Origin of the sequence: Agarivorans sp. 2_MG-2023 (genome assembly GCF_030548085.1) — a bacterium.
Lineage (GTDB): Bacteria > Pseudomonadota > Gammaproteobacteria > Enterobacterales > Celerinatantimonadaceae > Agarivorans.
In genome coordinates, this window is sequence record NZ_JAUORQ010000002.1 from 115343 (window position 1) to 173013 (window position 57671).

At 44.1% G+C, this 57671-nt stretch carries 46 protein-coding genes and 1 pseudogene (1 of these 47 cut by a window edge); 26 read left to right on the forward strand and 21 right to left on the reverse strand.

Going from position 1 to position 57671, the window contains the following annotated elements; all coding sequences use genetic code 11:
• Positions 1-312, forward strand: partial view of a DUF962 domain-containing protein gene (locus tag Q4549_RS03245; RefSeq protein ID WP_303549544.1) — the 3' portion only. 180 nt of this gene lie to the left of the window's left edge; 312 of the gene's 492 nt are visible here — the last part of the coding sequence; its start codon lies beyond the left edge, outside the window; it ends in the stop codon at positions 310-312.
• Positions 313-548: 236 nt separating this feature from the next.
• On the opposite strand, the gene Q4549_RS03250 is transcribed toward Q4549_RS03245, so the two are convergent.
• From Q4549_RS03250 to Q4549_RS03260, 3 genes are all read right to left on the reverse strand, one after another.
• Positions 549-2117, reverse strand: a complete 1569-nt coding sequence (locus tag Q4549_RS03250; RefSeq protein ID WP_303549541.1) for a polysaccharide lyase family 7 protein — start codon at positions 2115-2117, stop codon at positions 549-551.
• An 895-nt stretch (positions 2118-3012) separates the two neighbouring features.
• The gene (locus tag Q4549_RS03255) at positions 3013-3192 is read right to left on the reverse strand and encodes a hypothetical protein (protein WP_137671991.1); all 180 of its coding nucleotides are present in this window, start codon (positions 3190-3192) and stop codon (positions 3013-3015) included.
• 91 nt (positions 3193-3283) lie between these two features.
• Positions 3284-4204 (reverse strand): hypothetical protein, encoded by a 921-nt coding sequence (locus Q4549_RS03260; protein ID WP_303549538.1) that lies wholly within the window; start codon positions 4202-4204, stop codon positions 3284-3286.
• Positions 4205-4342: 138 nt separating this feature from the next.
• Between Q4549_RS03260 and Q4549_RS03265 the strand changes: the two are divergent.
• From Q4549_RS03265 to Q4549_RS03300, 8 genes and pseudogenes are all read left to right on the forward strand, one after another.
• A pseudogene (locus Q4549_RS03265) lies at positions 4343-4543 on the forward strand (VF530 family DNA-binding protein); the annotation flags it as partial.
• A gap of 120 nt (positions 4544-4663) precedes the next feature.
• On the forward strand, positions 4664-5599 hold the full coding sequence (gene yegS / locus Q4549_RS03270; protein ID WP_303549536.1) for a lipid kinase YegS: 936 nt from the start codon (positions 4664-4666) through the stop codon (positions 5597-5599).
• A gap of 46 nt (positions 5600-5645) precedes the next feature.
• Complete coding sequence (locus Q4549_RS03275) at positions 5646-6332, forward strand: hypothetical protein (protein ID WP_303549534.1); 687 nt, start codon at positions 5646-5648, stop codon at positions 6330-6332.
• A 235-nt stretch (positions 6333-6567) separates the two neighbouring features.
• Entirely contained in the window at positions 6568-7191 is a 624-nt protein-coding gene (locus Q4549_RS03280; protein ID WP_303549531.1) for an NAD(P)H-dependent oxidoreductase, read from the forward strand.
• Positions 7188-9131: a monovalent cation:proton antiporter-2 (CPA2) family protein gene (locus Q4549_RS03285; protein ID WP_303549529.1), complete on the forward strand. Its 1944-nt coding sequence runs from the start codon at positions 7188-7190 to the stop codon at positions 9129-9131. The genes Q4549_RS03280 and Q4549_RS03285 overlap by 4 nt, the downstream gene beginning before the upstream one ends.
• Before the next feature lie 143 nt (positions 9132-9274).
• Positions 9275-9928: a 5,6-dimethylbenzimidazole synthase gene (gene bluB, locus Q4549_RS03290; protein ID WP_303549526.1), complete on the forward strand. Its 654-nt coding sequence runs from the start codon at positions 9275-9277 to the stop codon at positions 9926-9928.
• A 484-nt stretch (positions 9929-10412) separates the two neighbouring features.
• On the forward strand, positions 10413-11576 hold the full coding sequence (locus Q4549_RS03295) for an efflux RND transporter periplasmic adaptor subunit (protein ID WP_303549524.1): 1164 nt from the start codon (positions 10413-10415) through the stop codon (positions 11574-11576).
• A gap of 3 nt (positions 11577-11579) precedes the next feature.
• Positions 11580-14711 (forward strand): efflux RND transporter permease subunit, encoded by a 3132-nt coding sequence (locus Q4549_RS03300; RefSeq protein ID WP_303549521.1) that lies wholly within the window; start codon positions 11580-11582, stop codon positions 14709-14711.
• Between the two features lie 307 nt (positions 14712-15018).
• On the opposite strand, the gene Q4549_RS03305 is transcribed toward Q4549_RS03300, so the two are convergent.
• Both Q4549_RS03305 and Q4549_RS03310 read right to left on the reverse strand, forming a co-directional pair.
• A complete protein-coding gene (locus Q4549_RS03305) occupies positions 15019-15588 on the reverse strand; it encodes a cytochrome b (protein WP_303549518.1) in 570 nt (189 codons plus the stop codon).
• A gap of 833 nt (positions 15589-16421) precedes the next feature.
• The gene (locus Q4549_RS03310) at positions 16422-17519 is read right to left on the reverse strand and encodes an alkene reductase (protein WP_303549515.1); all 1098 of its coding nucleotides are present in this window, start codon (positions 17517-17519) and stop codon (positions 16422-16424) included.
• A gap of 187 nt (positions 17520-17706) precedes the next feature.
• Here Q4549_RS03310 and Q4549_RS03315 point away from each other — a divergent pair, with 187 nt between their 5' ends.
• Positions 17707-18360, forward strand: a complete 654-nt coding sequence (locus tag Q4549_RS03315; protein ID WP_303549512.1) for a DsbA family oxidoreductase — start codon at positions 17707-17709, stop codon at positions 18358-18360.
• Here the strand turns inward: Q4549_RS03315 and Q4549_RS03320 are convergent.
• From Q4549_RS03320 to Q4549_RS03350, 7 genes are read right to left on the reverse strand one after another with little or no spacing between them, the layout of a single operon-like run.
• Positions 18357-18845: a chalcone isomerase family protein gene (locus tag Q4549_RS03320; RefSeq protein ID WP_303549510.1), complete on the reverse strand. Its 489-nt coding sequence runs from the start codon at positions 18843-18845 to the stop codon at positions 18357-18359. The two genes, Q4549_RS03315 and Q4549_RS03320, sit on opposite strands and share 4 nt — an antisense overlap.
• Positions 18838-19311 carry a DUF2878 family protein gene (locus Q4549_RS03325; protein WP_303549508.1) on the reverse strand — a complete coding sequence of 158 codons (474 nt, stop codon included), beginning with the start codon at positions 19309-19311 and terminating at the stop codon, positions 18838-18840. The genes Q4549_RS03320 and Q4549_RS03325 overlap by 8 nt, the downstream gene beginning before the upstream one ends.
• 7 nt (positions 19312-19318) lie before the next feature.
• Positions 19319-20542, reverse strand: coding sequence for a cyclopropane-fatty-acyl-phospholipid synthase family protein (locus Q4549_RS03330; protein WP_303509927.1), 1224 nt, complete (start codon positions 20540-20542; stop codon positions 19319-19321).
• Between the two features lie 22 nt (positions 20543-20564).
• Positions 20565-21299, reverse strand: a complete 735-nt coding sequence (locus Q4549_RS03335; protein ID WP_303549506.1) for a DUF1365 domain-containing protein — start codon at positions 21297-21299, stop codon at positions 20565-20567.
• Between the two features lie 10 nt (positions 21300-21309).
• On the reverse strand, positions 21310-22563 hold the full coding sequence (locus tag Q4549_RS03340) for an NAD(P)/FAD-dependent oxidoreductase (RefSeq protein ID WP_303549504.1): 1254 nt from the start codon (positions 22561-22563) through the stop codon (positions 21310-21312).
• Positions 22564-22567: 4 nt separating this feature from the next.
• Positions 22568-23290 (reverse strand): SDR family NAD(P)-dependent oxidoreductase, encoded by a 723-nt coding sequence (locus Q4549_RS03345; protein ID WP_303549501.1) that lies wholly within the window; start codon positions 23288-23290, stop codon positions 22568-22570.
• Positions 23287-23727 (reverse strand): nuclear transport factor 2 family protein, encoded by a 441-nt coding sequence (locus Q4549_RS03350; protein ID WP_303549498.1) that lies wholly within the window; start codon positions 23725-23727, stop codon positions 23287-23289. The genes Q4549_RS03345 and Q4549_RS03350 overlap by 4 nt, the downstream gene beginning before the upstream one ends.
• Positions 23728-23878: 151 nt before the next feature.
• On the opposite strand from Q4549_RS03350, the gene Q4549_RS03355 reads away from it, so the two are divergent.
• From Q4549_RS03355 to Q4549_RS03380, 6 genes are all read left to right on the forward strand, one after another.
• A complete protein-coding gene (locus tag Q4549_RS03355; RefSeq protein ID WP_303549495.1) occupies positions 23879-24487 on the forward strand; it encodes a hypothetical protein in 609 nt (202 codons plus the stop codon).
• 32 nt (positions 24488-24519) lie between these two features.
• Positions 24520-25146 (forward strand): sigma-70 family RNA polymerase sigma factor, encoded by a 627-nt coding sequence (locus Q4549_RS03360; protein WP_303549493.1) that lies wholly within the window; start codon positions 24520-24522, stop codon positions 25144-25146.
• Positions 25139-25816, forward strand: a complete 678-nt coding sequence (locus tag Q4549_RS03365; protein WP_137672013.1) for a ChrR family anti-sigma-E factor — start codon at positions 25139-25141, stop codon at positions 25814-25816. The genes Q4549_RS03360 and Q4549_RS03365 overlap by 8 nt, the downstream gene beginning before the upstream one ends.
• A gap of 349 nt (positions 25817-26165) precedes the next feature.
• Positions 26166-26654 carry a DUF2798 domain-containing protein gene (locus Q4549_RS03370; protein ID WP_303549490.1) on the forward strand — a complete coding sequence of 163 codons (489 nt, stop codon included), beginning with the start codon at positions 26166-26168 and terminating at the stop codon, positions 26652-26654.
• 22 nt (positions 26655-26676) lie between these two features.
• A complete protein-coding gene (locus Q4549_RS03375; RefSeq protein WP_303549487.1) occupies positions 26677-26973 on the forward strand; it encodes a DUF3861 domain-containing protein in 297 nt (98 codons plus the stop codon).
• Between the two features lie 120 nt (positions 26974-27093).
• Complete coding sequence (locus Q4549_RS03380; RefSeq protein ID WP_303549484.1) at positions 27094-28089, forward strand: ABC transporter substrate-binding protein; 996 nt, start codon at positions 27094-27096, stop codon at positions 28087-28089.
• A gap of 101 nt (positions 28090-28190) precedes the next feature.
• Here Q4549_RS03380 and Q4549_RS03385 read toward each other — a convergent pair whose 3' ends face one another.
• Positions 28191-29141 (reverse strand): chemotaxis protein CheV, encoded by a 951-nt coding sequence (locus Q4549_RS03385; RefSeq protein WP_303509897.1) that lies wholly within the window; start codon positions 29139-29141, stop codon positions 28191-28193.
• Between the two features lie 254 nt (positions 29142-29395).
• Here Q4549_RS03385 and Q4549_RS03390 point away from each other — a divergent pair, with 254 nt between their 5' ends.
• On the forward strand, positions 29396-30385 hold the full coding sequence (locus Q4549_RS03390) for a rhodanese-related sulfurtransferase (RefSeq protein WP_303549482.1): 990 nt from the start codon (positions 29396-29398) through the stop codon (positions 30383-30385).
• A 34-nt stretch (positions 30386-30419) separates the two neighbouring features.
• Here the strand turns inward: Q4549_RS03390 and Q4549_RS03395 are convergent, their stop codons facing one another.
• Together Q4549_RS03395 and Q4549_RS03400 are read right to left on the reverse strand one after the other, a co-directional pair.
• On the reverse strand, positions 30420-30923 hold the full coding sequence (locus tag Q4549_RS03395) for an RNA methyltransferase (protein WP_303549479.1): 504 nt from the start codon (positions 30921-30923) through the stop codon (positions 30420-30422).
• Positions 30924-31036: 113 nt separating this feature from the next.
• Positions 31037-31501, reverse strand: a complete 465-nt coding sequence (locus Q4549_RS03400; RefSeq protein WP_303549476.1) for a VF530 family DNA-binding protein — start codon at positions 31499-31501, stop codon at positions 31037-31039.
• Positions 31502-31809: 308 nt separating this feature from the next.
• Here Q4549_RS03400 and Q4549_RS03405 point away from each other — a divergent pair, with 308 nt between their 5' ends.
• Both Q4549_RS03405 and Q4549_RS03410 read left to right on the forward strand, forming a co-directional pair.
• A complete protein-coding gene (locus Q4549_RS03405) occupies positions 31810-34872 on the forward strand; it encodes a response regulator (RefSeq protein WP_303549473.1) in 3063 nt (1020 codons plus the stop codon).
• 57 nt (positions 34873-34929) lie between these two features.
• Positions 34930-36018: a PotD/PotF family extracellular solute-binding protein gene (locus Q4549_RS03410; RefSeq protein WP_303549470.1), complete on the forward strand. Its 1089-nt coding sequence runs from the start codon at positions 34930-34932 to the stop codon at positions 36016-36018.
• Positions 36019-36043: 25 nt separating this feature from the next.
• On the opposite strand, the gene Q4549_RS03415 is transcribed toward Q4549_RS03410, so the two are convergent.
• Positions 36044-36907 (reverse strand): DMT family transporter, encoded by an 864-nt coding sequence (locus Q4549_RS03415; RefSeq protein ID WP_303549467.1) that lies wholly within the window; start codon positions 36905-36907, stop codon positions 36044-36046.
• A 270-nt stretch (positions 36908-37177) separates the two neighbouring features.
• On the opposite strand from Q4549_RS03415, the gene Q4549_RS03420 reads away from it, so the two are divergent.
• Positions 37178-38077 (forward strand): HAD-IIA family hydrolase, encoded by a 900-nt coding sequence (locus Q4549_RS03420; RefSeq protein ID WP_303549464.1) that lies wholly within the window; start codon positions 37178-37180, stop codon positions 38075-38077.
• Here the strand turns inward: Q4549_RS03420 and Q4549_RS03425 are convergent.
• Both Q4549_RS03425 and Q4549_RS03430 read right to left on the reverse strand, forming a co-directional pair.
• The gene (locus Q4549_RS03425; RefSeq protein WP_303549461.1) at positions 38074-38484 is read right to left on the reverse strand and encodes a hypothetical protein; all 411 of its coding nucleotides are present in this window, start codon (positions 38482-38484) and stop codon (positions 38074-38076) included. The two genes, Q4549_RS03420 and Q4549_RS03425, sit on opposite strands and share 4 nt — an antisense overlap.
• 96 nt (positions 38485-38580) lie before the next feature.
• A complete protein-coding gene (locus tag Q4549_RS03430) occupies positions 38581-43968 on the reverse strand; it encodes a transporter substrate-binding domain-containing protein (protein WP_303549458.1) in 5388 nt (1795 codons plus the stop codon).
• A gap of 276 nt (positions 43969-44244) precedes the next feature.
• On the opposite strand from Q4549_RS03430, the gene Q4549_RS03435 reads away from it, so the two are divergent.
• Positions 44245-44784, forward strand: a complete 540-nt coding sequence (locus Q4549_RS03435; protein WP_303549456.1) for an HD domain-containing protein — start codon at positions 44245-44247, stop codon at positions 44782-44784.
• Positions 44785-44839: 55 nt separating this feature from the next.
• On the opposite strand, the gene Q4549_RS03440 is transcribed toward Q4549_RS03435, so the two are convergent.
• From Q4549_RS03440 to Q4549_RS03450, 3 genes are all read right to left on the reverse strand, one after another.
• Positions 44840-47683, reverse strand: a complete 2844-nt coding sequence (locus Q4549_RS03440) for a glycosyl hydrolase family 8 (RefSeq protein WP_303549453.1) — start codon at positions 47681-47683, stop codon at positions 44840-44842.
• 369 nt (positions 47684-48052) lie between these two features.
• A complete protein-coding gene (locus tag Q4549_RS03445; protein ID WP_303549450.1) occupies positions 48053-50602 on the reverse strand; it encodes a glycosyl hydrolase family 8 in 2550 nt (849 codons plus the stop codon).
• A 341-nt stretch (positions 50603-50943) separates the two neighbouring features.
• A complete protein-coding gene (locus Q4549_RS03450) occupies positions 50944-51654 on the reverse strand; it encodes a pirin family protein (RefSeq protein WP_303549448.1) in 711 nt (236 codons plus the stop codon).
• A 426-nt stretch (positions 51655-52080) separates the two neighbouring features.
• Here Q4549_RS03450 and Q4549_RS03455 point away from each other — a divergent pair, with 426 nt between their 5' ends.
• The 5 genes from Q4549_RS03455 to Q4549_RS03475 all read left to right on the forward strand — a co-directional run bounded on the left by Q4549_RS03455 (position 52081) and on the right by Q4549_RS03475 (position 57657).
• On the forward strand, positions 52081-52623 hold the full coding sequence (locus Q4549_RS03455; RefSeq protein ID WP_303549445.1) for a PEP-CTERM sorting domain-containing protein: 543 nt from the start codon (positions 52081-52083) through the stop codon (positions 52621-52623).
• Positions 52624-53064: 441 nt separating this feature from the next.
• On the forward strand, positions 53065-54117 hold the full coding sequence (gene rsgA / locus Q4549_RS03460) for a ribosome small subunit-dependent GTPase A (RefSeq protein WP_303549443.1): 1053 nt from the start codon (positions 53065-53067) through the stop codon (positions 54115-54117).
• A gap of 144 nt (positions 54118-54261) precedes the next feature.
• Positions 54262-55674: a hypothetical protein gene (locus tag Q4549_RS03465; RefSeq protein WP_303549440.1), complete on the forward strand. Its 1413-nt coding sequence runs from the start codon at positions 54262-54264 to the stop codon at positions 55672-55674.
• A 527-nt stretch (positions 55675-56201) separates the two neighbouring features.
• Positions 56202-56336 carry a hypothetical protein gene (locus Q4549_RS03470; protein WP_303549438.1) on the forward strand — a complete coding sequence of 45 codons (135 nt, stop codon included), beginning with the start codon at positions 56202-56204 and terminating at the stop codon, positions 56334-56336.
• Positions 56337-56433: 97 nt separating this feature from the next.
• Complete coding sequence (locus Q4549_RS03475) at positions 56434-57657, forward strand: glycoside hydrolase family 11 protein (RefSeq protein WP_303549435.1); 1224 nt, start codon at positions 56434-56436, stop codon at positions 57655-57657.
• Positions 57658-57671 lie beyond the last annotated feature (14 nt).

Sequence of the window (57671 nt, forward strand, 5' to 3'; positions counted from 1 at the left end):
GCCAGCCTTTTAGCTCTGCCTATTCATTGGTTTTACTTACGCTTATCCAAAGCTCTCGCGCTGGCAATGGCCTTATTTACCCTGTCGTGTTTTCTGTTATGCGATTTGATCAGTACATTAAACCCAATTCCACTTTGGCAATGCAGTATCTGGATATTTGTAGTCGCCTGGATTGGCCAGTTTATTGGCCATAAAATTGAAGGGAAAAAGCCCTCATTTTTTGAAGACATTCAATACTTACTGATTGGCCCTTTATGGTTAATGGGCTTTGTCTTTGACTACTTAAACATTGAATATAAAGCAAAAAAATAGGCGGCGGCTACAGCTTAGTCTGCCTACTCGTTAATACTTATTGTTCCACCGAGTTCTGACCGGCTTGCTGGAATAGCTTGTTCCTTGATTGCAGCAGAAGGAGAAAGAGGAGGAAAGAGCAAGCTCACTTAACGAAGACAAGTTGCTAAGAATGCCGCTAAATTTAGCATCCTAATAAAGAAAAACCCCGCTCTAAGCGGGGTTCTTTATTTTACAAACAGAGTGATAACTAAAGCTTATTGCTCTGTGTAAGTATCATGAGAGGCTTCAAGCTTGTAGAAGGTAGCTTGAGCGTAATCGTCTAAGTCACCAGAGATGTTTTGATTGTAAACACCCGCTTTAAAGTACATGTACTTGCCGCCAACATCGTAGCCACTGTCACTCATGTCAACTACCTGAACGGCGTCTTCTTTGCCTTCACGCATAACACTAACTGTCATCATGTTGCCAACCACTTCGATACGGTAGCTGAAGATCTCACCTAGAGCGATGCCATCCTCACCCACTTCAGCTGTCAAGCCACCCACTAGCGGATAAAAATCCTCTTTTGTGGCATCTTGGCTTTCATGTGCAAAGTAAACAGCACCTGTTGCTTGATTTGGTAGTTTACGGTAGTACAAACGAATTGGCTCATCGTTTTGGTCGTGGATTTGACCAATGATGAAGCGACCTACTTCATTAGCTTTACCGGTAGTCGTAGCGTGGTCAATTTTCAGGGTTGCTTCTAAAACGCCATCAATACCGCCAGCCGCTTTTAAGTCTGCTTCAGGAGCACTTGAGAATACCCAGTTGTTTTTGTTCACACCTTTAGTGCTATGTGACATGTTACCGCGACGTAGCATTTCACGAAGCTCGGTACGCGCATACTTGGTGTTTTTAGAGGTACGAACACCTTTCACGTAAGATTTGAATACTAGGCCACCATCATCAGCGGTGTAGAAAATCTCAGGGTGTTGGTAACCGTTTGCTAAGTTCCATTCAGACACGTCGTCTGGACGTTCATTTTTATCATGGTCAAAAGGCTGAGATAGGTACCAGTATGACAAATCAAAGTTTTCGCTCGGTGCATTACCTGCTAGCGGGGTTGCTGGCAAGCTTGGTGTTGGCGGAAGCTCACTACGCGAACAATTTACCGTAGTATCACAAGGGTATACTGCTGGTGCACCAAAATCACCTGAACGAAGGTTTTTACGCGATTCTTTATACGCTTTCTCTGCCGCTTTCATTTCGGCAATCATTGATGCTTCAGCAGCAACAACTGCTGACGTAATGATGTGGCTTGAAGGACAAGCATTAATGTCACAGTTCACGGCAGCTAGCTCAGTAACACTGTTCCAACCATTTTTAGTATTGCCGTGCCCAACGTATTTTACGTAACGTGCATTTACCGCAGGCTCAAACTGAAAGCGCTCTAGACCAAGGGCTTTACCCGAACTCATTTGGCTTTCGAGTACGGTAGTCCAGTTTTCACCATCAACACTCATTTGGATATCAAATTTAGACTGGCGCTGGTTACCTTTACTAAATGCAGCTTGAACGGCATCAAACTCTTGAACAGAACCAAAGTCCAACATTGCCCATTCACCGTCACCCGCTGAAGACCAACGCGTTGTAAGATCTTGGTCCAATAAACGGTCAGGGCCGTTACCATCGTGGCTACTTGCTGTAACTGCTACTGGCGTTAATAAAGCTTCACCCGTTTCCTTGTTGTTAACGAACTCATTAACAGGATCGGAGGTTGATGTACAACCTACAGCTAAAAAAACAGACGTTGCTAACAAGCTTTTAAGATAGATATGTTTCATTTACCCATTCACCTAATGTTGTATAAATCGATGATGCATTTTGTAGTACAAAACCAATTTAGCGCTGTGTATTGATGTGGAAATAACAGCTATATCCTTTTCCACATTATCTAAAACCCTATACAATAGTGTTTTCAAACTCTAACGAACACCAATTGTAATATAATTTAATAATACAAATGTGACTGAGTATTGATAAATGCGATTAAGGTCTAATACCGTCGTCCGAATAGTGATCAATGTTCAAAAAATACAGCTTACATCGAACCTTTTCCCAAAATGTTCATCCATAAACTACCAATAGATACCAGCCTTTATATCGAAGGTAGTGCCCTATTAATGTCCAAACTCAAGACAAAATAAGCGTATTGTCAGCCTTAGCGACAAAATTGTTACCTCAATGAATAGTGTGGTTTATAGGATTCTCAGTCTTTGTACAAACTGTGTCGCTCTATTCTTTTCAGCGCCATAGTTAGCAAGCTAAACGCTTTAATAATGGTAAGGCTCGCCATCTTGAGTATTGGTCTAGGCCAACATTCCAAAGCACTCGAACGCGCTTGCGGCTCTCTTCCCAAGTAACTTAACTAGCGCTTAGTTAATCTTCTAACCATGGTGTTGAGTCAATACAACTTGGAGTTCAATGCCGTCAGTACATTAGGTTTACCCAAGCTCTTAGCGCTTGCTATGCTCAAGTTTACTTTAAGCGGCTTTTTGCTCTGTAATGTCATCAACACACTAAGCTCGATTCCATTTTAGTCATGCACTGGGATGACTTTTATGATGGTGGAGTACTCAACTTGTTGAGCACATATAAAAGGGGAAGCTACGGGAAGGTACTCAATATGACACATTGAATAAAAAGCAAAAAATAAGCCGCTACTGCGGCTTAGTCTACTTACACTTTAATGTTTATTGTTTCGCCTAGTCCCGGTCGGCTCGCTGGCGCGGCCTCAGGAACATCAGCTGCCGCAACTAATTCTTGTACAGCTTTACCGTCTTGCTCTTGTTGGCTTTTAGCCAACTTGGCTGAAATCACTTCCATTGATTGAGAAGTGCTTGCACCATTGATTTCCATTCTACCTCCTGATTCCTGGTCATCGCTTCTTTAGCGGCTTTATTGAGAATAACTTTAGCTTTCTCGGCCACAAAAGATCTTTTTTATGCCGCTACTCTTCACAAGTTTCGGTCGTCAGCTGGTGCTCACCAGCATCCTCACCTTCAGCAATAATAAAGTCGCTAAGTAATTGATAGCAAAGCGCTTGGCCCTGTTTATCAATGGATTTAATAGTGATCAAACCACTGTTACCAGAGCGACGGTTACTCCATTGCTCTTTCGCATCCTGCTTAGGGGCTTTCATCAATTTTTTCATCGCCTTAGCGTACTGTTCTCGGTCGGTTTCAGTGAGGCTGTCGGCATTTTTGAAGCCCAAACGCTCAGTGGTGTTTTCACCTATTTTACCAATGAGATTAAATGGCGAAGTAAGAATGCCGCCTACAAAACCTGATACCAAACCACGGCTGGCTTCTTTTCCGGCTTCTTCGGCTTTACCTACTAGCTCATCGGCACTGGCGATCATCTCTGGTATTTCTACACGCAAAGCTTCACTTTCAGCCAAAATAAGCGGTACTTGAGGCACCACTTTAGCTATTTGTTGGTTAGTGCCTCTCACCGTTGTGTTGGTATCATCTACTCGCTTTAATACTGCGGGTAGTTCACCACGCCACGCATCCGACTCAGCCAAAATTGGCTCTATTGCTTGGCTAATCGTGGTAACTTCATCAATGATTATGGGCAACTGTTGGTTAATAACATCAATACGCTCTAGTACATCTGGAATCAAAGCTTGGTAACCCGCGCTTTGCTCTATGATTTGTGGAATGAAGGTTTTAAGCTCGGCGACCTCTGCCACTATTGGGTCTACTCGTTGTGCTGTAGCGTCTACTTTTTCCAACAACATGGGTAACTGCTCACGAAATTGGCGCAACTCTAAAGTAAAAAAAACAATCGCCGCAGCCAAAGCAAACAAACCAATACTTGTTAGTATTCGCACTAAACGAAGCAAACCTTCCATAAAACATCTGTCCATCGTAAAAAAATCCACTTCCAGCTTACCCTATAAAACCCGTTTAAGGGTGAGCCTATTAAGTAAAACTTTGTCGTTTTACTTGTCCCGCCATAAATAGGAGCTGTTACAATAAGCAAGAATTTACTATTGGCTACCAGCATGACCCAAGAAAACAACCCTTTGCACGGCAAAACCCTTGAAAGCATTTTAAAAGAACTGGTCGATTTTTACGGCTGGGACGAATTAGGCGCGCGGATCAATGTTCGCTGCTTTACTCACGACCCAAGTATTAAATCTAGCCTGAAATTTTTGCGTAAAACCCAATGGGCGCGGGATAAAGTAGAAAACTTATACTTGCGAATGAAAGGGCAAGCATAAACAGATTGTTTGTTCACAAATCGCTGACAACACTAGCAACATTTGCGCAGGCTACTTATAGTAGAAGTAACTACTAAGATGTTGATTAAATAAGGGCTATTTGTGGAACTTAGACTAATACTCAACGGCAAGAAAGCACACCTTCCAGATATTCGCGAGGCAGTCTCTAAGCTGCGCCAGCAAGGGCACAACATTCAAGTGAGAGTCACCTGGGAAGGTGGCGACGTAGAACGACTGGTCGCCGAGGCACATCAACAAGGTTGGAACTCGCCAGAGAAAAAACTGATGATTGGCGGCGGTGATGGCTCGGTACAAGAAGTGGTATCAGCCTTAATGCTCTATCCTGCAGAGCAGCGCCCTAGCCTAGCCATTTTGCCCCTCGGTACCGCCAATGACTTTGCTACCGCTTGTCAGATTCCTACTAACCCTTTAGATGCCATCACTTTTGCCTTGGAACATTCTGCGCAAATGGTAGATGTAATAAGCGCTAAAGATTTAGAGAATCAACAACAGTACTATTTTATGAATGTACTCACCGCCGGTTTTGGCGCCCAAATCACCGCCGAAACACCGGTAGAGCTAAAAAACTTTTTAGGTGGCGGCGCTTATACCCTCTCTGGAATAGTACAAGCCTTAAACTTTAAACCTTATGTTGGGAAGCTTAATAGCCCTGATAAAAGCTTTAACGATGGTTTAATTATTGGTGCACTTTGTAACGGCAAGCAGGCCGGCGGCGGTCAAATACTGGGGCCAAATGCTTACTTAAACGACGGTTTGATGGACATATGCATTGTGCGGGACTTCCCCGCGACAGCCTTAAGCCAAGTACTGCAAGAAGCCGCTGCTTTTGGCAATGGCGATACCCAAAACGGCGAGTATATTGTAACTTGGCAAACCCCTTGGTTAGAGACTAAGTCAGAACAGTTTATACCCACAAACTTAGACGGCGAACCGCATAAATTTAATCATGCCCGTTTTGAAGTTGTACCAAATGCGCTGCCGCTAATCATTGCACAAAACAGCCCATGTTTATGCTGATTAAACTCCATCGCCTTTGGGCTGTTTTCACTGTTAGGCTTACACCATGAGAAAGAACGTTGTTATTAGTTGGTCATCAGGTAAAGACTCTACGCTCACTCTTTTGCGGCTGCTTAAAGACCCAAGATATAAGGTTACCGCCTTATACACCACCCATGTGAAAAACGACGTTCCATTTCAAGCAACCCCTTTAAACGTTGTGCAAATGCAAGCAGACCTTATTGGTTTGCCTCTAATCACCATAGAGCTTCCAGAGGTTTTTCCCAGTAATCACATTTACCAAAGTACCGTGATTAATGGGCTGAAAAAATCGGGTGTTGCGATAGATGCAATCGCCTTTGGAGACATGTTTTGTAACGGTATTGTTGATTATCGAAGAAGTTACATAGAACCCGCAGGATGGGAATGTGTTTTCCCCTTGTTAGGCGAAGCTTCAAAGTCACTGGCTGCAGATATTCTTAGTAGCGGTATTAAGACATTTTTAATCACTGTTGATAGTGAACGCTTACCAAGAGAATACTGTGGCCGAGAATACAACAAGGAACTGCTTAGTGAACTGCCACCAGATGTTGACCCATGTGGTGAAAATGGTGAGTTTCATACCTTGGTGGTGCAAGCGCCTTGCTTTAACGGACAAATAAACCTAGAGCTGTTACATGTAGAGCATCTGCAACGTTTCAGCCATCAAAGATACAAGGCGACCTCGGTAACCAACACCAGTAAATCACACTAAGTGCACAACTAAGCACCGTGACTAAATAAGGGATCAACTAGCGCTATTTGCGGCACTATTTACGCTCAATACGCTGCCCATGAAAAAACCGATGTAAATGTCTGCTATAACTCACTATGGTGAGTATTGTTACTCAGGCCTTGGTTTGTTGCAGCTTTGTCACTCGTTAGCAAATTTACCAATATTAGAAGCCGTTTTAATGCTGCCCTGTATCTAGGCTTAAAAGGAATTATCAATGCCCCAGCAAAATCAAAAAGTATTAGTGTTATTTGCTCACCCCTCGCAAGACCGCTCAGAAATAAATCGGCCTATGTTTAAGCTAGCCAGCAACATTGAAGGGGTAACCGCGGTAGATTTATACCGCGAGTACCCTACTTTTCGCATTAATGTAGATAAAGAACAACAGCGCTTATTGGATCACGACATAGTGATTATGCAGTTCCCTTTGTACTGGTACTCTACTCCCGCTATTTTAAAAGAATGGCAAGACTTAGTACTGGAATATGGCTTTGCTTATGGGCACGACGGCAACATGCTACATGGCAAAAGTTTACTCTGTGCCATCACCGCTGGCGGTGCCGAAAACGCCTACTGCGATAAAGGCTATAACCACTTCACTATTCGCGAACTACTACACCCGCTAGAGCAAACCGCATCCCTCATTGGCATGCGTTACCTAGCGCCCTTTGCGTTATTTGCCTCACGCACCGCCGCAGAAGAGCAACGAGTGGGTGTTCATCTAAATAATTGGAAAAAGCTATTGGTTAATCTTGTTGAAAACAAGGTGGATTTAGAACTGGCCAGCCGCCTAGACAAGCTCACTCAGCTTCCAAATAACTTGTTCAAGGAGGCCTTATGACCGGTTATTTTCTACAAGCCTTTGTCTATCTTATTGCTGCTGTATTAGCGGTTCCTTTAGCTAAAAAACTCGGTTTGGGCTCGGTGCTGGGTTATTTAATTGCTGGTGTCATTATTGGGCCAGTAATCGGTTTAGTCGGCACCGAAACCGCCACCATTCAGCACTTTGCTGAGTTTGGCGTGGTGATGATGCTGTTTGTGGTGGGGCTAGAATTAGAACCCCGCATGTTATGGGATATGCGCCACAAGCTCATTGGTTTAGGCGGTCTGCAGGTATCGTTAACCACCATTGTGGTGATGGGTATCGCCTTAGCTTTTGATTTACAGTGGACCATTGCACTCGCCATTGGCCTAATCTTTTCGCTGTCTTCTACCGCTATTGTGCTGCAAACCTTTAATGAAAAAGGCCTAAATAAAACTGATGGCGGCCGTTCGTCGTTTTCGGTGTTGCTGTTCCAAGATATCGCTGTAATCCCCATGCTGGCGCTTATTCCACTGCTCGCGTTACCGGAGTTAATTGAAAAAGCCGAACAACTGGGCCAAGCCGCTGCCGAACATGGTGACAGCTTAAACCTAGTGGCTCACCTACCCGGTTGGGCCTATGCCTTGGTGGTTGTGCTGGCCATTGCAGCCTTAGTGGTAGGCGGCCATTATCTTAGCCGCCCACTGTTTCGTTATGTAGCAAGCTCTGGCCTGCGCGAGATATTCACTGCCGCTACTTTAATGCTGGTGATTGGCATTGCAGCGTTAATGGGCTTGATTGGTTTATCGCCGGCATTAGGCGCGTTTTTGGCTGGAGTAGTATTGGCCAACAGTGAGTTTAGGCACGAGTTAGAATCCACCATCGAGCCCTTTAAAGGGCTGCTGTTGGGGCTATTTTTTATCACCGTTGGCGCAGGTGTAGATTTTGGCGTACTACAAGTACATTGGCCTAAAGTTATCGCCATGGCCTTAGCAGTTATGCTCATTAAAGCCTCGGTACTGTTTGTACTGGCCATCATCTTTAAAATTAAAAACAGCGACCGTTGGTTGTTTGCACTTAGTTTGGCGCAAGCCGGTGAATTTGGCTTCGTATTACTTAGCTATACCGTGCAAAACCACGTTATCCCTCAAGACATTGCGCAAATACTGTCTTTGGTTGTGGCCTTCTCCATGTTCTTAACCCCTAGCCTGTTTATTCTTTACGACAAAGTGATATTGCCGCGTTACGAAGAAGCTGAGAACCATCAAGAACCCGATGAAATTGACGAAAAAGGCACCGTAATCATTGCCGGTATTGGTCGTTTTGGGCAAATTGTAAACCGCTTCTTAGTGGCCAATGGCATAAAAACCGTGGTGCTCGATCACCAAGTTGCTCAAGTAGAACTGATGCGCAAAATTAACATCAAAAGCTACTTTGGAGACGCCACACAACCCGAGTTATTGCACACAGCAGGCATAGAAGAAGCCAAGCTCATGGTAGTCACCATTGATGACAAAGAGCGGGTAAGAGACATTGTTAAGTACGTAAAACATAACTTTCCACATGTGCGCTTAATGGTACGGGCCTTTGACCGTGGCCACGCTTACGAGCTTCGTAGCTTAGGAGCAGACCACATTATTACCGAAGCCTACTACTCGGCGCTGGAGATGGGCGGTCGAGCACTGTCTGAATTAGGCTTTCATCCGTTTAAGGCTGAACAACTTAAAAATGCATTCGACCAAATTGAAAAAGACAACAAAGAGAAGCTTTATCAAACCTGGCTGGCCAGCAGCGAAGATAACCGCTTTAGTAATGACTATCGCGATCTGTTTTTGCAACTAGAAGATCTGTTGGGCAAAGCCATGAACAAAGACCGAAGTGACGGCCACTCTCTAACCGATAGAGGCTGGACGCCACCGCCTAAAAACTATTTAGACGACTTCGAACAAGACCAGCCCAAAGCTGATGATAAACCTTAAACTTAGGTTTTAATGAACTAACAAACAGGCCAAAGTATTGGCCTGTTTTTGTTTTCATATCCTGTTTCGGCCACCCTGAATAAGTTGAACCCCACAGCCCACTCAGGTTTAATGTGGCCAAATAAGCAGTAATAAAGAACGCTATGAATATCAGCCAAGCCGAAAGAGATGCGCTTTACAAAGTAATTTATTCGCGCAGAGACGTGCGTAAAGACTTCATCAACAAAGCCATTCCACAAGATGTTATTCAACGTATTCTTGCGGCGGCGCATCATGCACCAAGTGTCGGTTTTAGCCAACCTTGGGATTTTATCTTAGTCACCCAAGAACAAACTAAACAGGCGATTAAACGCGGCTATCAAGCCGCCAGTGCCGAATCGGCCAAGCTATTCTCTCAAGAAAAACGCGATACCTACCAACGCTTAAAACTAGAAGGCATATTAGAAGCCCCACTTGGCATTTGTGTTACCTGCGACAGAGAACGCAATGGCCCAGTAGTGATTGGTCGCACCATAAAACCTGAGATGGATTTATACAGCACCGTATGCGCTATTCAAAACATGTGGTTGGCCGCGCGTGCCGAAAATCTCGGCCTAGGCTGGGTAAGCATTATTCATGATCAAGTATTACGCGACACCTTAGCCATTCCCGAGCGTTTAGAAATTATTGGCTACCTATGCTTGGGCTATGTGTCGAGCTTTAGCGAAAAACCAGAGCTAGAACAGTTTGGCTGGCTACCTAGAGAACAACTAGACCAACTGGTTCACAATGAAAAATGGACAGACAAATCTAAGTAAACGAAGCAGTTGGCAATCAGGAGTAAAGCCACAACACATAAGCTAAAACTCACTGCCAAATTCGTTCGATTGGTTTGACTCAGCCCTATACTGGCCTAACACGGATTTGCCCCTTTATCCGTTAGACCTTTTACTCATTCATATCTTATTAATCTGAATTTACCCTACTCAAATTTATCCGATTGAGTTAAGAACTTAGCGTTCCCGTCGTTAGGTAATATTTTGCAGTCTAACATCCCTTTGTGTGTTCTAGCTCGTTGTGTTTAATAATAATCGTGGGGCGTTATATCTTTCATATAAAAAGCCCTAAGGCAGGTTTTATCGCCCCCCCGCAATGCAAGGTCCCCATCTAATAAGTGAGGTGAATTAACCTCCACCCCAAAACTATATGAATAATAACCTGAAGACTTAACCCCGTCTTAACCATGTAACCGCTATCCTTTTTTCTATGTTTGCAATTCTGCTTCTAGGATAAGGTTTCATTATGTCTCTACCCCGCGCGTTAAGATTGCCTTTGGGCTTACTTCTCTCTAGCTCTCTATTATTGGGCTGTGGCGAACAAGCTATGGAACAACGACCAGCCCCAGACCCTATTCATGTTGACGTTTTAGACTTGACCCCAACAACACTGCGTTTAACGACCGAGCTGCCAGGGCGAATCGCTGCGTTTAAGCAAGCAGAAGTGAGGCCTCAAGTAACAGGGATTCTCAAAAGCCGCCTATACAAAGAGGGCTCTCACGTAGAAGCCGATGATGTACTTTATGAAATTGACCCAACCACGTATCAATCCAACGTTAATAGCGCACAAGCTCAATTAGCGAAAGCACTGACGAGCGAAGATACCGCTCGAAAAACGGCACTTCGTTATAAAGAACTATTAAGAAAAAAACTGACCAGTCAGCAAGATTTTGACGATGCAGACGCCCTTTACAAAGAAGCCCAAGCTGAAGTCGCGATCCGCCAAGCAGAATTGGATTATGCCAATATTGAACTTTCATATACAAAAATCACAGCGCCAATCTCAGGTCAGGCTGGCCTTTCTTTTGTATCTGAAGGTTCTTTGTTGACCTCTGAGCAGTCTTCTTACCTAACGACAATTGTTCAAACCGCGAATGTTTACGTGGATATGCAGCAATCTTCGTTAGCGATTACCAAAATCAAAAAAGAGTTTGCGACCTTTACTGACAAAAATGCTGAGATCCCCGTAACGATAACATTAGAAGACGGTACTGCTTATGATGAAGTCGGCCAATTAGAGTTTTCCGACACGCTTGTCTCAGACTCAACAGGTACGGTAACGCTGCGCGCCATCATTCCAAACCCTAACAATACTTTATTAGCAGGCATGTACGTACGTGCCCATATTTCAATGCCAGAAGCACGAGGCTACCTTGTCGTTCCTCAATCTGCAGTGGTAAGAAGTCAATCTGGTGAGCCTTCCGTTTTTGTGGTCAACCAAGACAAAAAGACAGTAAAAAAATCAGTGGTTCTCAGTAATGAAGTTGGCAACGGTTGGGTAGTTAAAGAAGGACTATCTAGCGGTGAGCAAATCGTCATCACTAATATTATCAACATGAAAAATGATATTGCAGTTGTTGTCGATAGCAGTACAAACAGCGCTGTTTCTGCTTTGGCGAGCGAGGAATAAACCATGTCCTTATCGAACTTTTTTATTAACAGACCGATCTTTGCTTGGGTGATATCCATTGTCATTATGCTTTCAGGCATTGCGGCTATCGTCTCTTTGCCAGTCGCACAATACCCAACAATTGCACCGCCAGCCGTGACCATTTCAACGTCTTACCCAGGTGCTTCAGCAAAAACAATTGAAGACAGCGTTACTCAGGTCATCGAACAAGGCATGACAGGGTTAGATAACTTGTTATACATGGCGTCTAAAAGTGACTCTTCTGGTAGTGCGAGTGTTACCTTGACGTTTAGTGCAGATACCGACCCCGATATCGCTCAGGTACAGGTGCAGAACAGCTTACAGCAAGTGAGTAATCGCCTGCCGACAGCGGTACAAAATCAAGGTACTTCTGTCACCAAGAGTACGTCAGGTTTTATGTCGGTTACCAACTTATATTCTCCTGACGGCAGCATGAGTGCGGGAGATATTCAAGATTACGCAAACTCAAACATCAAAGATATCCTAAGCCGCGTGAACGGTGTAGGCGAAGTGACCATATTCGGCCCATCTTATGCGATGCGTATTTGGTTAGACCCTGCCAAATTGAACAGCTATAGCCTTACGCCTGTTGATGTTTCGAATGCAGTATCGGTTCAAAACAGCCAAGTTACCGTTGGTCAGTTAGGCGGAACACCAGCCGTTGATTCTCAGCTAATTAATGCCAGCATCACAGCTCAAAGCCTATTAACTAGCGTTGAAGAGTTTGAGGATATTTTAATTAAAGTCGACAGTGATGGCGCTCAAATCAAGCTCAAAGATGTGGCACGTATAGAGTTAGCTAGTGAAGAGTCGTCCGTTATTCCTGCCTATATGGGTATGGGTGCCTCCGGTATTGCAATCACACTAGCAACCGGCGCAAATTCGTTAGACACACAAAATGCGGTTGATGCAAAACTTGAACAACTTTCAAAAGGTTTTCCGGATGGACTAGAACTGGTTAAAACCACCGACAATAACTTATTTATCCGTTTATCCATCAGTGAAGTGGTCAAAACCCTTTTTGAAGCCGTTGGGCTTGTATTTCTCGTCATGTTGCTGTTTTTGCAAAACTTACGAGCAACTTTAATCCCAACCATCGCCGTACCAGTCGTACTGCTTGGCACCTTCGGTGTTATGGCCATGCTGGGGTTCTCGATCAATACACTCACCATGTTTGGTTTAGTCTTGGCTATCGGCCTTCTGGTTGATGACGCCATTGTTGTTGTGGAAAACGTTGAACGTTTAATGCATGAAGAGAACCTATCTCCTCTTGAAGCAACCAAAAAATCAATGGGACAAATTACCAGTGCCTTAATCGGTATTACGATGGTGTTGTCGGTTGTATTTATTCCTATGGCCTTCATGTCAGGGTCAACGGGCGTTATCTACCAACAATTCTCTTTGACGATAGTTTCAGCAATGGTGTTATCTGTTGTTGTGGCATTGATTCTGACTCCCGTATTGTGCGCAACGCTTCTAAAGCCTGTCGATAAAACATCAAGCAATAAATTTTTTGCACTGTTTAACCGAGGATTCGACAAGCTCTCCAGCCAATACAGAGGCTCTGTTAAACACGCTTTGCAGCGACCACTGCGCTTCGTTTTTGTTTACGTGATGCTTTTTGCAGGCACCGCTTACCTATACAACGTGCTACCAAGTTCATTTTTGCCAAATGAAGACCAAGGTGACTTCATGGTGATGGTCACCACACCAACAGGGACCACATTACAAAAAACGCAAGAAGTGATGTTGGATATCAAAGATTATTTTGAAGAGAACGAATCACATACTGTCGACCACGTGTTTACCGTGTCTGGATTCAACTTTTCAGGCTCTGGGCAAAATGCAGCGATGGCATTTATTGGCATGAAAGATTGGTCAGAAAGGACTGAACCCGGAACCGATGTTGATTCCATTATCGGCCGTGTAATGGGTGAGTTTTCAAATTACAAACATGCACAGATCTTTGCTTTTAGTAGCCCAGCAATTCGAGAACTTGGTACTTCAACGGGTTTTAACTTCTACCTAGAAGACGTGGGGGCTGTTGGCCATGACAAACTGATTGAGTTCAGAAACCAGTTACTGGCGGCGGCGGCTCAAAGTCCATTATTGCAAAGTACACGACCAAACGGCCTTGAGGATACCGCGCAACTGTTCCTTGATGTCGACTATGAAAAAGCCAAAGTGCTAGGTCTAGAAATTGATGACATCAACCAATCACTATCCATTGCTTGGGCATCGTCATACGTGAATGACTTCATCGATCGTGGTCGCTCTAAGAAGGTTTACATTCAAGCCGATGCCGAATATCGCATGACACCAGAAGACCTAAACTTATGGTTTGTGCGTAACAACAACGGTGAGATGGTGCCTATCTCAGCTTTCAGTAGCTATCATTGGGGTCAAGGTTCACCACAGTTACAACGTTATAACGGCAACCCTGCAGTAGAAATCGTCGGTGAAGCAGCTTCTGGTTACAGTACTGGTGAAGCGATGGATGAAATCGGTCGATTAGCCGCAGAGATTTCAAACGATGTACAGGTGAGCTGGACGGGAATGTCCTATCAAGAGATCGAAGCTGGAAACCAAGCGCCCATTCTGTACGCGATCTCCATCTTGATGGTTTTCCTTTGCTTAGCCGCTTTGTATGAAAGCTGGAGCATTCCAATTGCGATTATTCTAGTGGTTCCATTAGGGATACTCGGCGCACTGACTGCGATCATGTTGCGAGGGCTAGAGAACGATGTTTACTTCCAAGTGGGCGTATTAACCACCATAGGTTTAACTGCTAAAAATGCCATTTTGATTGTTGAATTTGCTAAAGAGCTCTATGAAAAAGGCGTCAGCATTATAGACGCAACAGTGCAAGCGTGTGAGATGCGACTGCGCCCAATCATCATGACGTCTTTGGCGTTTGGGCTTGGTGTGTTGCCTTTGGTTCTTAGTACGGGTGCTGGTGCTAATGCACGTAATGCGATTGGTACATCTGTATTGGGCGGTATGATGGGGGCAACGCTATTGGTGATTTACTTCGCTCCACTATTCTTTGTCTTGATCTGCAAATTGTTTAAGTCAGGCGACAAAGTCCTGGCAACAACAAACAACGCAGAATAATAAATTGAACAGATGGTGAGTCAATGAGTGGCTCATCACTATTTACGGACAATGTTCAAAGGATAGAAAATGACGAACAGTGGTACATCTCGTTTTGGAACTTTATTATTAATCATCGCTATTGTCGGTTTAATAGTCGTGACAGTGATGATTTTTGGAGCCCGTTTAGGTTTGTGAGATCCCATCGTAGGCTTTGGTTATATTAGAGGCGATTGAACCAAAATGAACGAGAACAGGGATTTCAGGCTCATTGACGACGAGGATTAATCATAACTTTCAGATGCTCAGCCAAGCGTCTTCAAGTTGATTAGGTATAGAAAATCTTAGCGCCAAGCATTCGCCTTAGCGTACCATCTTTATCGACTATATGATGTTTAAGCGCACCTGCTACGTGTAACACAGTTGCGCCAATTAACGCGTAACCAACCCAATAATGCACTCTATGAGCAATGGAATAAAATCCTTCATTGAAGGCCACCGCTTTCTTTGTGTTTTCAGGGTCAACATTCTTAGGTACTAACTCTAAACCAAAGAATTCCACACCAAACCCACCCAACGCTGAGTTAAGAAAACCCGAAATAGGCATAATGAGAGTACCTAGAATTAAAACCCAATGTACTGCATGGCCCAAGATGTGCTCAACTTTACTATAGTGACCCACCGGCGTTGGCCAGCCGTTATTGATACGCCATATCACGCGTAGTAGCACGAAACCAAAAATTAGGATTCCAAATGACTTATGCCATGGAAACAGAGAAAAAGCCTTAGCTTCAACCATGTAGACCCCAATACCTAGTAGCCCTATCATGGTTAAACCAACAATCCAGTGTAATAACAACGTAACTGGAGCGAACTGATTTTTTGTATCTCTTTTCATTTAAACCCCAAAGCTTTTACATAATCGCATTCTAGAAATACTAACTATAGATTACTGCTTATTGAGTATCCATTAACTAACATCAACTGTGTTGCAATATACCCATGATCTTCGAATGTGATTGATTTTAGGCAAATGATCTGCACCATTAATACTGAACGCCAAGCTAGATGACTTTCCATACCTTTAGTAATTCATAACCTACTAATCTTCAATTTTCCGAAACTCATTTCTGAGTCAGAGTAATTTAAAGATCAACCTTGAATGGTTTGAGTTAAGCCTCCTAAATAAGCGTTGAAGGTTTCAAGATACTGTTTCTAATTGGGTGTAAGCAATTTAAGGCATACCTCTAAATCATTTCTGTCCAAAAGTGAGTTTAAGTGGTTTGACGCATTTCTGCCGCATAACAATCTACCCGCAACAAAATTGAGTCATTCGACTCAGTACTTGCGCCCCGCCGCAACAGCAGCCGCATAGTTTAACTAATGCCTAAGTTAGTGCTACTTGTTTGCTCAGGCTTTGTTTATTATTGGCCGGCATTGGCTAATTGAGGAAACACCGTGACACCCGAATCAACATCTTCTTTGAGTGTAAATGCCTTGGTGATGCTCGTTTCTGTAGTCCTTATTTTGATTGGGCGATCGTTGCGGAACAGTAAAAGCTCGCGGGGTATTTCTGCGTCCAGTAATGATACTTCTACTGGCACTGCTTTTATGGTGGTAGGTGCGCTGTTATTTCTGAGTTATTTATACAAATTTGTCCAAGGGTTACTGTAAACGCCTGCGAAAAATCACTAAGCCTTTGCTTACACAAAGGCTCAGGTTAATCGTTACTTAAGCTTGATAACTTGGGTAATCGCTTAAGCCCTGCTCGCCGCCACCAAATAGCGTGTTTGGATCGTGAGCGGCCAGCGGATACCCATGCTGCAAACGTGCAGGTAAATCGGGGTTGGCCACAAACGGACGGCCAAAACCAATCATGTCGGCTAAACCGCCTTCTATGGCTTGTTGAGCATTGTCCCCTTTATAACGGCCAGCATAAATTAATACGCCTTGGTAGGCTTCACGCAAGGCACGTTTAAAGCTTATTGGCGTATCTGGCGCATCATCCCAGTCCACTTCGGCAATGTGTAAATAAACAATGTTGTGTTTATTTAACAGCACAGCCGCAGCGGTGTAAGTTTCGATAGGGTTAGCGTCTACGGTACCGTTTAAGGTTGTTAGTGGCGCTAAACGCACCCCTACTCGCTCTGCGCCAATGGCATCCACCATGGCTGCAACTACTTCATCTAAGAAGCGTAAACGGTTTTCCAAGCTACCACCGTATTGGTCTTGGCGTTGGTTAGATTCAGAATCGATAAACTGGTTTATTAAATAGCCGTTAGCAGCATGCAGTTCAATACCATCAAAACCGGCTTCTATGGCATTTAAAGCCGCTTGGCGAAACTGTTGAACCACTTCGGAAATGTCTTGTTGGCTCATTTCTCGCGGGGTGCTTACGTCAACAAAACCCGGTTCGTCGCTACCGTTATCAATAAATACTTTTACATTTTCGGCAGCAATAGCAGACGATGAAATAGGCTGTTCACCGTTAATGTTATCTGAGTGAGTCACTCGACCTACGTGCCATAGTTGAGCAAACATAGTACCGCCCTTGGCATGCACTGCGTCGGTTACTGTCTTCCAGCCCGCAATTTGCTCTTGGCTATAAATACCTGGTGTCCATGCATATCCTTTGCCCATTGGCGAAATTTGAGTCCCTTCAGATACAATTAAACCTGCACTCGCTCGCTGAGCGTAATACGTGGCCATCATCTCATTAGCTACATCACCCGGTTGGCTGGCGCGCGAACGTGTCATTGGTGGCATTACAATGCGGTTATTTAGGGTCAATTGGCCCAATTTGATTGAGTCGAACAAAGAAGTTGTCATGCTTGTGTTCCTATTATTTAGCTGTTGCCAGTTTACCAACTCTCTAGCCAGCAATTTAGCTCAAAAATCACAAATGATTTTTGTTATAACTACAACAAACCTCAAGCGTGCTCTCTCGTCCAGCAAAGTTTGCTAATCACTGGCCGTCTAGCGCATACTCACTACACAAGATTAAGAGGGTTTGTTTATGGCTGCTGGTATTTCCTTACGCATCGATATTGTGTCTGATGTGGTGTGTCCTTGGTGCATTGTGGGTTACCTGCGCTTGCAAGAGGCTTTAAGCCAGCTAGATGACAATATTAGGCCACATATTCAATGGCACCCTTTTGAGCTAAACCCGAAAATGCCCGCAGAAGGACAAAACCTTCGCGAACATATTCAAGAGAAGTATGGTAGCACTACAGAGCAAAGTGAGGCCGTGAGAGAGCAGCTAAAAGGCATTGGCAACGAGCTTGGGTTTAGCTTCAATTTTAATCAAGACTCTAGAATTTATAACACCTTTGAGGCCCACCAATTGCTGCATTGGAGCGAACCGTACGGTAAGCAAACCGAGTTCAAGCTGGCATTATTTGAGGCTTACTTCAGCCAAGGGAAAGATCCCTCGGATCGCGATACCTTGTTAGCAATAGTGGAGCAAGTGGGCTTAAGCAGTGAGCTGGCGCAACGAGTATTAAAAGACCAACTCTACGTTGAAGAAGTGCGCAATAGCCAGCAAACCTGGCAAAATCACGGCATTCAAGCAGTACCCGCGTTTATCATTAACAATCGTTATTTGTTGTCAGGCGCCCAGCCTAGTGAAAACTTACTGGATGCAATAAACGAGAGTTTAAGTAAGGGCTAATTTGCGCCGGTTAACGAGCGCTGCTGTTTTGGGAAGCGGCTGTTTTCCGAAAGCCAAATATCTAAAAAGTGCTGACTAAATAGGTTGTCATCTAATGACCCCAAATGTTCACCATTGAGATAAAAGCGCCCTTGGTTGGCCGAATCGGCCACTAACTGTAGCTGATCACCTTTTTTTAAGTCTGGCCAAATCGATGAGAGCTTATTGAGCCATTGCTGACACGGCGATTGCTCACACACTCCTAAGCGCTGCCACTCATCTTTGGTGGCACCTACCAATTTACTGCGGTTAATTTTTCGCAGGTAATCAATGGTAAGCACCATTGGGTAGCGATGTTGCTGATACTGCCCGTCTGGGCTGTGTAAGCTCACATTGTAAATGGACCAAAACAACACCTTTAATTTGGCGTCGCCTACCAGTTTCATATTGCTTGCTTGGCTAAAGCTTGAGAATAATGCAATGGCTATAAATAAGGTTTTAAACATAGCGTTTCTCCAATAACGAATTCGCTAAGTAAGCAAACACACTCCATAGCGGTAGCAGTATAAGTAGCCCTAACCAAAGGCCTAGCTCTAGGGTGAACACCTCGGCTAGGCTGGCTAAGTAGTAAGAAACCGGCCCCATTATCGCAACAAAAATGGGCATAAAGGGTTTCGGTAAACTGGCCAAGGTGGGCAGTAAAAGGGCGAAGCTTGCCCACAACAGCATCATAAACACCGGTAAGTTAGGCGAGCTAAAACTCAGCACGCCAAACTCTACTAGCGCGATATCGATAATAACGCCGACGACGCTTAACATGGCACAAGGTACAAGTACCGCCCACTGGTAGTTGCGTACTTGCAATAAGGCTAAGGCCACTAACCCCAGCAACATAAACCACACTGCTTGCTCGCCCCAAAAAAAGGCGGCAAACCAGTTCAGTTTAAATACAAGCAATACAGGCCATTGCATAAGCCAATTACCCTTTCACCATGGTGAGCTGTTCGGTACCAATATTGTGGCTACGGAAACCCGCTTCGCAATAAGCGAAATAGAAGTGCCACAGACGGTAAAACTGCTCATCAAAGCCAAAGCTTTGGCTGTTATTTTGGTGCTGTTGCTGCACTCTATGATGCCAATGCTGAAGGGTTTCGGCATAATCAATGCCAATCTCTAAGCGTTGTAGAGGCTGCATCCCCTGCTTGGCAAATAGTTGCTTAAGCAGCGAAGGTGAAGGTAAAAAACCGCCTGGAAATACATATTGCTGAATAAAATCAACGCTTTTTCTGTATGCGGTAAAACGACGGTCGTCGATAGTAATCGCCTGCAGTAGCATTAAGCCACCCGCTTTTAAGCGCTTAGAGCATAACTCAGCAAAACCAGGTAAATAACGCTCACCCACTGCTTCAATCATCTCAATCGATACTAGCTTGTCGTATTCGCCTTCTAGTTCGCGGTAATCTTGATTAAGCACCGTAATCAAATGGCCTAAATTACGTTGTTCAACTAACTGGCAAACATGGGCATGCTGTTTATCTGAAATAGTAGTGGTAGTGACTTTGCAGCCATAATGACTGGCCGCATACATGGCTAAGCCGCCCCAGCCTGTACCAATTTCTAGCAAGTGGTCATTTGATTGCAGCTTTAGCTGCTCGCAAATACGTTTGAGTTTATTGTCTTGCGCCTGTGCCAGTGTGATATCTTGGCCGCCGAAAATAGCCGACGAATACTGCATTTGCGGATCGAGAAACGATTGGTAAAAATCATTACCCAAGTCGTAGTGAGCTAAGATGTTTTTCTTGGCTTGGCGTTTGTGGTTGCGACGAAAGAAATGCTGAACTTTAAACCACGCGCTGGTAAACCAATGCAGCTTTCTGTCTAAGCTGTCTAGATGATCTTGGTTGTCTGCTAGAAGCTGCAATAAGCGATGTAAATCAGAACAGCGCCACAAACCTTCCATGTAGGTTTCGCCTGCAGCAATACTGCCGCCCTTCAAAATACGAGAAAAAACCTGAGCATCAAGAATGTGTACTTCTACTACATGAGGATAATCTTTCTCTCCAAGATGAACAGACTCGTAGCCTGCTTGGCTCAATAAAATTGCCCCGCCGGTTAAACCGTCAAAGGTTTTCATTACAAGGTGGCGAGTAATGTCCAAGCTGCTATTTAACGATGCGGTAGCGAGCGATTTTGCAGTGGTCATAAGTTTTCCTTAACAGCAAATATCAGTGAGTTTTGTCGCTGGCTGGATGACCATAAAACGGAACTTTTTTCATCCATAACTTCAATGCCTGCCAATAAATTCCCCCTACCACTTTAAGAGTGAGCAAAGGATATGACTTAATAACGCGACTAAGGCTAGAAGAGTTTAATGGCTGCTTAATTAAATTTACTCCAGCACTAAATTCTTTCTGTTGCCGCCAGCAATTAATCACCACAGTAACCTGTTGTTCTACTAGCTTTACTTGCCAGTTGTAGCGCATATCCATTGGGTTGAACGGAGATACGTGAAAGGCTTTGTCATGGTCTTCTAGGGTATTTAAATCTAACCAATATTGGTGTTTTTCTTTCCATGGGGTATTGGTAACTTCGGCCAGCATGTAATCAAACTTGTCGCCATCACCATAAAGCACAAAATTAACCGGACTAAAATACCAACCAAGGCAACGAAACTGCCCCATTAGCACCACTTGTTTAGCGCTATAACCTGGCTGAAAACGCTGCTGAGCGGCCAACGCTTTATCGCGAATGCTGCCCGGCTGCTTGCCTAAATAGTCGCCTTCACGGAGCCGAAACCACGGCAGGAAGCGGCTGAAGTTTTTTAGCTGATGACGAACGGCTTGCTCCTCAGCTAAATCTATCCACGCATAATAAAGCTTGTAGCTAAAGCCATGTTTACGTGGCACAAAACGCTGATGAAAGGTATCGCCAAAGGCAATAGAAGAGTGTTTTACGTCCATCGTTTACTCCTCACAAATCGATGCCAAACTTACGACATACTTCCACCGCCGAGCGCACACCGTCTTCATGAAAACCGTTATGCCAATAAGCGCCACAAAAGTAGCTGTTATTCTGGCCATTAATCAGTTCACGTTGCTGCTGCGCGCCAAATCCTTCAACCGAAAACACCGGGTGCATATAGTTAAAGCGCTTAATCACTTTATCTTCAGCAATCGGCTCCAGTGGATTCAAGGTGACACAAAACTGCGGTGCATTCTCTAAACCCTGCAAACGATTCATATCATAGGTAACACTGGCCAGTCGGTCATTCCTATCACCGCTAGGCGGAAGTAGGTAGTTCCAACTAGCACGGGCACGATGAATACTTGGCAGCAGACGCTCATCGGTATGCAAGATGACTTCATTATTTTGATATTTGAGTTTGCCTAATACCTCTCGCTCATCAGTACTGGCTTCTGCGCCTAATACCGACAATGCTTGGTCACTATGGCAAGCAAACACTACGGCATCGCCCTGCCATGTCCAACCATCGCTGGTTTCAATGCTTACTCCATCGTCGCCTCGTTGAATGCTGGTGACTTGGCTGTTCAAGCGAATGTTATCTTCTAAGCCCGCAAGTAGCGGTTTTATATATTGCTTGGAACCACCCGGAACAACGTGCCATTGCGGGCGATTAGCAACATCTAACAAGCCGTGGTTTACAAAAAACCGAGCAAAAAACTGCATTGGAAATTGGTTAATACCGTTTAGTGAAGACGACCAAATCGCCGCCCCCATAGGCAGTAAATAGTTTTCTTGAAACATTCTGGAAAAGCGGTGCTCTTGTAAAAACTGCCCCAAGCTTACCGAGGTATCTATATCTACCGCTGCTTTAGCTAGCTTGTTAAAACGCAAAATTTCGTTAATGAATTTATAGAAGCTAGGTTTAAGCAAGTTGCTACGCTGGGCAAACATAGTGTTTAGATCGTGCCCGTTGTATTGCAAGTTAAGCTCTGGATTAACCACACTAAAACTCATTTCTGTAGGCTGAGCGTGAATACCTAACTTGTCCAACAACTTGTTAAACAAGGGGTAGGTACGGTCGTTAAACACAATAAAACCAGTATCTACCGCGTACTCTTTACCTTCTATTTCAATTTGATTGGTCGCGGTATGCCCGCCAAGATAATCATTTTGTTCCAGTAAGGTGACATCGTGTTGTTCTTTTAATAAGTGAGCGCAGGTCATGCCTGATATGCCCGCTCCAATAACTGCAATTTTCATCTATCTATGCTCCTTCCTTGTGAGCTAAACGGCGACAGAGAGATTGTTGCCAAGACACTGGCAAACAATTCAAAAAGTGTAATATTCCGCTGAATACACCAGGGAAATTAATGCTTGTTTTACCCTTTGCTAAACCCTTCATAATGTATTGGCTAGCCTGCTCTGAACTAATCATGTTGGGCATGGCAAAGGCATTTTTATCGGTGAGAGGGGTTTTAACAAAACCAGGTTGCACACAATGTACACTCACCTGTTTGGCGGCTAAATCGGTACCAAGCGCCTGAGATAAGTAGTGTATTGCCGCTTTGCTGCTGCCATAGGCGCCAGCTTGGCTAAACGGCAGTAAATGCGCCAAACTGCCTACCAAGGCGAGTTGGGAGCCAGGTTTTAGCTGCCCCCACAATCCATCTAAACAGTTGGCAACGGTAAGCACATTGGCTTGCCAAACGCGGCTAAACAATTCAGCGTCAAAGCGCTCTGGGTCTAGGTATTCGCAGTTACCGGCACACAAAACAATTAAGTCCATGGCTGGTAACTCACTCAAACTGGATCTCACTGTCGCTAAATCAGCTAACTCTAGCGGCAAAGCTGTGATGCCTTTGTTTGTTAATTCTTGCAAGCGCTCTTTATTTCGCCCTTGCCCCCATACTTGGTGACCTTTGGCGGCATAATCTAAGGCCAACTGTTTACCAATGCCCGAGCTAGCCCCAGTGATAAGAATATTCATTGGGCTAGACCATTTTTTAACTTTTTAGACAACCAGCCAATCACCGGAATATGGTCATGCAACATGGCGCTCACATCGTAGTAATCGCGATGGTAATAGATTCTTTCATCAAACTTGAGGTGGCTTATTCCGTCTAGCGCAATTAAACGACCGTTTCCGAGTTTTGGATGAGCAAACTGCATTTGCCAAGTAAGGCTGAATTCGCCATCTGCAATCAAACGCGAGGAAAAATGAAACTCGCACTTATCGGTGTTTACTAATAGATGTTCGAAATACTGGCCTAAATCTGCAATGCCATGTAGATGATGCAGAGGGTCAATAAACTCCACATTGTCGGTGTAAATCTCAGATAAACGCGCCACTTGGGCCATGCCAAGCTCAGAGTAAAACTGTTCTAGCTGCTGGACGATTGGGGGCATCGACGCTGAAGTTTTCATGAAAAATCCTTTTAGCTAAACAAATCTAAGCATTTGTTTCTATTGTTGTTAATCATAGTACGTGAAAGATAATAAGAAAGATCATTCATCTTTTTTTGCACTCTATACGTAATACAAAACAACTAAGTAGTTTTTAGGAGCTGATCCGCTTATGCCTCAGTTGTACCCATTGATGATTTGCAGTGAACACTATATGCCCGAGCGATACGCAAGAATACGTGGCCAGGGGTCTGTGTTCATTGCCAGTTTACGGGCAGCAGAGAAAGCCGGTGGAATGTGGTTAGCCTTTCAAGACAGCAATGGAAACAGCGCTGTTAAGCAAGGTGATATTGTAAGCTTTGCGCAAATTAGCCATGTAGATTGGTTGAGCCAAGCGGAGATTGTAGTTGAATGTAAAGTGCTGAATTGGGGCCAGGTTTGCGCGAATGCTCTAGCGTTTAGTAATGAATGGATGGCCCCTTGTATAAGGGCTGAATCTTTAGAGCTTTGGCCAAACCTCTATAAACAAAGAAATACCCATGCTTTACAACTCGCCCTAGAAAAAATCAACTTACAGTATCCAGAACTTAAAGCCTCTGACCTGCAGGAAAATATAAGTAGCGAATGTGTAAAGCAGCTTTGTTGGCGCTGGTTAGAGCTACTTCCCCTGCCTATAAATACCAAGCAGCGCTTGCTTAAGTCCCCTTCTGCATCTTTGTGTATACGTTATTTAGGTTTTATTTTGAGACAAAGTGATCGTTTTAATCATCTACCCCGTTAATCAGTTATCAATCCGACAACGATTTTGGCAATATGGAAATACAACGCTCAGTATCGACAATCGGTGGAACAACAACACGCATGGCTACTCAGGTTTCCCAGCCCAATAAAGACGATGGTATCGCCCTGTTATTGGCAAACATTGCAAGTAAGCAGTGTAAGCGCAGTTACGACACCTTGTTCCGCAAAGTTGCTCCACGCTTACTTAATTTGGCGCGTAAGCAGTTTGTAGATGAATCCTTGGCACTAGAAATGGTGCAAGAAACCATGCTCAAACTATGGCTTAAAGCGGGTTTATACGACGCCTCCAAAGGCAATGCGATGACGTGGATATTTTCGGTGTCGCGGAACGTTAAATTTGACCTAATGCGCAAAGGCAAGCACCAGCAAAGCTGGGTGCAAGGCGACGACCTTTGGCCAATTCTCACTGAAGAAGAAGACTCAGACAAGATATCTTCTGAGGATCAAGAGTTAGTGAGTAACGAGCTCAAAGAGTTAATAGAACGTTTGCCAGAAGAACAAGCTGATATTGTTCGGCGGGTCTACCTACATGGTGAGTCTCAACAACAAGTATCGGAAATATTGAATTTACCGCTTGGCACTGTGAAAAGTCGCCTTAGATTAGCGCTGAAAAAAATGAAGGAGGTTTTAGATGACTAGCATTCAATTTCATCCAGTTGAGGAGACTCTCAACCTATATGCCGCTGGCCAATTAGACCCCGCTATGAGCATTATGGTAAGTGCCCATTTGGAGTACTGCACCGAGTGTAGACAACGGGTGCATGCCATTGAACAGAAAATGGCCGCTCAATTAGAAGATACTCAACCTGCAGCCATGAGCAATGATCTGGATTCAATGCTGCAAATGATTATGCAGCAAAGTGCTGAAACAGTGATTGAGCCCAGCCAACCAAGGCTGCAAGAAGAAATCAGTTTAGGGGATAAACGTTTTCCATTGCCACGAGCTTTGCAGGCTCATCCGCAACACATTGGCCCCTGGGGACGCTTACCGGGTAAAATTCAACGAGCCCGTGTAGATGCTGTTAGTGACAGTAAAATGAACTTTATTTACATGGATCAAGATAGTGCCTTGCCAGAGCATACTCACCAAGGTCAAGAGATAACCTTGGTACTAGCTGGCACCTTTATCGATGATGCGGGTAGCTATGTTCCGGGTGATTTTATTATTCAAAATACTGAGAATAAACACACCCCGCGCACTGCAGCTAACCAAGATTGCTTATGTTTAACCTTGTTAGATGCACCACTGCATTTTACTTCGGGATTGGCATCTTTACTTAACCCATTTAGCCAGTTGTTTTTTAAGTAAAATTCAAGCCAAGCACTGGCAAGCTTAAATCTTTATAAAGGCCCTTATCTAAGGGCCTTTTTTATTGGCTGATTGCCACATACCACTAAAAACCAAGCATCTTCGTGTATTAAAGCAACGGTAAACCACAATGCCAGCGCTCCTCATCGAATGCTGACTTACTCCGCTCACTCCCCCTCAATTTAGTTGATAGATACGCCTTCGCTTAACTGACTGTATTTTCTAAATAAAAGAATACTCATGTTGAGTCGCTCTCTATTTATACCCAAACGTAGTTGACTAAATCAACTAATTCAAATATAGTAGATAAAATCAACCATATGCAAATAGGTACAAATTGAACAACGAAATGAGCGCACCAATAACAGCAGCCGTAACGGCAGAAGCTAAATCCAACCCACTGTTCTACAAAATTTTAGTCGTGCTCGCCATGATGTCTGTTATCGCGGGTACCCTGACTGGCGTGATGACTTATATACAAGTGGGATACAGCGACTCCTTTGCAGTGATTTGGTTAGAGGCATTTCTTACTACCGCCGTTATTTTGATGCCGGTTGGTGTAGTAATGATGAGCCTAGTGAGCAAGTTAATCGCCAAGCTACTGCCACATATAGCAGAGTCTGCACGTAACCCGATTGTTGGAGTGATCATGGCGGTCATCATGGAATCGATTATGGCTTTTACTACCACCGCTAAAAATATCGGCTTTGCTAATAGATCAGAATTTGCCAGCGCGTGGCTAGAGGGTTTTTTAGTCGCACTGCCGGTAGGTTTAAGCCTCATGCTGATTATTTCAATGACAGTAAAACCTAAAATTGAAAAATTCTTAAAAAGCTAAACAACCTTAGAGTGAGAAAAGTATGACGACACGTACCAGAAAAGAAAATGGCTACCGTATCACTATTGAAGAACTCGATACTGAAGCGCCAAAAACCTTGGTATTCGAATACCAAGACAGAGAAGACTTGTTTACGGTAGTAGAAAAACTAAAGCAAGGCAGTGGCTTAGAAGAAAACATCGCCACCAAAGTGGGTGTAGCCTTGCGTTTATTAGGGCCGGTTATGATGCAAAATCGTAAACACGATTTGTTCATCGATTTTATGCCACACTTCAAAGCATTTATGCATAAACTGAAAGCAACGGTAAAAGCCAGTTAAGTAAGGCTAAAGTAAACCTCACTGAGCCGCTCTTTAACTAACGCTGGCAAGCATTATTGTTTACCTTGCACGCGCTAAGGTAAACAAGCTTATTCGACATGGATAGAGGATATAAACTTTATGAAAAACAAGTGTGCACTTGCCTTAGCGATGCTGTTGTCTGTGGTATCGATTCAGACCAATGCAAAAGAGTGTGGCAGCGTAAGCATTGCCGATATGAACTGGAATTCAGCAAGCCTGATGGCGCATATTGACCAGTTTATATTAGAACATGGCTTTGGCTGTGAAGCCGAATTGATACCTGGAGATAGCGTTCCAACAGGGATATCAATGATAGAAAAAGGCTACCCAGATATCGCGCCAGAACTTTGGACCAATGGTATTAAGGAAGCCTTAGACAAAGGTGTTGCCAATAAGCGTTTACGCTACGCCGGAAACTCCTTAACAGACGGCGGTGAAGAAGGCTTTTGGGTTGCCGACTTCTTGGTAGAGAAGCACCCAGAGCTTGCCACCATTGAGGGGGTGATTAAACACGCAAACTTATTCAAACATCCGGAAGATGATGAAAAATCTGCGTTTTATGGCTGTCCGGCAGGATGGACCTGTCAAATAACCTCAGAGCATTTGTTCAATGCATTAGCGCTTGAGAAGCATGGTTTTGAGATGATAGATCCTGGTTCAGGTGCCGCTTTAGCTGGTGAACTGGCTAAAGCCTATGAACGCAAAAAGCCATGGTTTGGTTATTACTGGTCACCCACCCCTGTGCTGGGTAAATACACCATGGTAAAAGTAGATTTTGGCAGTGGCACAGACCTAGATGAATACCGCAACTGTACTACCCAGCCAGACTGTGAGTCGCCTAAAGTCACTATGTACCCGCCCTCACCTGTGCATTCGGTTACCACGGAATCATTTGCTAAAAATGAACCTTTAGCCTTTGAATATCTGGGCCAGCGAGGTTTTAGCAACCAACAAATGAGCTTTTTACTGGCTTGGATGGAAGACAACCAGGCTGACGCAGAAGAGGCAATGTATTACTTTTTTGAACATCATCCTGAGCTTTGGCAAGTTTGGCTCTCAGAAGACGTAGCAAACAAAGTAGCAGCGGCTTTATAGCATTAATCAAAAAGGCCCGAAGCGCATGTAAGCCTTCGAGCCTTTTTCTAGAGTACTTGAGCCTTAACCGCTCCGTTTGAGGCTGCTAATGGGTTCAAAAATCAACCTGAAATAGATTCACGCATTCGCTGCTGTACAACATCTACCAGCAAATCCGGTTGAAACTTAGAGATAAAGCGATTACAGCCTACCTTTTCTACCATGGCTTCATTAAAGCTGCCACTTAGAGACGTATTCAAGGCAATGAACAAATCACTCATACGCTCATCCCCCCGCACTTCAGCGGTTAATCGGTAACCATCCATTTCGGGCATTTCGGCATCGGTAATCATTAACAAAATCTCGTCGTACACCGATTTACCTTCATCGGCCCAGCCCTTAAGCATGTTTAGCGCTTGAAGGCCATTTTCGGCTTCAATAATTTCCATGCCCAATTGGCCTAGGGTGGCTTTCACTTGACCGCGTGCCGTGGAGGAATCATCAACAACCAACACTCGTTTCCCACTTAATAGATGAGAAACATCTTTATCTAAGGCTTCTTCAGAAATGGCGATGTTGTAAGAAACAATTTCCGCCAGTACTTTCTCAACATCAATAATCTCTACAATGCGACTGGCATCTTCATGATCGATTCGAGTAATGGCCGTGAGGTAATTACTGCGCCCTACCGAGGTAGGCGGCGGTAAAATATCCTTCCACGAGGTATTCACAATATGCATAACCTCGCCCACCATAAAGCCCTGCACCGAGCGGTTATATTCGGTAATAATTAGGTTACAGTCGACCTTGGCTTCTTCTTTAGCCGGTGGCATTTTAACTGCGGCACGCAAATCGATAACCGGAATAGAATGACCGCGTAAGGTAACCACGCCAGAAACATGAGCATGAGATCCTGGTAAGCGGTTCATATTCGGTAGTTTAACTACCTCTTTCACCTTAAAAACATTAATTGCAAACAACTGCATTGAGTTGAGTTTAAAAATTAATAATTCTAAACGGTTTTCGCCCACGAGCTGGGTTCGTTGATCCACTGAGGCTAAAACACTAGACATACTACTCAACCTATTCCATGTTAGTTAATTACTTCATTATAGACCTGTCATGCTATGCAGCAAAAACACAACAGTCCGTAACACTTTGTTTTAGCGGGCTAGCACACAGAACTGTACTTATACATCGTTAAACCACTCCAACAAGCCTACAACAAAAAGCCACATTACTGCTGCAATTAGTAGCATTTTCATTACAATGAGCCTCTTTTAACCATGCTTCGGGATTACGCCCCGGTAGGCACAAGGAAGTTAACATGAGCCAAATTACCATTTGCGCCCTTTATAAATTTGTTCGATTAAACAATTATCTAGAGCTACAAGCCCCACTGCTAGCCTTAATGAAACAGCACCAAGTTCGCGGTACCTTACTGCTGGCCGAAGAAGGCATTAACGGCACCATCGCCGGACCAAACCAATCTATAGAAACGGTTTTACAGTGGCTAAAGTCTGATCCTCGCCTGAGCCAACTAGTGGATAAGCGCTCGTTTAGCTCCGAGCAACCCTTTAATCGCTCACGAGTAAAACTCAAAAAAGAAATTGTTACCATGGGTGTGGAAGGCATTGATCCTAACCATGTAGTGGGCTCTTACGTTAAACCCAGCGATTGGAATCAACTGATTGCCGACCCAGAAGTATTGGTGGTAGATACTCGTAATGACTACGAAGTACAACTGGGCAGCTTTAAGCATGCGGTAAACCCAAATACTGAAACCTTTCGTGAATTTCCGGCTTACGTCGCCGAAGAGATGGATCCACAAAAACACAAAAAAGTAGCGATGTTTTGTACTGGTGGGATCCGTTGTGAAAAATCAACCGCCTACTTAAAAGAACAAGGTTTTGATGAGGTTTATCATTTAGAAGGCGGCATTCTTAAATACTTAGAAGAAGTGCCACAACAAGAGTCGTTATGGGAAGGTGACTGCTTTGTATTTGATGAGCGTGTCACCGTAGACCACCAACTACAACCGGGTGAATACCAACTGTGTAGCGGCTGTCGAATGCCTATATCTCCGGCCGACATGCAAAGCGAAAAATTTGAGCAAGGTGTGAGCTGCCCACATTGTTACGATAGCTTAAGTGACGAGCAAAAAGGCCGCTTTAGAGAGCGAGAAAAACAAGTACAGTTGGCCAAGCAACGTGGAGAACAACATGTTGGAATGGAAGCCGCGCAACATAGTGAACAGCGTCGCCAACAAAAGCAGAAGTTACGCGAAGATCAACGCGCAACAAAGAACCCCAAATAGTATGATGGTGGGGCGGTTAAACGCCCCTAATCAACTAATTGGCTTTTAAGCGGTTATTAACATCGCGGCTTTGACGAATTAACTCATCTCCCCCCTTAGACACATCAGATTTAGCAAGCCGATCGTAGAGCACCACATTCACGGTTGCCGCCAAATTCAAACAACCTCGAGTGGGGATGTACACCACGTCATCAGCTTTATCCACCAGCTCTTGGCTAATAGAGCCGTCTTCGGGGCCAAAGATATATAAAGCCTGCTCAGGATGAGTAAAGTCTGGCAGGGCTGTTGCCCCTTCAGCCAATTCAATACAGACTATTTTTAGTCCTGTGGCTTGCTCTGCAAGGTCATCAACTCCGCTTAGTGGAATATTCAAACTTTGGTTTTTGGTATCGGTATTAAAACGCGCGGCACGGGCGTAGCGCTGCCCTGTATAAAACACCTCAGACGCGCCAAAACAACCTGCTGCACGCATTACTGAACCAACATTACTGGGGCTTTTGGGGTTAACCAAACCAATTTTAACTGTATCTTGAGACATAACTAGAACCGAAATAAACACTAAGCGCCTTGCATACCATTAACACTACAAGGCTAACAATTACCGAGAATTGTACTCGATATTTTCTATTTTCCTACTGCTGATAAGGCAGTTTACTTAGGTGAATCTGCCCAAGGGTTTAGCGGTTTGCCCTCTTCTTGAACATCGCTCTCTTGTGGCTTAGGCCATGTTGCTTTAGGTTTGGCTTTAAAACTTCTCTTAGGTTTAGGTTTCGGCTTGTTTTGCACCTGCTTCTCTGCAGTAATATCAATCACTACTGGAGCACGAGGCTTTTGGTCTAAGGGCACTAAGCGGTCACGCGGAGGTAAAGCATATTGCTTGTCATCTGGCCGCGGAAGATGTTTAAAGCGGTACATATAAAACGCTTCAACTTTCTCTCTCGCCCAAGTGGTTTTACGTAAAAACTTAAGGCAAGACTGAGGGGTAGGATTGTTTTTAAAACAGTTCATATTCATGGCATAGGCCAGTGTTTCCCAGCCATAGTGTTCAACTATTTCATCCAACAGCACTTCAAGCTTGAGGCCATGCAAGGGGTTATTTTGCTGTATTTCTTTCATACGTAGATCCTGAAACCTTAATCACCACAAATACGGATGTCGATTATAAAGGAAAATTCACCAATACACGCTGTTAAAGCACTCTTGATGAACGAATACCATCTAATTCAATCAACCCACCTTTAATATTGGTAATAATGGTAGGCTTACACTCCACTAAGATATACAAACAACTCGCTGAACGTAAAGCTCAAAAATACCTTGTGGACTGACCACGGCTTGCGGAGTAAACTATCAGCTCGCAACACTTTACCAACCTAATGACACACTTTTGCAACATGCGGTTCGCTCAAATACAGGAGTAATTGATGAGCCCAATTCGAGAGTTTTACCGTAGTCGTCTTAACCGACAACTCTCTACACGCATCATATTAATCAGTGCCTTTGTCACTATTATGGTGAGCATGTTAGACATCTTCATAGACTACAGAAAAGCACTTGATGACATTGATCAAGAGCACAGTCGAATTATTAATTCTGACTTAAACGCCCTTCAAAATGCCATGTGGTATCTCGTTACCGAGAGCATTGAACTGCAATTAAATAGTACCCTTGACCACCCTGATATCAGCTACGTAAAATTGGTCACCAGCGTTGATCAGCAATGGGAACTAGGTAAACCGGTAACAAGTAACCAAGCCATTGAAAGCAGCATAGAAATCACCCATAAAGTTGACCATGAAACAACGACTTTACTGGGCCAACTTACTATTCAATCTGACTTAAATTCTTTATATAAGCGACTAGCAGAAAAAGCCTTGTCTGTTTTGCTCTATAACGGCCTTGCGATTATCATTGTGTCGTTACTTATCGTGTTACTTGTTCATAGAATGGTTACCCTGCCCTTGAACAAAATGACCTCTTTTTTTGACAACCTAAGCTTTGACAAACCACTGCAACCCTTAGCGTTATCACCCCAACAACAAGCCCAGAAAAACGAAGTTAGCGAAACGACCGATGCGATAAACCGAACCAGTTTGGAGCTGGCGGATACCTACGATAGGGTTCGAAAATCAGAGCGCGAGTTATCAAGAGCCCTCTCTGAGCAAGAACGTTTATTGCTCGTTGAAGTCGGCTTTAATAAAGCGCTAGAAAACCAAGTGGCCGACCGTACCGAGCAATTAAATGAAGCCAAGCTACGCGCCGAAGAAGGCAGCTTAGCCAAGTCTGACTTCTTAGCAAAAATGTCTCACGAAATCCGCACGCCAATGAACGGCATTATTGGCATGTCGCACCTCACCTTGGAAACTGAACTCAGCGAAACACAGCGAAATTACGTAGAAAAAATTCAGTTATCTGGCGAAAACCTATTGCGTATCATCAACGACATCCTTGATTTTTCCAAAATTGAAGCCGGCAAAATGGACTTAGAGCTGGCCGATTTTTCCTTAGAAAACGTGTTTGATCAACTCGCTAATGTGGCCACCTTAAAAGCCCAAGACAATCAAATTGAGCTGCTATTTCAACTTCATTCAGAAGTGCCAAGTTACCTAAGAGGCGATGCCTTACGCCTTCAGCAAATACTCATTAACTTGGTTAACAATGCCCTGAAATTTACCACTAGTGGTGGTGAAGTATTAGTAGACGTTACCTTGCAGGAACAACAAAACCAGCGCTATAAATTACTGTTTGCAATAAAAGACACAGGCATAGGAATGAGCCCTGAGCAGCAAAAAAAGCTATTCCAGTCCTTCACTCAAGCAGACGACTCCACAACCCGAAAATACGGCGGCACTGGCTTAGGTTTAGTGATATCTCAAAAACTCACTCACTTAATGGAGGGTGAGATTTGGGTAGAAAGTGAGTTGGACCAAGGCAGCACCTTTTTCTTTACGGCCTGGTTTGAGCCTGCAGAGGACGAACACAGCTTAGCAGTACAAAGTGATATCGATTTCTCCTCTTTGCGCATATTAGTGGTAGATGACAATGCCAATTCGAGAGAGATATTAAGTGCCGAATTAAACCAATTAGGCTGCCAAGTAGAACGAGCTAAATCTGGTGAAGAGTGTTTAGACATTATTATACGCAGTGACCAAAAGCACCCCTTTGATTTAGTCCTAATGGATTGGAAAATGCCTCAACTTGATGGGATTGAAACCATCAGCAAAATGCAGCAGCAACGGTTATTAAACCTACCCGCTGTCACCATGGTAAGCGCCTATGACCGCATTGAAGCTCAGCACTCTGCTGACAATGCAGGCGCGATACTCTCTGGATTCTTAACCAAACCAGTCACCCGTACCAGCCTACTTAACGCCATTGAAAAAGTCGTAAATGGCTATACTCAGCCCACCAGCTCAGTACGCAACTCAAAAGAAGAACAGCAGCATCTCATAGACGCAGTTGCCGCGTTGCAAGGCGCTCATGTTCTATTGGTAGAAGATAACGAAATAAACCAAGAAATTGCGATTAGCTTGCTCGAAGCAAAACAAATAAAAGTCAGCCTGGCTAATGATGGTCAAGAAGCCTTAGAACGGTTGAAAGAGCTTAGTGTCGACGGGGTATTAATGGACTGTCACATGCCAGTTATGGATGGATATACCGCCACCAGAGAAATCAGAAAACAATCCCAATACGCTAATTTGCCTATCATTGCTATGACCGCAAACGCCCTTGCTAGCGACATTAAAAAGACATTAGATTCAGGCATGAATGCGCATATATCCAAACCTATCGATGTGACAGCCATGTTTGTAACAATGGCTGAGTTTATAAAGCCGGCCGGGGCTGTAACAATAAATGATTCCCCCAAAAACTTATCCAGCCAACCAGAACCAAGTTTGCCCCCGCTAAGTGGCATAAATACCGAACAAGGTTTGGCTACAACTCAGAATAACCTAAAGCTGTATCGAAAAATTCTGAATAAGTTTAGCCACACCCAACACGACTTTGTGGATCGATATACGACGGCATTACAATCCGATGAAGAAGGGCTTGCCGAGCGTTTAGCCCACACCTTGTATGGCGTATCGGCCACCATTGGCGCAGAAGCCCTAGCTGATGCGACCAAACAACTTGAGTTAGCCACCAAAAATAACCAACAGGATCCTGCGATTAAGTCTCTGCTTAATACGGTAGAACAGCATCTAGCAGAAGTGATAACCAGCTTAAGTGGCTTACAGAATCAAGAGCTTAATCAAGCACCGAGTGACCAACAAAACGCCAGCGTAAGTAAGCAGCAACTACTAGACTTACAGCGCTTACTAGAAAGCTATGACTCAGAAGCTTCCGAGCTTATCGAGACGATCGTCAGCTCCCCTCTAGAGGCGTCTCTAAAAGAGAAAATCATTCAGGTTCAGGATGCTATTAACGACTATTATTTTGATGAAGCCCTAGAGCAAGTGAAGCAATTAATCCAACAGAAGCTTTAATTGTTATTAATTTAAACCGCATGCTAGCAATGAGATGCCACTAAAAAGTAGGTTCTAATGTTTCATAAACCCATCGCTTTTATCGCATTGCTTTGCAGTTTGGTGTCATTACCTAGTTGGGCAGACATAGAACTTAATATCCTCTGCTGGGAAGGCTATGCGCCAGCCGATCGGGTAAAACAGTTTGAACAATATATTGCTGATAAATATAAACAAAAACTAACAATAAATGTTGAGTATGCCGTTGAAGACAAGCAATGGTTTGAGGTTATTCGAGCGAAAAAGGCTGATATTATTAGCCCCACTCACAACATCCCAAAATCAACCACTTGGCCGATGGTTCAGTTTGGCTTGTTACTGCCAATAAACTTAAACAATATCCCTAACTACCAACGTTTAAACCCTCATTTGGTGTTAGAGGAATACGTTCTTCATCAGCAGCAAACCTTTGCGGTGCCTTTAGTTTATGGCCCCTATGGTTTGGCATATAACACCGAAAAAGTGACGATTCCTCCCACTTCATGGAATGTATTATGGGATCCCCAATACACAAACCAATACACCGTCAGTGAAGTGTTTTATGAGGTTAACATATACCTCACTGCACTCGCTTTAGGGTACCCTGCATCCCAACTACAAGACTATGAAGCATTCAGTAAAGACAAACAGTTCATAGCCAAATTGTCTGAGCTGGCAGGAAACGCTAATAAACTATGGGGAGGAATAGACACAGCAGAAGACTTAAAAGGCTTGTCTTTAGCTACCTCTTTTGGCTTTGCTTTTTCGGAGTTAGAAAAACAAGGTGAGAAGTGGACATTTGCCACTCCTAAAGAAGGGCAAACAGCGTGGGTTGACCACTGGGCGATAGGCTATTCATTAAAAGATAGCCCCTTAAAAAAACAGATTGCCGAAGAGTGGATAAACTTTACGATTAGTGAAGAGCTACAACGTGAATATGCCCAAAAGCTGAGTAGTTTTCCGGTAATTTCTCAGTTTGATTCTGCGCTAAGCTCACAAGAAATAGAGCGCTATCAACTGAATAATCCGAACTTCTTTCAAGAACAGTTTTTCTTACTTAAATTTATTGACCGTCGCCAGCAAAATGGTTTTAGAAAGCTCTGGGAGCAAGCCAAGTTGAGCCATTAGCTGCTCCCTCAAATAACGCTGGCGGCTAATTAATTCTTTTGCGCTTGGCCATCCGCTCGTTTAACGCTAAGGCCGCAATGATAATTGCGGCGCCAATACTTAATCGCAATACGTCGGCATCATGATTCCAAATCAGCAAGTTTACTGCTATTCCTGCGGGGATGAGCAAGTTGTTCGCCACTGCTAAAGCGCCAATATTCACCAAGGTGGCGCCTTTGTTCCAAGCAAAATAACCTACGCCAGAAGCTATAGTGCCAAGGTAAACAAGTACACCCCACTGAATATGAGTCGTGGGTAACTTATTGGTATTCCCCAACATAGCAAAAGCGATTATGGCCACAATCAAGGCTCCAATAAAGAACCAAGCAAACACGGTTTGTTGCGCAAGCTGCTGAGATTGCCTAGCCATTAAACGTTTGTAGGCCACTTGGCCGGTAGCAAAACACAGATTGGCTCCTTGAACCAATAAGAAACCAGTGACAAAACCTTGGTCTATGCCTTCATAACGAATCGCCACTGCACCTAGGGTGGCAATAAAAGCACTTAATAAGAACTGAGAGTTAAAGCGGCGCTCAAAGGCATCGTTGACTAAAGTAACGTAAATCGGCGTCATAACAGTAAATAACAACACTTCCGGTACCGACAAATACAAAAATGACTGATAGTAAAACCCGTACATACAACCTAATTGGATAGCTCCAATCAGCATCAATTTTAGTGCCAAGGAAGTGCTAACTTGCGAGGGTTTAAGAAAGGGTAAAAAGACTAAGGTCGCCAAGCCCACTCGCATTAGAACCGAAAACCAAGCGTCGACTTGCCCCGCTAAGTACACGCCAATCAAACTAAAAGAAAAAGCCCACAACAGGGTAATAGACAAAAGATATGGCATAACAACTCAAGTTAATAACTAAAAGCTAGAGTGTAATGTTTATCAGCAACAAACCAAGCAAAGATTGCCTTAAATAGCCCTAACTTTAATCTTATGGCGCGCTATACGCCAAATAGAAGCCCTGCATTCTTCTTAAAGATGAATTGGCAGCGGCCGCTAGACTCACCTATTTGGCGACTACTACTCTTTTGATACATCAATTGTTTTGTATTTTATTTTCAATCAAAACCTGCCACAGTAACGCTCTAATTTTTGCTGAGGTTAATCACCATGTTTTACAGCCCGTCAGAGGCATTTTCGGCCTATCTTGCGATGCCAGAGCGACTGCCTGAAAGTGTTCCTGTTTCTCATACCCAACAACTCAATAGCATTACCGATTTAGTCGACGATATTGATGTATTTTTGTTTGATGCTTACGGCGTGCTAAATGTGGGTGGAACCGCCATTGAAGGGGCTAAAGAGCAAATAGCTAAACTGCGAAGCGCTGGCAAGAAAGTGATGGTAGTAACCAATGCTGCCACTCAAAACAAACAGCAATTGTTCGATAAATTTGTCGGCTTGGGTTTTGACTTTAGTGACCAAGAAATTGTAAATAGCCGTGAAGTGCTATTGCAGTACATGGACTTACAGAGCTCAACAAGCTTAGGTGTTATAACACTGCCTGAGTTTCGTTTAGATACCCAGCGCCCTTGTGTTTACCCAGAAGACGATAACTTTTGGCAAGCGGACGAGTTTTTGTTTTTAAGCGGCCAAGCTTGGAATGCAGAGCGTCATCAGCGCTTTATTGAAGAGCTAAAAAACAAGCCACGCACAGTTTGGGTAGGAAATTCAGACCTGATCGCACCGCTAGAAAATGGGGTATCTCAAGAGCCAGGTAGTTACACCTTAACCCTACCGGATGAGATCTATCCTCAGGTACGTTGCTTTGGTAAACCCTACGCGCCGATTTTTGAAGAAGCACTGAGTCGAATTAAACACCAATTTGGAGATGTTGCACCACAGCGCATTGCGATGATTGGTGATACCTTGCACACCGACATACTTGGTGGCAACGCGATGGGATTTAAGAGTGTACTTGTCACTCAGCATGGGTTCTTACGCGGTTTAGATGTGGAACAGCATATCCAGCGCAGCAAAATACGGCCTCATTACCAACTGGCTTCTATCTAATATGTTGCAGGTTTATCTGGCTTTGTTTGGTTAAGAAAAGCCTGCAAGTCTTGACATTTTTGCTGGCGTTGAGAACTATCCATTTGTCCCCACTCTTGCTCGGCAACATGCACTAAATCAGACACAACTGAGTCCATGGTTTTATCCATGGTGGCAGCAAGGTCGGCAACTTCGATACGGCCTTGTTTAATACTATCTTGATAACTTACTCGCCACTTTTGATAATCAGAACTCAAGCTCTTATTCCCCGCCACATTGGTACAAAACCCACTCAAAGAATGGTAAATAATAGATTGGGCAAATAAATGCTGAGACTCGCTCACTTTTGACTTGGGAAATGCCGCAAGTGACGCACTAGTAAGCAAGCTAAAACTACATACCGTAGCAATAACAAAATGTTTGTTCATAAAGTTTTCCTTACTTATTCTGAAAAAACACACTTCATCTACACTAGGTGATTCAGAGTAATCTTGCTGCACTATGTGTTGTTAAGGTGATGTAAATCAACTCAAACTCTGTTGCAGAGCCGCTAACTTAACGGCAGCCTCTTCAAAGTCATATTCAGCCGCCGCTCGATTAATACTCACTAACTGTTTTTTTATCTGTTCGGGGAACGCTAACTCTACCAATTCATCAATCCGCTCAACCGCATCGGCGTCGCACTCTTCTAACTGAAAACTGAGCTGAGCAAACTCAGATTTAAGTTGTGCGATATTTTTATCGAACAATGCGCTATCTTCAGTGGCTGAAGGGCGGTTTGCGTTAGGCAACAATAGAGCTATCTCCCCCAAAGCCAAATGCAATTGGGTAGCAAGGTTAGCAAGCAATGTTTGAATGCGCTCAACGCTGTTTTCAAAACTATCCCCTAGCTCACCTTGCTTAATCGAGTTAGCGACCGCTTCCAACTCTGCGGCTGCATCTTGTAAGGCCAAAGCACCAATATTCCCAGAGTTCCCCTTTAAGGTATGAACAAGTCGAGTGGCGAGCTCCCAATCTAACTCGCCAACGGCTACTTCAAACTCTTCGACAAATTGCTGCTGACTAATGCTAAATTTTGTTAGCAGCTTCAAATATAAACCGCTATTGCCATTACAGGTAGCTAGCCCAGCGACTTGATTAATCAGTTCAGGGTTCAGGCTTTGGACTACCGGCATGTCACTGGTTACTAGCTGATCGCCGGAAGCACTTGCCCCTTTAATACCAGACGCTTGAATCCACTGAGCCATAGTAGTGATCATGGTTTCTACATCAATCGGTTTACTAATGTAATCATTCATACCAGCGCTAATCACTTTTTCTCGATCACCACTCATGGCGTTGGCGGTCATGGCAATCACCACTATTTCCAAATCAAATTCGCGGATCTTTTGAGTCGCAGAGTAACCATCCATTACTGGCATTTGAATATCCATCAATACCCCGTCGTAGCGATTAACACGCAGTTTATCTATCGCTATTTGGCCGTTTTCCGCTAAGTCACAACTCACATCAATACTGTTAAGTAGCTCTAGGGCTAAGTCTTGATTCAGCTCGTTGTCTTCAACCAGTAATACATGGGCGCCACGTAGTTTACGCTTGGCGTCACTCAACTTATCACTGAGTTTTGCAACCGGTGTATATAACTCAATGTCTCGTCCGCTAATTCGCGCAATGGCGTTAAACACTTCAGAGGCGGTAATCGGTTTGGATAAATAGGCACTGACTCCGGCATTTTCACTTTGTTGTTTGAACCGAGCGTGGTCATAGGCTGAAACAATAATGAAACCAATAGGATGGCTACCTGCTTCTTGGCGAATTGCTTCGCAAGTTGCGACTCCGTCCATATCCGGCATATTCCAATCAACAATCGCCACATCAAACAGCTCTGGTTGCTTCGCGACCAACTGTTGAGCTTCGGCTCCTGAGTGCACAACGCTGACTGCTGGGCCAAAAGAAGAAACAATTGAAGCCATAATATCGGCGGCACTTTCATTATCATCTACCACCAATATTTGCATATCGCCTAGTCTGCTAGCACCCAAGGCATTACGTAAACTAGGGCGACTATGGTTGAGCTTAAACCATGCGGTAAACACAAACTCGGTGCCCTCGCCTAACACGCTATTTATCCATATTTCGCCTTCCATTAGCTCAACCAAACGCTTGCAAATGGTTAAACCTAATCCGGTGCCGCCATATTCTCGGGTGGTAGACGTATCCGCCTGAGTGAAAGATTGAAACAGCTTTTGTTGCTGCTCGGGTGAAATACCAATACCACTGTCTTTTACTGAAAACTGCAACTTGGCTTGGTCGCTTGCTTGCTCCAGTAATTTCACTGTAAATACAATCTCACCCTGATCGGTGAACTTAATCGCATTGCTGGCCAGGTTGGTAAAAATTTGCCCCAAGCGAAGCGGGTCACCCATCAAATTATTAGGCACTTGGGGTTCAACCATAGTGACAACTTCAATGCCCTTTTCTTGCGCTTTAAGCTCAATTAAATTCAGTTGGTTTTGCAGAATATCCTGAATACAAATATCCAAGCTTTCCATATCCAACTTGCCCGCTTCAATTTTTGAGAAATCGAGAATGTCATTGATAATGCCCAGTAACGAAGCCGCAGCATGAGATACTTTGTTTAAGTAACTGCGCGTTTTACGGTCCAAGTCAGCATTTAGCGCAAGATGCGTCATGCCAATAATGGCGTTCATCGGCGTACGAATTTCGTGGCTCATATTGGCTAAAAAGTCAGACTTAGCACGATTTGCATGATCAGCTTGGTCAATGGCGAGGGTTAACTGAGTATTAAGCTCTTTAAGTTCACTTATGTCGTAACACCAAAACAATACCGCTTTGTGTTCTTTAAATTCGGTATTGAGATAATTGGCTAAGCCAGTAAAACGTGAACCATCGGTACGTTTAAAATCAATCTCCTGATTGACCACCGGTTCGCCTTTACTCAGCTGTTCATAACAAGCCTCTCGCTGAGACTTGTCATTGTAGATATCGCCAACATTAAAATTATCTAAATCTTCTGCTTCAACGCCAAACATGTCGCGAGCGGTCTTGTTAGAGAAAAAGGTTTGGTCATTGGCAACAATAGCCACGCCGATAGGTGCGGAGTTGAGCATGTCAAACAACAGCTGCTCGCGAGCTTGTAGTTTTAACTCAGCCTGCTCGCGCGCCTTAATATGGGTTGCTAATCGGCGGTTCCAAAATAGCGTTAGTACCACTAATACTAACGCCCCTAACCCCACCTGCCACACCAAGCTATAGTCGATTTTCTCAACCACTTTATGCGGCGCCCATTTAGATACAACAGTGTCTTTTTGCTGCTGAGTGACAGCAGCGATGGCTTTACTCACAATGGACTGTAATAAAGGCTGGGTTTTAAGCACATATAAGGTAGAAGAGACATTTTTGTCAAAATCTCCTGCCACCGATAAGTTGGCGTATCCACGATGATGGATAATATAGTTAAGCACCAACACAGTATCTACCATGCCGTCAATTTCACCTTGCTCAACCAACTCAATGCCTTGCTCGGTATTATTGGGAAAAATCCAATCTACATCTAAGTGGCGCTCCACAATCTCGTCGGTTTGTGAGGCGCCTTTAATTATGCCAATGGTTTTCCCTTCTAACTGGTTGAAGGAATCAATTAAATTTCCACCTTTACGCCCTACGTAACTCACCTCACTTTTGGTTATAGGTAAGGTAGCGGTGTAATCCAACTCTAAGTGGGTATTGCCAAAAGCAGCCGAAGCCAGCAACACTTCGCGTTGATGAATCAAGTCTAACGACTGCTCCCAAGATTCAACCTTCACCGGTTCAAACACAATCCCAGTACTGGCAGAAATAAGCTGTAGGTAATCGGCAACAATACCAATGTACTGGCCGTCACTATCAAATGCTTCGTATGGCAGCGCTGCTGGGTCAACCGCTACTTTTACCAATGGATTTTCAAGTATCCATTGCTGCTCTGCTTCACTTAAGTTGAGCAGTTGCCCAGATAAACCATGCCGTTCATAGGCCAACCTCATATCAGCCAATTCAGATTCACTTAACATGGCGAATTGGCTTAAGTCTGGCACGCTGGCAGAGATAATAGCTTCAGGAGTATTAGTCTCGGTATAAAACGTAATATTACCCACTTTATCGGTGCTGCCGTTTTGTACCAAAAAGCTCTCTTTTGATAGGCGGCTAAGATTACTCACCTGCATAAAATCTACGCTTTGTAATTCACCGTCTCGCTCTTGAAGCTGCAAGATGACCTGATTCGGTGAATCAGAACTGACGGTCACTCCTTGAATGTTTGAGTTTTTATAAAACACTCTAAGAATGTTTCTTAGCTGTTTAATATCGTGATTAAAAATGTAAGGTGCAACAACATCGGCGATGAGATTACCCCGCTTTATCTGGTTGATGAAGCTAGACGCCATGTAAAGCTCAACCAGTTGCGAATAACTGTCGCTTTGCTTTAACCCTCCAAGCGCTTGATTAAAAAAATCTCGTATACGCTCATCTCTAAACGCTACTTTATAGCCCACTTCAGATTGGGCAAAAATATCGTGAAATTGATAATCAACCACTAAGCCATTGGTAGATTCACCGTAACTAATCGCCCATTTAACCAATGCTTCATCGGCCACCAGAATATCGGCCTCTCCAGCAAAAAACTCAGCTAACGACTGTTCTTGAACCACATGTTCTCGATAACTAGAGGACGGCTTTTGTGAGTGATTGATTTGCGAGGAATACAAACGTTTTGAACCATCAAACCCCGTTACACTATATTCGCTAAGCTGGCTGGGGCTAGTCAGTTCCAATTCATCGATAGCTCGGCTTACTGCCACATTGTTAAACACCACAATGTCATCGGAATAAAACAACCCTTCAACTTCTTCAAGCACCCCCGCTGAAAAGTCTAATGCTTGGTCTTCATTGAGGATCTCTTCGCCACGAAAGGTAGGCAACTGTTCAATATTACCTAACTGGTAACCCATTGAAGAAAACACCCGCCGAACTATTTCATACTCTAGGCCTGCTTCCGAGCTTTGGTCGTACATGTACGGAGCACGCCCATAACCAAAGGCGCCATTCATAATATTTTGCGATGAGCTGTCCTTAAGCCATTGCCCTGAAATGCGATTGCGCGTTTCTATATCTATAGATTTAAGGGTTTTATTAATCACAGACAATAAAATAGGAGATTGCTTGGCTAAGCCTAGAGATATTGGGATGTTTTTACGCCCAGTGACCACGATGTTCTTTTTGATCTTGTTTAAACGCAGTTTATTTTTTAGATATAGCGAAGAACTCAGCTCGCCAATGGTGGCGTCAACCTCCCCCTTCTCCACCGCTCGCAAACAATGTGACAACTCGGTATAAGATTTAAGTGTAATGGTGGGGTAACGCTGTTTTAACCAAGCGGTTTGCTCAAAACCTTCTACTACCGCTAAAGTTTTTCCCGATAACTCGTCCAAGGAGCCAAGCACCGGCGTATTGCTTTGCGTAAACAGATACTCGGTATGCAATAGGTAGGGCTCAGAAAAATTTACATAACTGGTTTTTTCTTGGTCAAAGAACATCATTGGAATAATGTCAAACCGCTGCTGCTTAAAGCCTTGCAACATCTCCAACCACGGCAAGCCGATTTGGTAGCTAAAGGTTAAGCCGCTTAGCTTGGCAATTTCGTTTAGGTAGTCACGTGAAATACCGTCATATTCGCCCGCATCATTAACAAAGGCATAAGGGTAAAAGTTAACATCGGCCACCACAGAAATAGCCGATTGCTGGTCGATCCATTGCTGCTCTTCTTGACTAAAATTGAGCTCGTTTGCACTTGCCTGACCAAGCGCTAAAACAAACAAGGTAAGTGCAATCCTAAGCACTAAAATGCGGGTCCACATAAATAGCATCGTTCACCAATGTATATGTTTTATCACTAAATTAAACAGCCTAGATATCTGCGAGTAGGCAAAAAGAAAAGACTCATTTGCTATTAATGATAGTAGACCATGAAGTGAAAGCAGGTGATTTATGAGTGAGGGTTTTGACTTAGCTCCAGCTTTAAACACACTGAGACATTTTGTCGTAAACAACCATAAAACTGTCATTTATGACTAAAGATATCCTCTGCTCTGCTCATTATACTAAATCAAACTAATAACACGGCGAGCCAAACCATGAACATGTACGCAGAGATAGCACTTTTAGACGAAATATTAGCGCCTTATAAAGAGCAAATTGGCGACGATTATTTAGGTTACAAAAACCATGTTCTGCGAATGCTTAATATTTGCTTTTACTTAGCTGAACCAGACCAGCAGCAAACACAAAAGCTAGTTATTGCCGCCGCTTTTCATGATATTGGCATATGGACCAATAACACGGTGGATTATTTGCCACCTTCTTTGATTCATGCTGAACGCTACTTACAGCAACAGAACTTAGGCGAATGGTCGGAAGAGATTGCACTTATTATCGATCAGCACCATAAAGTGAGAGCATTTACTGATCCTCGTTACCCATTGGTGGAATACTTTCGACAGGCCGATTTAGTGGATTTTTCTTTAGGTCTTGTAAAACACGGGGTACCGGTGGATTTTATAAAGCAACTTAAACAAACATTGCCTAATCACGGCTTTCATAGAATGTTACTTAAACGCACTTGGCAGCGAATAAAACAAAAACCATTTAGCCCTGCGCCAATGATGAAATGGTAAAAAAAGCATGGCAATACAGCTGCCATGCTTAACATCTAAAGCCTAAGGTTAAGGCTTAATTCACTGGAGTAAACTTAATCCAATTAAGGTTAAAGTCACCTTGAAGAATATTAACACGCAGTGTTTGGCTGCCGCTGCTAACCACAACGTTATTGGTAGTTTGGCTTTGCCAGTTTTGCCACCCGCCCGTTGCGCCTACGCTGGTATTACCAACAATTTGCTGACCAGCTAACTCTAGGTTATAGCTGCCACCACCTGGGCTTGAAGCAACTCGAACATCAACAGTATAAGTGCCAGCGGCTAAATCTACGCTGTACTCTAACCATTCGCCCGCTGCTGTCCAACCTACGTTGTAACCGCCATCTACATCAGAAGTCATTTGCAAATCAACATCGTCACTCCGATGGCTGCCACCCGCATTACCACTAGTGGTATCGTAGAACTGGGTATAATCCTCAGCTTGTACTAGCACTTCGCTTGGCGTGCTAGGATTACCGCCGCCAGTATCACCACCGGTGCTGCTACCGCTGTACAGCTTGTACCAATCAAGCAAGGTATCGTTTTGGCCTACATCGCTTTCCAATACAAACTTCAACGCGCTAGCATTACTGGCTAAGCTGAAGGTAACTGTTTGCTCTGTACGAGTAGTACCACTAAAGGTAGCCGTAGCCACTTTTTGCGCGTCAGCGTAAATGCTGATACCCGCAGCAGTGTTGTTACTTGAAGAGCCGTTAATCACCAAGCTATAGTCACCAGCAGATAAATTACTGCTGTTTACCGTTACCGATTCAGCGTTTCCATAAAGAATTACACCTGCATACGGCGAGGTAATAGGCTGGCGATAAGAAGGTGAAATAACGCCATCTTCAAACTGCGCCTGTTCAAGCAACTCACCATCAACCGGTGGATTAGTTGGGTTACCGCCACCATCGTTAGCACTAACCGTAACAGTTACCGTGCCGTTAGCACTAGCTTGACCATCACTAATGGTGTAACCAAAGCTGTCGCTGCCAACAAAACCACCATTAGGCGTGTAACTTAGTGCGTTGCCAACTTGGCTAACACTGCCGTTACCCGCTTGGGTATAGCTAGTCAGTGACAATGAGTCACCATCGGCATCACTGTCGTTCTGCAATACAGAAATACTTACTGCAGTATCTTGGGTGGTTGAAGCACTATCGTTATTGGCTTTTGGTGGATTATTGCCACCAGTAGGTGGAGGCGTCACCACGTCACATTCGCCCGCAGGACAAATAATTCGGTAGTTACCACTTAATGCCAAGAAACCAAACATGTACAAAGTACCGTCGTAATAACGGTATTTACCACTTGGTACAGGGGTATCCCAAAGCGCTTGAACAAATTCCCACGAACGCTGATTATCTGAAGCTAAACTCGCCACGGCATTCATCGATACTAAACCAGGAGAATGATCCGAGTTGTTTTCGTATGGTGTGCCATTTAGCTCATACAAGCTTGAGTAGGAGTCTATGCCTTCACTCTTGAAGAAGCTCTGTAAGGCATTTACATAAGTGGTTTGCCATGGGTCATTCTGCCACCAAGCAAAGTCCATTGCGGCATTACCTACGGTGCGCCAAGCGTCGTATTGGAAGGTGTCTTTCCAATGTTGAAAATCAGCATGGGGGCGACCATCAAAGTAAGCGTAATCAGGACTTAAACCATTAGAAGCATTCACCGTTTTTTTAAGGAACGCGCGGCTTGTCACTGCTAAATCGGCCCAAAAACTGTTGTTGTTATCTGCCCAACGTGCCCAAAGCTCATAAAAAGCAGGCAAGTGATAAGACGGATCAGTCCAGTTTCTGTCGGTAGGCGTGGCAGGAGAGAATACAATTTGTTTTTCCGCATGGTTAAACAAGCTGAATTCTTCTAACTGGCCTTGGTTGTTATAGCGAGTTTGGCCGTTACCATACATATCTTTTAAGATTTGGTTGGCTTGCTCGCGGTAGTTGTAAATACCATTGCCATCACCCCATAAGTTTGAGGCAAAAAATAACGCCGTAACAAAATACTCTTCGCCGTCTGGCGCAGGGTTAGCATCTTGAATATTGCCTGAAGTGCTTACCTTCCAAGCAAAGTACCCTTTGTTATTACCTGATTTGTTCAGAGAATAAGTATGCGCCCACTTCCACAACTTGTTGAAGTCATCTTGGCGGCCCATTTGAACGGCCATCATCATGCCGTAAGACATACCTTCACTACGAACATCGTTATTACCAACGTCCCAAATGTAAGCCATATCGTTGCCTACTGGGATGAAAATGGCTTTATTGGCAGTATCACTACTATGGAATAGTTGGTCGTAAACAGCTTGAACTTTGGCATCTACTTCGGCAGCAGAGTAGCCTAATTCTTGGAACATATTACGATACACGCCAGTGTCGTAGGCACCGGCACTTGGTAGCGCTGGCGCACCAGGAAGTGCCGCTATATCACCCACTCGGTGTAACTCGTACCAATCTAAAAAGGTATCGTTACTGCCATTATCGGTTTCAAGCTTAAATTGTAAGGTTGAGTTAGCAGGTTGGCTATCAAGCTTAAAGGTAATGCTGTTAACTGAGGCACTGGTTCCTGAAAACTCTGTAGCACCCAGTTTTTTGCCACCTAAATACACGCTAATACCCGCAGCATTGTTGGCACTGCTAGCTCCGCGAATATCTAGGCGAAATTGCCCAGGTACGTTACTCAATTGGGCTTGCGCTTCTACGCCATCGTTATTGGCATAAGCGGCTACGCCGTTAAAGGGGCTGTCAACAGCGCCCGAGTAGCCCGGCAATAAACTGCCATTTTCTAGCTCAAATTTTTGCAATAGCTCGGCCGAGCAAATAGGCGACAATAGCCCTAAGCTCAGCACTGCTAGCACTGTTTTGTTAAAGATCATTCCTTTTATCCTCATATATGGTGTCTTGCATAGTGAGCAACCGCCAAAATAATATTTGGCTTAAGCTGCTGTTTAGCTCTTAATTTGGAAGAGCTAGCTATTATTTGTTTTATATGCAGCACAGACTTTAGCAGTGACTAAAAATACGCCAAGGGCAAATGAAAACTATCGTTAGCAACAAAAGAAAGATCGTACAAAAAACACCCAGAAATGTGAGCGGCATTAACAAAATGTTAACGCTAACAATTGGCAACCTTACTCTAAAAGAAAAGATTTGAAAGGTATTTGTAAGAGGTATTGTGTTAAATAAAAATAATAAGGGTGACTGCAGCCACCCTTACTTCATAACATGATTGTTACAGCTTTATGTTAGTTACACACCGTACCATTAACGATAACTAACTCTGCTGGCGTATTCGCTACGCCTTTATTGCCTTGCATTCCAAAACTCACCGTTTGACCCGGTTGAATAGTTGAATTCCAAGATAATGAGCTAGCGGTGTAGGCGTCTGTGCCAACAAGTTGGGTATTCCAACTGTTGGTCACTGTTGAGCCGTTTGCATAAGCCCAGTTCACTTCCCAGCCATTAATTGCCGCGCTGCCATTGTTAGCAATAGTAATACTGGCAACAAAGCCACTATTCCACTCATTATCAATGCTATAGCTACAATTTGCGCCACTACCTGCACTTGTCACAGTAATGCTAGAGGTGTAAGTATCGCTGCCACCATTAGCATCAGTTACCGTTAACCTTGCTTGGTAAGTTCCCGCGCTGGCGTAACTATGGCTAGCAGTTGCACCGGTTGAGCCATTGCTGTCGCCAAAGTCCCAGCTAAAACTTAAGCTGTCATTGTCTACATCGCTAGAACATGCAGCATCAAAACTCAAGGTTTCGCCAACAATTGCGGCTTCACTACTAACACTAAAACACGCGCTTGGCGGGTTATTTACGCTAGAATCTTGCACCGTAATGGTCACATTAGCGCTAGCGGTTTCTTCGCCATCAGTGATGGTATAACTAAAGCTATCTTCGCCAAAAAATCCACTATTAGGCGTGTAACTTAAGGTATCTCCCACTTGGCTTACTGCACCATTACTTGGCTGAGTAAAGCTAGCAATGCTTAGGCTATCGCCGTCTAGGTCACTATCATTGTTTAGCACCGCTACCGTTACTGGCGTATCCTGCTGGGTGCTTGCGCTATCGTTAACAGCCACTGGTGGGCGGTTACCCACTGGCGGTGGTGTTACCGCATCACACTCTCCTGCTGGGCAGATAATTTGGTAATTGCCACTCAGTGCCAACATACCAAACATATAAAGAGTGCCGTCGTAATAACGCCATTTACCACTTGGTACTGGCGTATCCCAAAGCGCTTGTACAAACTCCCAAGAGCGTTGGTTATCTGATGCCAAACTCGCCATCGCATTCATTGCCACCAAACCCGGTGAATGGTCTGAGTTGTCTTGATACGGTGTGCCGTTTAATTCATACAAGCTTGAGTAGGAATCAATACCTTCACCTTTAAAGAAGGTTTGTAAGCTGTTCACATAGGTGGTTTGCCATGGGTCATTGTTCCACCAAGCAAAGTCCATGGCCGCATTACCCACGGTACGCCATGCATCGTATTGGAAGGTCACTTTATGCGCTTGAAACTCGCCATGTGGGCGACCATCAAAGTAAGCATAATCAGGACTCAAGCCATTTTCGGCATTCACGGTGGTTTTTAGAAACGCGCGGCTAGTAACCGCTAAGTCAGCCCAAAAGCTGTTGTTGTTATCTGCCCAACGTGCCCATAACTCGTAAAACGCAGGCAAGTGGTAAGAAGGGTCAGTCCAATTTCTATCGCTTGGCGTGGCAGGAGAAAATACAATTTGTTTGTCTTCATGGCTAAACAAACTGAACTCTTCTAGCTGACCTTGGTTGTTGTAGCGAGTTTGGCCGTTACCGTACATATCTTTTAAGATTTGGTTGGCTTGCTCACGATAGTTGTAAATACCGCTTCCATCGCCCCAGCGATTAGAGGCAAAAAACAGCGCGGTAGCAAAGTATTCTTCACCATCTGGTGCAGGGTTGGCATCTTGCACATTACCTGCAGTACTCACTTTCCAGGCAAAGTAACCTTTGTTATTGCCTGATTTATTGAGTGAATAGGTATGGGCCCACTTCCATAATTTGTTGAAGTCTTCTTGACGGCCCATTTGTACCGCCATCATCATGCCGTAAGACATTCCTTCACTGCGCACGTCGTTATTACCGACATCCCAGATATAGGCCATATCATTGCCTACTGGGATAAAAATGGCTTGATTGGTCGTATCGGTGCTGTGGAATAACTGGTCGTAAACCGCTTGGACTTTAGCATCCACTTCGGCTTTAGAATAGCCGAGCTCTTGGAACATGTTACGATAAATACCGCTCTCATAAGCGCCAGTATTGGGAAGAACCGGTGCAGCGGGAAGCGGCGCGATGTCGCCAACGCGGTGCAGTTCAAACCAATCTAAATAGGTGTCGTTGCTGCCGTTATCGCTTTCTAGCTTAAACTGTAAGGTTGATGAACTGGCTTGTGCATCTAACTTGAAGTTGATACTACTTACCGATGCGGCCGTACCCGAAAACTCGGTAGACCCCAGTTTTTTATCGCCCAAATACACACTAATACCGGCGGCACTATTAGCACTACTCGCCCCGCGAATGTCGAGCCTAAACTGACCAGGTACATTGCTTAATTGAGCTTGAGCCTCTACGCCGTCGTTATTAGCATAAGCCGCTATACCATTAAATGGGCTATCGATGGCACTTGAGTAACCTGGCAGTAAGCTGCCATTTTCTAACTCAAATTTTTGTAAGACTTCCGCTGAGCTTAGTGGCGATATTAATGCAGCGCTCAACACAGCAAGTCCGTAAGGTTTAAAGATCATTCCTTTATCCTCAAAATAGTGGTTAACAATGAGCGGTAAAAGCCTGCTAAAACGCGATAAGCGCCCCCACAAATACCTTCTCAAAAATATCAGTAATTTTGCTGTTGTTAGATTTTTATGCAGCCAGAACCATAGCAGTTGAGCGATAAAGCCCAAGTTAAAATGCAATCCATCATTAGAGGGTGAGGGAAATTGTACGGATTTGAGTCAAAACTGTGAGCAAGCTATCAAAAATGTGAGCGCTAACAAACCTCCATAAGCAAGATTTTGAGGAAACTTATGTGCAATGAACTGCTATCGTCATGCTAACTAGCGTTAGCAAACTCATTCATAGTGAGTGTTTATGCACTCGGCAAATCAAACCAAAGCGCTTCTAAAGGGTAATTTTCGGTCGTAATAGTTAACGCTTGCTCTCCTGATACCCCCACTCCGTCACCAGGTCGAACTGTGTGGGCAGAACCAGAAAGCTGCTGCAAATTTGCCGCGCCACTTATTACCTGCAAATAACCACAGGCTTTCATCACTTCAAGCTCAAAAGATTGGTTCGGTGCTAGCACTAAACGATAAAGGGCTGCATCTTGCTGCATCACCAATGAGCCATCGCGGCCGTCTGGTGTCACTAGCGCGGTAAGCATTGAATCTTGCTGGATAGTAGCCTGCTGATAACGGGGGGCTAATCCATTGTGTTGTGGCTTTATCCAAATCTGTAGAAACTCCAAGGCATCAGAGCTACTGGCATTGTATTCGGAATGACTGACACCAGTGCCTGCGCTCATCACTTGAATGTCTCCGGCTGGCACCTGGTACTTATTACCCATGCTATCGATATGCTCAACCGCACCTTTGGTAACGTAAGAGATAATTTCCATATCGCGATGCTGGTGAGTATCAAAACCTTTTCCAGGCGCGACTTGATCCTGGTTTATCACCCGTAGCACTGAATATCCCATATGCTGAGGATCATGATAATTAGCAAATGAAAAGCTGTGTTGGCTTTTAAGCCATCCCAAGTCTGCAGATCCACGCTCATGCGCAGCTCGAAAATAATGCATAGTTAACGCTACTCCTCTATTGCCCGCAATATTCGCTAAGGCTTTGCTATTTATACGCATTTACCAACAAAAACGTTTTAAACAGCCTAAGTATTTTTGCTTCCTCTTTGCCTAGACCTGATTTATCCCAATCACCATTCAAGTAATTATGGGTGTAGCACTCATTTTTTGATACCCGTCGAGAAACTTTTAGTAAAAGTCTAACTAGGTCAGGTGTTCTCGCCTAAATAAGAGCACTTTAAGTAGAACGAGCCGATTAATAACTGAACTACTTTTGTCAGTAAATTTTACAAACTAGTCACGCTAGCTTTTTAAACACTTGATACTAAAAGGGATGGAATAGTAATTGCTTTAACTACACGATTTAAAAACAATATTATCAATGGATGATAATAAACACCCTCTACCACATAAAAGGACGTTCCAATGCGTAGAATATTTACTCGTTTTATCTCAGCTTTCACCCTGATAATGGTCGCTAGTAGTGCTCAAGCCACGTTACTCGATTTTAATTTTAGCTTCGAAAATATACTAAATCAGGGTGGCTCTGTTACAGGTGTGGTTCGAGGTTTAAGCGAAGGGACTAACACCGCGAGTAGCGTTGAAATACTAAGTAATACAGCAGGCTTCGGTCTTGGCGAGTACTTGAGCCCAAGCGCGACAAATACTTGGACGGTAACAGCAGGAATGGTCACCGCTTTTGAATTTGTGTCATTTGGCATCAGTAACAATTTACCTTTCGTTACCGACTCTACCCTTTACTTAAATTCAGAAGATAACTTAGGGGCAACATTTAGAGCAGGTTTAAGCAACTTATCGAATTCGGTAACAAGCGGCAGCAGCATTGTAACTACCGAAGATATCTCGCTCACTTTCTCACAAGTATCAGCCGCTTCAGTTCCAGCCCCAGCAACATTTTCTTTATTAGCACTTGGTTTGCTTGGCCTAAGCTTGCGCCGACGTAACTAGACTTAATATCGACGAAGATGTCCAATTTTGTTAGGTGGAATATATGTTTCACCTAATGAAAACTAACCTTACTAAACTCACGTGTGCAGTAAGGTTTCTCTTGCTTCAGCAGCAAGAGGCTGCCATCCCGAAATACCCGGATACAAAACTCTTCCTTCCCTCTAGTATCAGGCTAAAGCCCAACCAATATTGTTGTTTGCAAGCAACAAACTGATCTGCCTCAATCCTTGTAAAAGTAAGCATGGCTATATGATGAGCTTTTTTGATATTATTTAGGCGATTTTTAGTCAATAGCGAGGATACAAAATGATTGTAATCAACACTCCACGGGCTCAGGAACAAGCGTAATAACTCTCTCCTGCTCAGCCCGGTAATCACCGGGGCGTAATAACGACCCCTATATTATTTTTACATAGCACCAATGTGCTTGGGGTAATCTCAATGGGTAATTCTTTTTCTCTATCTCAACTTGGATGGAAACCCTTTTTTCAACAACAACTTACTTTAGACGAACTTGATTCGTGTATACCTGCTCGCGTATTTGAGCAACACCGCAGTGAATACGTGGTAGCAACTGAAACTGCCATGCAACGTATTGGCATTACACCTAACATGCCTAAGATGGCAGTGGGTGACTGGCTATTGATAGATGAAAACAATGGCGAGCCTAGGTTTTGTAAACACTTAGATCCAGCGACCTTGTTTAGTCGAAAGGCAGTAGGTACACGCGCTGAATTACAGCTAATTGCCGCTAACGTAGATACGGTGTTTATTGTTTGTTCCTTAAACAACAACTTTAACTTGAGTCGTATTGAACGCTATTTAGCAATGGCTAATGACGCTAACGTTGACCCAGTAGTGGTGTTAAGCAAAGCCGATACTTGCAACGACGTACCGCATTATGTTCAACAGGTACAACAGTTAGACCCAATGTTACTGGTTGAAGCAGTAAATGCGCTTGATACTCAAGACGTTGCCAAACTAGAGCCCAGGTGTAAACAAGGCCAAACAGTGGCGTTTATGGGATCTTCTGGTGTTGGTAAATCAACCTTAATCAATACCCTGTTAGGTGAGCAAAGCAGTGAAACCGCAGCCATTAGAGAAGCAGATAGTAAAGGGCGTCACACCACTACTGCTCGCGCTATGCACTTAATGGCCAAAGGCGGATTACTGCTAGACACACCGGGCATGCGAGAGTTACAACTTAGCGATTGTGAAGAGGGGGTAAACGCCACCTTTAATGACATCACTGAATTAGCTCAACAGTGCAAGTTTGGTGATTGCCAACACAACAGTGAACCTGGCTGCCAAGTTAGGCTGGCGATTAACAAGGGTGAATTAGAAGAGCGCCGACTGGTTAATTATCAAAAGCTAATGCGCGAACAACAGTTTAACGCCGCTAGCATTGCTGAAAGGCGATCTGCCGATAAAGAACTAGGAAAGTTTTACCGGCGAGTTCAAAACAGTAGCAAGCAGTTTAAACAAGGCGGTTAACCCAACCAAAGCGATAGCAGCTTGCTATCGCTTTTTCTTGATACAAATATAAATAACCCTATTAAACTGTGCTTTAACGCTGATTTTTTCTTTTTGCTGTTGGCTAATATTAGCTAATATTCAATGCGCTAAAGGGGTTAGCCTGTGAAAAGAGTATTACTCAGTGTCTGTTTGTTGGCGGGAGGAAATGCCCAAGCAGCGAATAACGCCATTCCTTCCCCGCAACGTTGGTTAGACAGCGTTGAAAACGAACTCGCGCCCTTTTGGCTTCATCAAGATGCTGCTGGTGAGCCCATGGGCAACTTCCCTACCTTTCGCTGTAACGACGGCTCCTTGTATCAAACTGTTGACCCTTGCCACGATTTGGCCTTTGCGCCCGCTTGGATGAAACCTCATCTCGCTGAAAGCTACACGCGAATGCAAGCGCGGCACACTTTTGTGTATGGCGTTATTTTTCACTTAACCGGCGATAAACAGGCCTTAGAGCTGGCTAAAGCAGGCGTAGATTATTTACGCAATCATTTACTCGAAGAGCAAGGCTCGGTGGTTAGCGTAACTGAAAACGGTCAATCTAAATTCTCTGCCAAGCAGCGCACTACCCAAGACTTAGCCTATGCCCAGCTAGGCATGGCCTTTTATTATTACTTAAGTGGCGACACACAGGTGCTTGCCGATTTACTTAAAGTTAAGGATTATATTTTTAAACAATACTGGGATGAGCAAGCTCAACGACTTCGCTGGGTAAACGCGCCGTCTAATAATGGCAGCGGTGAAGAGATAGAGTTAGTGGCTCAATTGGATCAAATCAATGCGTATATGTTGCTGATTGCTCCACTGTTACCAGAGCCACACAAAAGCCAATGGGATGCTGATTTAGGCAAGTTGTTAGACACCATAATGAATCAGTTTTTACGCCCTCAAGATCATCGATTTTGGGGGACTAAACACGGTGAAGACTACCAACTCGACTCCTCTCGCCATAACGATTATGGGCACACCGCTAAATCGTGGTGGATGAGTTGGCTAGCCGCTGAGTATTTAGGTAAACAGCAACTTGCCAAACAAAGCCAACAAGGCTTACAAGACACCTTAGCCGCAGCGTTTATTGAGCAAGGCGACGGTGGTTGGCGACGACTCCCTAATGGCGCACCCGCTATCTGGTGGGAATATGCTGAACTCGACCAATCGGCAGCCAGTTTAGCCTTGGTAGACCCCAATGCTCAGCAGTATTTAGTCAGCACTTATCCGCAATGGTTTGACCGTTTTGTTGCCAAAGATGGTGGCACCTACCCGGTGGCTAACCAAGGGCTGAAAATCCACCTTTGGAAAAGTGATTATCATGCACTGGAGCATGCATTAGTCGCCTACCTTACCAGTGCACAACTGAGCGGAGAAAGAGCTCGTTTATACTTTGCTATGCCCGCCGACCAAGCAGCCTTGCGCCAGCCTTATTTTTATTATGCCAAAGAGAGTAAAGCTGAAGCTTTAAAGAGCTGGCAAGGCTTAGCCATTAGCCAAGTTACGTATAAAAATATAGGAATTAAAAAAGCTAAATAGCCAATAAATCAAAAGCCGAGCAAATTCTGCTCGGCAATTACTGCCTGAACATAGGCATTGTAAGTGGCCACATTTTCACTCATGTTTTTTCACCTATCGTTACGCAAAACACCCATTAAAAATATTATTATCACTAAAGTGAAAAATTGTTAAGCCTTGTGAAATTTTGCACGTTGTTTTCTCTCTCTGGCTCCCTCCACTTTTAATAATGATTTGCTAAAGCCCTGATATGAGTGGTCAATGAATCAAAACTTCATCTTTAAAATATCATCATTTAATTAATAATAAACCTCGATTTTTCGTGAAGCAGATCGAAGTTTAATCCCGCCCTACCCGCTTTGTTCGCGTTAAAGCTCCACTCATAGTCTTGACCCTTTTAAGTACCAGAGCTTTAATCTGTAAGCGCTTAAAAATCACTCACATCAAGAGTGAGCTTGGACTTTAATTGTCTAAACCAAAATATATGGGCCTAAAACCAAGCAGAAATGTTAGCGCTAACAATACACATGAAGTGAATAGTGTAAACAATGACTAAACAATGTCTCACCGCAAACGGTGAGCTGGACAGCCACAAGTTGCGTAACCACGAAATAAGCGGTGTTCGCAGCGGTATTACTTCGCCTAAGGAGGAGATGGCTCAATCCAATTTAGTTGAACACTAAACCGAAGCGTTGCAGATAAACCAACGCCTCTAAAGACATGGATGAGCGAAGCCTTGCAGTTCTTCGATTCATTTGGGCAATCCCAAGAGGAATAACAATGAATACAACCATAGCGTCAACCTTGCACCTCGCCGCAAAAGAAGTGCTAAGTGCAAAAGGCCTAGTAACAGCAATTGCTTGCGCCGCCATCATTTCAGTGTCACCGGTTCAAGCACAAACTCTAACGAGCAACCAAACCGGTTACCACAATGGGTACTTCTATTCATTTTGGTCAGAAAACAATGGCAGTAATGAAGCCTCGTTCACCCTAGGTAACGGCGGTAATTATTCATCGCGCTGGTCGAATGTAAAAAACTGGGTTGGCGGAAAAGGCTGGAAGCCAGGCGGTCGCAAAAATGTGACTTATTCGGGCAGCTATCAAGCTAATGGTACCAGTTACTTGGCATTGTATGGCTGGACGCGTAACCCGCTGGTTGAATACTACGTAGTGGAAAACTGGATTGGCTATAACCCTAGCACTGGCGCTCAAAACTTGGGCACTGTCACCACCGATGGTGGCACCTACGATTTATATCGCACTCAGCGTGTTAATAAACCCTCTATTGTTGGTAATGCGACCTTCTATCAGTACTGGAGTATTCGCCGTAACAAACGCTCAAGCGGAACCATTACCACCGGCAATCACTTTGATGCCTGGGGTCGTAGTGGCCTGCAGCTAGGTAGCTTTGACTACATGGTAATGGGTACCGAAGGTTACCAAAGTAGCGGTAGTTCAAATATCACCGTTGGCGAAAGTGGCAGCGGAGATAACGGTGGTGGTGATAATGGCGGCGGCGATAACGGCGGCGGCGATAACGGCGGTGGTGATAATGGCGGTGGCAACGGTTCTACTGTTACTCCCCCTAATTACGCCGTTAAGTTACAAGCTAAACACAGTAAAAAATGTTTAGACGTGGCGGGTGTAAGTAACAACAACGGCGCGAATATTCAGCAATATGATTGTGGTGGCGGCAACAACCAAAAATGGAAGTTTTACAGTCAAGGGAACGGTTGGTACACCGTTCAAGCCCAGCATAGCAGCAAGTGTTTAGATGTGGCGGGACCTTCGACTAACAACGGTGCCAACATTCACCAATATGCCTGTCATAACGGCGGTAACCAACAATTCAAACTGTATGATCAGGGTGGTGGTTGGTTCACTATGCAAGCTAAACACAGCAGCAAATGTATTGAAGTAGGTAGCTCCAACCAAAACAATGGCGCTAACGTAAACCAGTACAATTGTCATAACGCCAGCAATCAGCAGTTTAAATTCAACTAAACTCGACAAGTTAG

Coding starts and splice junctions, on each gene's coding strand:
- Q4549_RS03250 (WP_303549541.1), bottom strand. CDS start 2,117: ATGAAACATATCTATCTTAAAAGCTTGTTAGCAACGTCTGTTTTTTTA.
- Q4549_RS03255 (WP_137671991.1), bottom strand. CDS start 3,192: ATGGAAATCAATGGTGCAAGCACTTCTCAATCAATGGAAGTGATTTCA.
- Q4549_RS03260 (WP_303549538.1), bottom strand. CDS start 4,204: ATGGACAGATGTTTTATGGAAGGTTTGCTTCGTTTAGTGCGAATACTA.
- Q4549_RS03275 (WP_303549534.1), top strand. CDS start 5,646: ATGAGAAAGAACGTTGTTATTAGTTGGTCATCAGGTAAAGACTCTACG.
- Q4549_RS03280 (WP_303549531.1), top strand. CDS start 6,568: ATGCCCCAGCAAAATCAAAAAGTATTAGTGTTATTTGCTCACCCCTCG.
- Q4549_RS03285 (WP_303549529.1), top strand. CDS start 7,188: ATGACCGGTTATTTTCTACAAGCCTTTGTCTATCTTATTGCTGCTGTA.
- bluB (WP_303549526.1), top strand. CDS start 9,275: ATGAATATCAGCCAAGCCGAAAGAGATGCGCTTTACAAAGTAATTTAT.
- Q4549_RS03295 (WP_303549524.1), top strand. CDS start 10,413: ATGTCTCTACCCCGCGCGTTAAGATTGCCTTTGGGCTTACTTCTCTCT.
- Q4549_RS03300 (WP_303549521.1), top strand. CDS start 11,580: ATGTCCTTATCGAACTTTTTTATTAACAGACCGATCTTTGCTTGGGTG.
- Q4549_RS03305 (WP_303549518.1), bottom strand. CDS start 15,588: ATGAAAAGAGATACAAAAAATCAGTTCGCTCCAGTTACGTTGTTATTA.
- Q4549_RS03310 (WP_303549515.1), bottom strand. CDS start 17,519: ATGACAACTTCTTTGTTCGACTCAATCAAATTGGGCCAATTGACCCTA.
- Q4549_RS03315 (WP_303549512.1), top strand. CDS start 17,707: ATGGCTGCTGGTATTTCCTTACGCATCGATATTGTGTCTGATGTGGTG.
- Q4549_RS03320 (WP_303549510.1), bottom strand. CDS start 18,845: ATGTTTAAAACCTTATTTATAGCCATTGCATTATTCTCAAGCTTTAGC.
- Q4549_RS03325 (WP_303549508.1), bottom strand. CDS start 19,311: ATGCAATGGCCTGTATTGCTTGTATTTAAACTGAACTGGTTTGCCGCC.
- Q4549_RS03330 (WP_303509927.1), bottom strand. CDS start 20,542: ATGACCACTGCAAAATCGCTCGCTACCGCATCGTTAAATAGCAGCTTG.
- Q4549_RS03335 (WP_303549506.1), bottom strand. CDS start 21,299: ATGGACGTAAAACACTCTTCTATTGCCTTTGGCGATACCTTTCATCAG.
- Q4549_RS03340 (WP_303549504.1), bottom strand. CDS start 22,563: ATGAAAATTGCAGTTATTGGAGCGGGCATATCAGGCATGACCTGCGCT.
- Q4549_RS03345 (WP_303549501.1), bottom strand. CDS start 23,290: ATGAATATTCTTATCACTGGGGCTAGCTCGGGCATTGGTAAACAGTTG.
- Q4549_RS03350 (WP_303549498.1), bottom strand. CDS start 23,727: ATGAAAACTTCAGCGTCGATGCCCCCAATCGTCCAGCAGCTAGAACAG.
- Q4549_RS03355 (WP_303549495.1), top strand. CDS start 23,879: ATGCCTCAGTTGTACCCATTGATGATTTGCAGTGAACACTATATGCCC.
- Q4549_RS03360 (WP_303549493.1), top strand. CDS start 24,520: ATGGAAATACAACGCTCAGTATCGACAATCGGTGGAACAACAACACGC.
- Q4549_RS03365 (WP_137672013.1), top strand. CDS start 25,139: ATGACTAGCATTCAATTTCATCCAGTTGAGGAGACTCTCAACCTATAT.
- Q4549_RS03370 (WP_303549490.1), top strand. CDS start 26,166: ATGAGCGCACCAATAACAGCAGCCGTAACGGCAGAAGCTAAATCCAAC.
- Q4549_RS03375 (WP_303549487.1), top strand. CDS start 26,677: ATGACGACACGTACCAGAAAAGAAAATGGCTACCGTATCACTATTGAA.
- Q4549_RS03380 (WP_303549484.1), top strand. CDS start 27,094: ATGAAAAACAAGTGTGCACTTGCCTTAGCGATGCTGTTGTCTGTGGTA.
- Q4549_RS03385 (WP_303509897.1), bottom strand. CDS start 29,141: ATGTCTAGTGTTTTAGCCTCAGTGGATCAACGAACCCAGCTCGTGGGC.
- Q4549_RS03390 (WP_303549482.1), top strand. CDS start 29,396: ATGAGCCAAATTACCATTTGCGCCCTTTATAAATTTGTTCGATTAAAC.
- Q4549_RS03395 (WP_303549479.1), bottom strand. CDS start 30,923: ATGTCTCAAGATACAGTTAAAATTGGTTTGGTTAACCCCAAAAGCCCC.
- Q4549_RS03400 (WP_303549476.1), bottom strand. CDS start 31,501: ATGAAAGAAATACAGCAAAATAACCCCTTGCATGGCCTCAAGCTTGAA.
- Q4549_RS03405 (WP_303549473.1), top strand. CDS start 31,810: ATGAGCCCAATTCGAGAGTTTTACCGTAGTCGTCTTAACCGACAACTC.
- Q4549_RS03410 (WP_303549470.1), top strand. CDS start 34,930: ATGTTTCATAAACCCATCGCTTTTATCGCATTGCTTTGCAGTTTGGTG.
- Q4549_RS03415 (WP_303549467.1), bottom strand. CDS start 36,907: ATGCCATATCTTTTGTCTATTACCCTGTTGTGGGCTTTTTCTTTTAGT.
- Q4549_RS03420 (WP_303549464.1), top strand. CDS start 37,178: ATGTTTTACAGCCCGTCAGAGGCATTTTCGGCCTATCTTGCGATGCCA.
- Q4549_RS03425 (WP_303549461.1), bottom strand. CDS start 38,484: ATGAACAAACATTTTGTTATTGCTACGGTATGTAGTTTTAGCTTGCTT.
- Q4549_RS03430 (WP_303549458.1), bottom strand. CDS start 43,968: ATGTGGACCCGCATTTTAGTGCTTAGGATTGCACTTACCTTGTTTGTT.
- Q4549_RS03435 (WP_303549456.1), top strand. CDS start 44,245: ATGAACATGTACGCAGAGATAGCACTTTTAGACGAAATATTAGCGCCT.
- Q4549_RS03440 (WP_303549453.1), bottom strand. CDS start 47,683: ATGATCTTTAACAAAACAGTGCTAGCAGTGCTGAGCTTAGGGCTATTG.
- Q4549_RS03445 (WP_303549450.1), bottom strand. CDS start 50,602: ATGATCTTTAAACCTTACGGACTTGCTGTGTTGAGCGCTGCATTAATA.
- Q4549_RS03450 (WP_303549448.1), bottom strand. CDS start 51,654: ATGCATTATTTTCGAGCTGCGCATGAGCGTGGATCTGCAGACTTGGGA.
- Q4549_RS03455 (WP_303549445.1), top strand. CDS start 52,081: ATGCGTAGAATATTTACTCGTTTTATCTCAGCTTTCACCCTGATAATG.
- rsgA (WP_303549443.1), top strand. CDS start 53,065: ATGGGTAATTCTTTTTCTCTATCTCAACTTGGATGGAAACCCTTTTTT.
- Q4549_RS03470 (WP_303549438.1), top strand. CDS start 56,202: ATGACTAAACAATGTCTCACCGCAAACGGTGAGCTGGACAGCCACAAG.
- Q4549_RS03475 (WP_303549435.1), top strand. CDS start 56,434: ATGAATACAACCATAGCGTCAACCTTGCACCTCGCCGCAAAAGAAGTG.